Source organism: Paenibacillus sp. EPM92 (assembly GCF_016586185.1).
In the GTDB taxonomy this organism is placed as follows: Bacteria; Bacillota; Bacilli; order Paenibacillales; family NBRC-103111; genus Paenibacillus_G; species Paenibacillus_G validus.
Genome location: NZ_BCPS01000082.1, coordinates 57672 through 115342, shown reverse-complemented (window position 1 = coordinate 115342; position 57671 = coordinate 57672). Strand labels below are relative to the sequence as shown.

53 protein-coding genes, 2 pseudogenes and 1 riboswitch (1 of these 56 only partly in view) are annotated in these 57671 nt (G+C 51.3%); of the genes and pseudogenes, 47 read left to right on the top strand and 8 right to left on the bottom strand.

Annotated elements, in window-relative coordinates; all coding sequences use genetic code 11:
• From iolD to JMF85_RS21545, 18 genes are all read left to right on the top strand, one after another.
• Window positions 1–794 carry the final stretch of a 3D-(3,5/4)-trihydroxycyclohexane-1,2-dione acylhydrolase (decyclizing) gene (gene iolD / locus JMF85_RS21630; RefSeq protein ID WP_127606508.1) on the top strand. Its footprint begins 1072 nt before the window's first position, so only the last 794 of its 1866 coding nucleotides appear in the window; its start codon lies off the left edge, out of view; the stop codon is at window positions 792–794.
• Between the two features lie 33 nt (window positions 795–827).
• Window positions 828–1685 (top strand): transketolase, encoded by an 858-nt coding sequence (locus JMF85_RS21625; protein WP_127606506.1) that lies wholly within the window; start codon window positions 828–830, stop codon window positions 1683–1685.
• Window positions 1685–2644, top strand: a complete 960-nt coding sequence (locus tag JMF85_RS21620; protein WP_054795389.1) for a transketolase family protein — start codon at window positions 1685–1687, stop codon at window positions 2642–2644. Before JMF85_RS21625 ends, JMF85_RS21620 begins: the two co-directional genes overlap by 1 nt.
• An 11-nt stretch (window positions 2645–2655) precedes the next feature.
• Window positions 2656–3462 carry a 5-deoxy-glucuronate isomerase gene (iolB, locus tag JMF85_RS21615; protein ID WP_201318909.1) on the top strand — a complete coding sequence of 269 codons (807 nt, stop codon included), beginning with the start codon at window positions 2656–2658 and terminating at the stop codon, window positions 3460–3462.
• A gap of 16 nt (window positions 3463–3478) precedes the next feature.
• Entirely contained in the window at window positions 3479–4306 is an 828-nt protein-coding gene (locus tag JMF85_RS21610) for a sugar phosphate isomerase/epimerase family protein (protein WP_054795390.1), read from the top strand.
• A 20-nt stretch (window positions 4307–4326) separates the two neighbouring features.
• A complete protein-coding gene (locus JMF85_RS21605; protein WP_141334587.1) occupies window positions 4327–5478 on the top strand; it encodes a sugar ABC transporter substrate-binding protein in 1152 nt (383 codons plus the stop codon).
• Between the two features lie 141 nt (window positions 5479–5619).
• Window positions 5620–7116, top strand: a complete 1497-nt coding sequence (locus JMF85_RS21600) for a xylose ABC transporter ATP-binding protein (protein ID WP_483874222.1) — start codon at window positions 5620–5622, stop codon at window positions 7114–7116.
• Window position 7117: 1 nt separating this feature from the next.
• Window positions 7118–8287, top strand: a complete 1170-nt coding sequence (locus tag JMF85_RS21595) for a sugar ABC transporter permease (RefSeq protein WP_236595947.1) — start codon at window positions 7118–7120, stop codon at window positions 8285–8287.
• Window positions 8288–8312: 25 nt separating this feature from the next.
• Window positions 8313–9317, top strand: coding sequence for an inositol 2-dehydrogenase (gene iolG, locus JMF85_RS21590; RefSeq protein WP_054795417.1), 1005 nt, complete (start codon window positions 8313–8315; stop codon window positions 9315–9317).
• Between the two features lie 94 nt (window positions 9318–9411).
• On the top strand, window positions 9412–10410 hold the full coding sequence (locus tag JMF85_RS21585; RefSeq protein ID WP_201318875.1) for a LacI family DNA-binding transcriptional regulator: 999 nt from the start codon (window positions 9412–9414) through the stop codon (window positions 10408–10410).
• 39 nt (window positions 10411–10449) lie between these two features.
• Window positions 10450–11094: a pyrophosphatase PpaX gene (gene ppaX / locus JMF85_RS21580; RefSeq protein ID WP_127606492.1), complete on the top strand. Its 645-nt coding sequence runs from the start codon at window positions 10450–10452 to the stop codon at window positions 11092–11094.
• 288 nt (window positions 11095–11382) lie between these two features.
• Window positions 11383–12417 carry a zinc-binding dehydrogenase gene (locus JMF85_RS21575; RefSeq protein WP_308645031.1) on the top strand — a complete coding sequence of 345 codons (1035 nt, stop codon included), beginning with the start codon at window positions 11383–11385 and terminating at the stop codon, window positions 12415–12417.
• A gap of 286 nt (window positions 12418–12703) precedes the next feature.
• A complete protein-coding gene (locus tag JMF85_RS28445; protein ID WP_269103646.1) occupies window positions 12704–12865 on the top strand; it encodes a GapA-binding peptide SR1P in 162 nt (53 codons plus the stop codon).
• 168 nt (window positions 12866–13033) lie between these two features.
• On the top strand, window positions 13034–13846 hold the full coding sequence (gene thiM / locus JMF85_RS21565) for a hydroxyethylthiazole kinase (protein ID WP_054798912.1): 813 nt from the start codon (window positions 13034–13036) through the stop codon (window positions 13844–13846).
• A 69-nt stretch (window positions 13847–13915) separates the two neighbouring features.
• Window positions 13916–14054: riboswitch (cyclic di-AMP (ydaO/yuaA leader) on the top strand.
• 167 nt (window positions 14055–14221) lie between these two features.
• Window positions 14222–14566 (top strand): hypothetical protein, encoded by a 345-nt coding sequence (locus tag JMF85_RS21560; protein WP_127606490.1) that lies wholly within the window; start codon window positions 14222–14224, stop codon window positions 14564–14566.
• A gap of 80 nt (window positions 14567–14646) precedes the next feature.
• Entirely contained in the window at window positions 14647–15249 is a 603-nt protein-coding gene (locus JMF85_RS21555) for a DedA family protein (protein ID WP_127606488.1), read from the top strand.
• A gap of 118 nt (window positions 15250–15367) precedes the next feature.
• Window positions 15368–16771 (top strand): diguanylate cyclase domain-containing protein, encoded by a 1404-nt coding sequence (locus JMF85_RS21550; protein WP_201318874.1) that lies wholly within the window; start codon window positions 15368–15370, stop codon window positions 16769–16771.
• A gap of 211 nt (window positions 16772–16982) precedes the next feature.
• A complete protein-coding gene (locus tag JMF85_RS21545; RefSeq protein ID WP_201318873.1) occupies window positions 16983–18365 on the top strand; it encodes an FAD-dependent oxidoreductase in 1383 nt (460 codons plus the stop codon).
• A 226-nt stretch (window positions 18366–18591) separates the two neighbouring features.
• Here the strand turns inward: JMF85_RS21545 and JMF85_RS21540 are convergent, their stop codons facing one another.
• The gene (locus JMF85_RS21540) at window positions 18592–19269 is read right to left on the bottom strand and encodes a GntR family transcriptional regulator (protein ID WP_201318872.1); all 678 of its coding nucleotides are present in this window, start codon (window positions 19267–19269) and stop codon (window positions 18592–18594) included.
• Between the two features lie 466 nt (window positions 19270–19735).
• Here JMF85_RS21540 and JMF85_RS21535 point away from each other — a divergent pair, with 466 nt between their 5' ends.
• The 14 genes and pseudogenes from JMF85_RS21535 to larA all read left to right on the top strand — a co-directional run bounded on the left by JMF85_RS21535 (window position 19736) and on the right by larA (window position 35551).
• On the top strand, window positions 19736–20800 hold the full coding sequence (locus JMF85_RS21535; RefSeq protein ID WP_201318871.1) for a sugar ABC transporter substrate-binding protein: 1065 nt from the start codon (window positions 19736–19738) through the stop codon (window positions 20798–20800).
• Window positions 20801–21027: 227 nt separating this feature from the next.
• Complete coding sequence (locus JMF85_RS21530) at window positions 21028–22575, top strand: sugar ABC transporter ATP-binding protein (protein ID WP_141334598.1); 1548 nt, start codon at window positions 21028–21030, stop codon at window positions 22573–22575.
• A gap of 32 nt (window positions 22576–22607) precedes the next feature.
• The gene (locus JMF85_RS21525; RefSeq protein WP_127606480.1) at window positions 22608–23639 is read left to right on the top strand and encodes an ABC transporter permease; all 1032 of its coding nucleotides are present in this window, start codon (window positions 22608–22610) and stop codon (window positions 23637–23639) included.
• 143 nt (window positions 23640–23782) lie between these two features.
• Entirely contained in the window at window positions 23783–25444 is a 1662-nt protein-coding gene (locus tag JMF85_RS21520) for a GMC family oxidoreductase (protein WP_201318870.1), read from the top strand.
• 19 nt (window positions 25445–25463) lie between these two features.
• Window positions 25464–26171, top strand: coding sequence for a gluconate 2-dehydrogenase subunit 3 family protein (locus JMF85_RS21515; protein ID WP_141334602.1), 708 nt, complete (start codon window positions 25464–25466; stop codon window positions 26169–26171).
• A gap of 200 nt (window positions 26172–26371) precedes the next feature.
• Complete coding sequence (locus JMF85_RS21510; RefSeq protein ID WP_054798927.1) at window positions 26372–27883, top strand: aldehyde dehydrogenase; 1512 nt, start codon at window positions 26372–26374, stop codon at window positions 27881–27883.
• Window positions 27884–28023: 140 nt separating this feature from the next.
• The gene (locus tag JMF85_RS21505) at window positions 28024–28686 is read left to right on the top strand and encodes a GntR family transcriptional regulator (RefSeq protein WP_141334604.1); all 663 of its coding nucleotides are present in this window, start codon (window positions 28024–28026) and stop codon (window positions 28684–28686) included.
• A 56-nt stretch (window positions 28687–28742) separates the two neighbouring features.
• On the top strand, window positions 28743–29747 hold the full coding sequence (locus JMF85_RS21500; protein WP_127606472.1) for an amidohydrolase family protein: 1005 nt from the start codon (window positions 28743–28745) through the stop codon (window positions 29745–29747).
• 17 nt (window positions 29748–29764) lie between these two features.
• Window positions 29765–30088, top strand: coding sequence for a NifU family protein (locus JMF85_RS21495; RefSeq protein ID WP_054798920.1), 324 nt, complete (start codon window positions 29765–29767; stop codon window positions 30086–30088).
• A 157-nt stretch (window positions 30089–30245) separates the two neighbouring features.
• Window positions 30246–31184 (top strand): FAD synthetase family protein, encoded by a 939-nt coding sequence (locus tag JMF85_RS21490; RefSeq protein ID WP_201318869.1) that lies wholly within the window; start codon window positions 30246–30248, stop codon window positions 31182–31184.
• 29 nt (window positions 31185–31213) lie between these two features.
• Window positions 31214–31639, top strand: coding sequence for a GlcG/HbpS family heme-binding protein (locus tag JMF85_RS21485; protein WP_236595946.1), 426 nt, complete (start codon window positions 31214–31216; stop codon window positions 31637–31639).
• A gap of 98 nt (window positions 31640–31737) precedes the next feature.
• The gene (aceB, locus tag JMF85_RS21480; RefSeq protein ID WP_201318868.1) at window positions 31738–33339 is read left to right on the top strand and encodes a malate synthase A; all 1602 of its coding nucleotides are present in this window, start codon (window positions 31738–31740) and stop codon (window positions 33337–33339) included.
• Window positions 33340–33395: 56 nt separating this feature from the next.
• Window positions 33396–34183: pseudogene (locus JMF85_RS21475) on the top strand (fumarylacetoacetate hydrolase family protein).
• A gap of 84 nt (window positions 34184–34267) precedes the next feature.
• Window positions 34268–35551, top strand: coding sequence for a nickel-dependent lactate racemase (larA, locus tag JMF85_RS21470; protein ID WP_201318867.1), 1284 nt, complete (start codon window positions 34268–34270; stop codon window positions 35549–35551).
• Window positions 35552–35708: 157 nt separating this feature from the next.
• Here the strand turns inward: larA and JMF85_RS21465 are convergent, their stop codons facing one another.
• The 3 genes from JMF85_RS21465 to JMF85_RS21455 are packed head-to-tail and all read right to left on the bottom strand — an operon-like array spanning window position 35709 to window position 37986.
• Window positions 35709–36449 (bottom strand): ATP-binding cassette domain-containing protein, encoded by a 741-nt coding sequence (locus JMF85_RS21465; RefSeq protein ID WP_201318866.1) that lies wholly within the window; start codon window positions 36447–36449, stop codon window positions 35709–35711.
• The gene (locus JMF85_RS21460) at window positions 36449–37117 is read right to left on the bottom strand and encodes an ABC transporter permease (protein ID WP_127606461.1); all 669 of its coding nucleotides are present in this window, start codon (window positions 37115–37117) and stop codon (window positions 36449–36451) included. Before JMF85_RS21460 ends, JMF85_RS21465 begins: the two co-directional genes overlap by 1 nt.
• Before the next feature lie 20 nt (window positions 37118–37137).
• Window positions 37138–37986 carry an ABC transporter substrate-binding protein gene (locus JMF85_RS21455; protein WP_127606460.1) on the bottom strand — a complete coding sequence of 283 codons (849 nt, stop codon included), beginning with the start codon at window positions 37984–37986 and terminating at the stop codon, window positions 37138–37140.
• 203 nt (window positions 37987–38189) lie between these two features.
• Between JMF85_RS21455 and JMF85_RS21450 the strand changes: the two genes are divergently transcribed.
• Window positions 38190–39998 (top strand): aldehyde ferredoxin oxidoreductase family protein, encoded by a 1809-nt coding sequence (locus JMF85_RS21450; protein ID WP_054795411.1) that lies wholly within the window; start codon window positions 38190–38192, stop codon window positions 39996–39998.
• A 46-nt stretch (window positions 39999–40044) separates the two neighbouring features.
• Here the strand turns inward: JMF85_RS21450 and JMF85_RS21445 are convergent, their stop codons facing one another.
• Both JMF85_RS21445 and JMF85_RS21440 read right to left on the bottom strand, forming a co-directional pair.
• The gene (locus JMF85_RS21445) at window positions 40045–40317 is read right to left on the bottom strand and encodes a MoaD-like domain-containing protein (protein WP_054795412.1); all 273 of its coding nucleotides are present in this window, start codon (window positions 40315–40317) and stop codon (window positions 40045–40047) included.
• A gap of 66 nt (window positions 40318–40383) precedes the next feature.
• A complete protein-coding gene (locus JMF85_RS21440) occupies window positions 40384–40599 on the bottom strand; it encodes a ubiquitin family protein (RefSeq protein WP_308645030.1) in 216 nt (71 codons plus the stop codon).
• Window positions 40600–40691: 92 nt separating this feature from the next.
• Here JMF85_RS21440 and JMF85_RS21435 point away from each other — a divergent pair, with 92 nt between their 5' ends.
• The 5 genes and pseudogenes from JMF85_RS21435 (at window position 40692) to JMF85_RS21415 (ending at window position 46419) form a co-directional block, all read left to right on the top strand.
• Entirely contained in the window at window positions 40692–41933 is a 1242-nt protein-coding gene (locus JMF85_RS21435; protein WP_201318865.1) for a molybdopterin molybdotransferase MoeA, read from the top strand.
• 53 nt (window positions 41934–41986) lie between these two features.
• Entirely contained in the window at window positions 41987–43891 is a 1905-nt protein-coding gene (locus JMF85_RS21430) for a molybdopterin biosynthesis protein (RefSeq protein WP_127606455.1), read from the top strand.
• Between the two features lie 28 nt (window positions 43892–43919).
• Window positions 43920–44944: pseudogene (gene moaA, locus JMF85_RS21425) on the top strand (GTP 3',8-cyclase MoaA).
• Between the two features lie 127 nt (window positions 44945–45071).
• Window positions 45072–45722, top strand: coding sequence for a rhomboid family intramembrane serine protease (locus JMF85_RS21420; protein ID WP_127606451.1), 651 nt, complete (start codon window positions 45072–45074; stop codon window positions 45720–45722).
• Between the two features lie 67 nt (window positions 45723–45789).
• The gene (locus JMF85_RS21415; protein WP_127606449.1) at window positions 45790–46419 is read left to right on the top strand and encodes a TVP38/TMEM64 family protein; all 630 of its coding nucleotides are present in this window, start codon (window positions 45790–45792) and stop codon (window positions 46417–46419) included.
• A 93-nt stretch (window positions 46420–46512) separates the two neighbouring features.
• Here JMF85_RS21415 and JMF85_RS21410 read toward each other — a convergent pair whose 3' ends face one another.
• On the bottom strand, window positions 46513–47007 hold the full coding sequence (locus JMF85_RS21410) for a metal-dependent hydrolase (protein ID WP_127606447.1): 495 nt from the start codon (window positions 47005–47007) through the stop codon (window positions 46513–46515).
• A gap of 230 nt (window positions 47008–47237) precedes the next feature.
• Between JMF85_RS21410 and JMF85_RS21405 the strand changes: the two genes are divergently transcribed.
• The 8 genes from JMF85_RS21405 (at window position 47238) to JMF85_RS21370 (ending at window position 55767) form a co-directional block, all read left to right on the top strand.
• Window positions 47238–47603 (top strand): hypothetical protein, encoded by a 366-nt coding sequence (locus tag JMF85_RS21405; RefSeq protein WP_054795414.1) that lies wholly within the window; start codon window positions 47238–47240, stop codon window positions 47601–47603.
• Between the two features lie 199 nt (window positions 47604–47802).
• The gene (locus JMF85_RS21400; RefSeq protein ID WP_127606445.1) at window positions 47803–48801 is read left to right on the top strand and encodes a LacI family DNA-binding transcriptional regulator; all 999 of its coding nucleotides are present in this window, start codon (window positions 47803–47805) and stop codon (window positions 48799–48801) included.
• Between the two features lie 6 nt (window positions 48802–48807).
• Complete coding sequence (locus JMF85_RS21395) at window positions 48808–48969, top strand: hypothetical protein (protein WP_181410094.1); 162 nt, start codon at window positions 48808–48810, stop codon at window positions 48967–48969.
• Window positions 48970–49395: 426 nt separating this feature from the next.
• Entirely contained in the window at window positions 49396–50400 is a 1005-nt protein-coding gene (locus tag JMF85_RS21390; protein WP_127606443.1) for a sugar ABC transporter substrate-binding protein, read from the top strand.
• A 256-nt stretch (window positions 50401–50656) separates the two neighbouring features.
• Window positions 50657–51646, top strand: a complete 990-nt coding sequence (locus tag JMF85_RS21385; protein ID WP_127606441.1) for an ABC transporter permease — start codon at window positions 50657–50659, stop codon at window positions 51644–51646.
• 51 nt (window positions 51647–51697) lie between these two features.
• Window positions 51698–53386, top strand: coding sequence for a methyl-accepting chemotaxis protein (locus tag JMF85_RS21380; RefSeq protein ID WP_127606439.1), 1689 nt, complete (start codon window positions 51698–51700; stop codon window positions 53384–53386).
• A 21-nt stretch (window positions 53387–53407) separates the two neighbouring features.
• Window positions 53408–54898: a sugar ABC transporter ATP-binding protein gene (locus JMF85_RS21375; protein ID WP_127606437.1), complete on the top strand. Its 1491-nt coding sequence runs from the start codon at window positions 53408–53410 to the stop codon at window positions 54896–54898.
• A 41-nt stretch (window positions 54899–54939) separates the two neighbouring features.
• Window positions 54940–55767 (top strand): sugar phosphate isomerase/epimerase family protein, encoded by an 828-nt coding sequence (locus JMF85_RS21370; protein WP_127606435.1) that lies wholly within the window; start codon window positions 54940–54942, stop codon window positions 55765–55767.
• Window positions 55768–55887: 120 nt separating this feature from the next.
• Here the strand turns inward: JMF85_RS21370 and JMF85_RS21365 are convergent, their stop codons facing one another.
• A complete protein-coding gene (locus JMF85_RS21365) occupies window positions 55888–56565 on the bottom strand; it encodes an SIMPL domain-containing protein (protein WP_201318864.1) in 678 nt (225 codons plus the stop codon).
• A 267-nt stretch (window positions 56566–56832) separates the two neighbouring features.
• On the opposite strand from JMF85_RS21365, the gene JMF85_RS21360 reads away from it, so the two are divergent.
• Window positions 56833–57282, top strand: coding sequence for a hypothetical protein (locus JMF85_RS21360; protein ID WP_201318863.1), 450 nt, complete (start codon window positions 56833–56835; stop codon window positions 57280–57282).
• The last annotated feature ends 389 nt before the right edge of the window (window positions 57283–57671 follow it).

The window sequence follows — 57671 nt, the reverse complement described above, 5'->3', positions numbered from 1 at the left end:
AGCAAGCGGGGTACCGGAGCGGTTATGAGGCCGGTCATATCGAGACTTTGAAGAAGCAGTGGGATGAGGAGGTCGACCGTTACTACAGCGCCGAGAACCCCGACGGATTAGCGCAAACGCGTGTATTGGGCGAAATCAACCGTTTCATCGATGAACAAGACATCATCATTTGCGCAGCCGGCAGCATGCCGGGGGACCTGCAGCGGTTGTGGAGAAGCAAAGTGCCTAAAACCTACCACATGGAATACGGTTTCTCGTGTATGGGTTACGAGGTGAGCGGGGCGTTAGGCGTTAAGATGGCGGAGCCGGACAAGGAAGTGTACGCGCTTGTTGGCGACGGCAGCTATTTGATGCTTCACTCCGAGCTGGTCACCTCTATTCAAGAAGGCTATAAAATCAATGTCCTGCTGCTCGACAATAACGGTTTCCAATGTATACACAATTTGCAACGGGGCCAAGGCAGCCAAGGATTCGGCAACGAATTCCGTTACCGTTCCAGGGAAACCGGCCGGCTGACCGGCGACTATGTGCAGATCGATTATGCCGGCCACGCGAGAAGCCAGGGCGCGGTTGGCTACACGGTACGCACGCTCGAACAATTGCACAGCGCACTGGCCGACGCGAAGCAGCAGCAGGTATCGACCTTGATCGATATCAAAGTGCTGCCGGGAACGTGCACGACCGGCTACGAATCGTGGTGGAGATTGGGCGTCGCGGAAGTATCGGAAAGCGAAGATGTCCAAGCGGCCTATCGGCAAATGCAAGACAAAGTCCAATCCGCGAGAGTGCTGTAAACCGTGGATCAAGCAGCTGAAGGAGGAAGCGAAATGAATGGAACCTTAACCCAGCTTCGTTTACAGGAGCTTGAAAGGTTGGCCTCCAAGACGAGGCAGTTGATTTTGGAAACGGTCCATCATGCCAATGCAGGGCATATCGGGGGACCGCTTTCGGTTACGGATATTTTGGTCAGCCTGTATTTTGAAGCGATGCATATCAACCCCGAGGATCACCTCGGACGCGACCGGGACCGCTTCGTATTGTCGAAGGGGCATTCGGCCATCGCCTTATACACCGTCCTGGCGTTGAGGGGCTACTTCCCGGTCGAGGAGCTCCCGACCTTTGACGAAATCGATTCCCGCCTTCAAGGGCACCCCGACATGAATTTGCTCCCGGGCCTGGATATGTCCACCGGCTCCCTCGGCCAAGGAATTTCCGCAGCGGTCGGCATGGCGCTGGGCGCCAAGCTGCAAGGCCAATCGTTCTATACGTATTGTGTGATCGGCGACGGCGAGGCCCAGGAAGGGCAAGTATGGGAAGCGGCCGATGTGGCAGCGAAGTATAAGCTGGACAACTTGATCGTCGTGATGGATTACAATAAGCTGCAGCAATATGGCTGGAAGGGCAGCGAAGGCGATTTGCGCGAGGCTCCCGTCCAGGACCCGCGACTGCGGTGGGAGGCGTTCGGCTGGCATGTGAGCGAGGTGGACGGCCATTCGATGGAACAACTGCTCGACGCCTTCTCGGACGCGAAAGCGGTGCAAGGTAAACCGGTTATCGTCATTGCGCATACGTTGAAGGGCCGAGGCGTCAGCTTTATGGAAAATAACTACGTCTGGCACGCGAAGGTACCGAACGCCGAGGAATTGAAGAAAGCCTTGCAACAATTACAAGGGGGGAGTCGCTGATGGCGGTTCAGTTGGGAAACGCGGTTGCGATGAGGGACGTCTTCGGAGATACGCTGGTCCGGCTTTCGCAAACCGATCCGCGAGTCTATGCATTGGACGGCGATTTGGCGACCTCAACCAAGATGGATAAAGTCGCCGAAGCCAACCCGTCCAAATTTCTCCAAATGGGGATAGCCGAGCAAAATATGGTCGGTGTGGCGGCAGGTCTCGCAACGGTGGGCCTGCAGCCTTGGGTTTGCTCGTTCGCCGCCTTTATTACCAAACGCGCTTTGGACCAAATCATGGTGACGGTCGCACAACCCAAGCTGGATGTCAAGATGATCGGTGCCTACAGCGGGCTTCTTACCGGATGTACCGGCAAAACCCATCAAGGTCTTGAGGATCTGGCGATTATGCGCAGCATTCCTAACATGGTAGTGCTTTCTCCGGCCGACGGGGTGGAGGTCAAGAAAATGATGGAGTTCGCCAACCAATACAACGGGCCTGTTTATATCCGGCTTGCCCGGGACCCGCTGCCGACGATTTTCGATGAAGTCTCCTATTCGTTTACGCTGGGAAAAGCGATCAAACTCAAAGACGGTGAAGACGCGACGATCATCTCAACCGGTACGCAAACGGTTCGTTCGCTGGAAGCCGCCCAGACGCTGGAAAGCCGGGGCATCCGGGTTACCGTGCTTCATATGCCTTCCGTGAAACCGATCGACCAGGCGGCCATCGTGGAGGCGGCCGAGCGGACCGGCGCCATCGTAACGACGGAGGAGCACACGATCTATGGAGGCCTTGGAAGCGCTGTTGCGGAAGTGCTGGTAGAAAATTGCCCCGTTCCGATGCTGCGGGTAGCCGTTCAGGATCGCAATTCCGAATCCGGTTCCAACGATGCGCTGCTGAAGAAATACAATATCGGACCGGAGAACATTGTCCATGCCGTAGAGCAAGTTTTACAACGAAAGGGGAAATGACGTTGAACTCATTGAACAATTTGATCGTACCCTCGTCTAAAGAGCCGGGCAGCAACGGGAACCGGCTTGTCGTCACACCTGAAAGCGCAGGCTGGAGTCACGTGGGATTCGAGGTATATACGTTAGCCGAAGGCCAGTCTTTGCACAAGGAAACCGGCGGGAACGAGCTGTGCGTCGTCCTATTAAGCGGGAAGGCGACGGTGGCTACGCAGAACAAAACCTGGGAGCATATCGGCCAGCGGATGAGCGTGTTCGAGCAAATGGCTCCTTATTCGGTCTATGTGCCGCCGGGCGACTCTGTGAGAATTGCTGCAGATACGGAGTTGGAGATAGCGATTTGTTCGGCCCCTGGCAAGGGAACATACGAAGCGAGATTGATATCGCCTGAAGATGTCGCCGTTGAAATGAGAGGGACGGGCGATATGGAGAGGCAAGTCAACAATATTTTACCCGAGAGTGCGCAGGCGGACAGTTTGCTGGTCGTCGAGGTGTTCACGCCGAACGGGAATTGGTCCAGCTACCCGCCGCATAAACACGATCAAAATAACTTGCCGGACGAAACCTATCTGGAAGAGTCGTACTACCACCGGATTAAACAGGAGGGCGGTTTTGCGATCCAGCGCGTTTATACGGACGACGGCTCCCTGAATGAGACGATGATTGTGAAGGACGGAGACGTGGTGCTCGTGCCGAGAGGCTACCATCCGGTCTCGGCGCCCCCGGGGTATGACCTGTATTATTTGAACACGATGGCAGGCCCGGTACGCACATGGAAGTTCCAGGATGATCCCGACCACGCATGGCTGAAATCGAAGTGACGGAGGGAACGCCATCATGGTAAACCGATCGTATAAGCTGGGCATTTGCCATTGGTCGCTGCCTATCGACGGGCCTTACGCTTGCAGGACCGCCTCCGAACTTGGGTTTGAGGGCATCCAGCTCGAAATTGGAAGCTACGAAAGAGGGTTTCCTGTATCGCGGAGAACGGTCCAACAAGCTTATCTGGGGCTGGCCGAGCAATATGGCATCGCTTTTCCGTCCATTGCCGTTCGCGTAACGGATGCGTACAGCATGACGCAGCCTCCCGACTCCGTCGACAGCGGGATCGTGAAGGAAGCCATCATGCGATCCATTGAGGCGGCGGAAGCGATGAACATTCCTACGGTCATGATCCCGAGCTTTCAAGTGAGCGATATCGTGAGCGAGCAGGATCTCATTCGCAGCGCGGAGATGCTGATCTCCGCCTGCGATTACGCTCAGCAGCGGGGCATTGCCGTGGCTACGGAAAATTTGCTGGCTGCGCAGATGATGTTCCGGTTGGCCGAAATCGTCAACCGGCCGAACTTGAAGCTTTATTTCGATACCCAAAATTACGCTTTGTTCCGGGGATATGACGCCCCCGCCATGCTGAAGGAGCTGGCTCCCCTGCTAGGTGATGAAATCCATGTGAAAGACGGAAAACACGGTAAAATCAGCTCGTCTCTGCTCGGAGAGGGCGATTCGGGATTTTACCGCAGCATGGAGGTATTAAAGGAGATCGGTTATACCGGCTGGATCATCCTGGAAAATTATTACGATCAATTGCCGCTGCGTTCGAAGCATGACGAACCGGAATCACTCATCAAAGAAGATATGCGCCTATTAATTAAAGCGCTTTCTTAATATGAAGGGGGAGTTTTGGAATGAAGAAGAATGTTTTGAAGAGCGTTTCGATGATGATCGTGCTGCTATCCGCCTTTATGACCGCTTGCAGTCAGCAGGCGGGAACCGGTGCGCCGGCCGGGCAAAACGCGGGCTCCAGTGAACCTGGCGCCAGCGCCGCAAAAAGTAAAAATGATGAAGTGGTCATCGGTTTCTCCGTCGGCACCATGAAGCAAGAGAGATGGCAGCGTGAAGTGAAAATGGCGCAAAAATATGCAGACGAGAAGGGATTCAAGCTGATTGTCCAGTCTTGTGAAGAAGATGCCGCGAAACAGGTACAGCAGGTTGAGGGCATGCTGACACAAGGGATTGACGCCCTGCTGATCTCGGCACAAGACTCGGAATCGTCCGGCGTTATTGTGGAAAAGGCGCATCAGGCCGGAGTGCCGGTAGTGGCCTATGACCGCTTGGTCCGTAACGGAGACCTGGATTATTATATTACGTTCGACAACGTCAAGGTAGGCGAGCTGCAAGCCAAGATGCTCGCGGACCGGTATCCGAAAGGCAATTACATTTGGGTGCTCGGCGGTCCGGAAGACAATAACGCGCATCTGTTGAAACAAGGGCAGGAAAGCGTGCTTAAACCTTATATGGACAAGGGCGACATTAAGATCGTCGTTCAGCAATGGGCGAAAGGCTGGAACCCGGAGGAGGCGCTGAAAATTGCAGAAAACGGCCTGACCAAGGCGAAGAACGACGTCGTTGCCGTTATTGCCTCCAACGACGGTACCGCAGGCGGTGTAGTCCAAGCGCTGGAATCGCAAGGCTTGGCGGGTAAAGTGGGCGTTTCCGGCCAAGATGCCGACATCGCCGCCCTTCAACGGATTGTGGAAGGCAAACAAACCGGCACCGTGTACAAGCCTACTCAAGTTCTGAACCAAACCGCGATGGATCTTGTCTACGCTTTGGCGGCAAAAGACGAAGCGAAAATCAAAGAGTTGAACAGCGGAAATTTCAAAAACGGTCACGTCGGAACGGTGGATAACGGTACTAAAAAAGTGACAAGTCTGCTCATGGACGTGCAGCTTGTAACCAAGGAGAATGTGGTAGACACGGTAATTAAAGACGGCTATCAAAAAATGGAAGACATCTATAAAAATATGCCGAAGGATCAATGGCCTAAAGCCCAATAGAGCATTATGCCGCTTTCGTAAAAGCTGGAGGGTGGGAAAGGGAGCGGGGCACCGCCGCTTCCTTTCTTTCCTGATCTATCCTTGGAAACTTAAACTCCGAATGGTCAAGAAGGTGATACTTTGAGCGAATATTTGTTGGAGATGAATCACATAACCAAAGAGTTTCCTGGCGTCAAGGCGCTCAATCAAGTGAACATACAAATTAAAGAGGGCGAGGTTCACGGTCTTTGCGGAGAGAACGGCGCTGGAAAATCGACGATTATTAAGATTCTTAGCGGCGTATACCCATACGGCACTTACGATGGGGAAATTGTAATCCGCAAGGAAGTGCAGCATTTTCAGCATACGGCCGATTCCGAGCGGGCAGGCATCGTATGTATCCATCAGGAGCTGGCTCTCGTCCAGGAGCTTTCCGTGCAAGAAAACATTTTTCTCGGCAACGAACCGACAAAGATGGGCGTCATTCAGTGGGATGAGCTTTACCGGAATACGACGGCGTTGTTGAAAGAGCTGGATTTAAAGATCAATCCTAATGAAAAAGTGAAGAACCTGGGTGTCGGACAGCAGCAGTTGGTCGAAATTGCCAAGGCGCTGTCGAAAAAAGCAAAAATTTTAATCCTTGACGAGCCGACCTCGGCATTGACGGAGCACGAGGTCGAGATTCTGATGAACATCATAAGGAAGCTTAAGGAAAATGGCGTAACCTGCATCTATATCTCCCATAAATTCAACGAAATTTTTGAAATTTGCGATTCTGTTTCCATTCTTCGGGATGGGACCTATGTCGGAACGAAAGACATTCATGAGCTTGACCGTGAATCGTTAATCTACATGATGGTCGGCAGAAAGCTCGATAAAATGTTTCCCCGCGAGCCTCATACGAGGAAAGAGCTTTCCCTTGAAGTGAAAAACTTCTCGGTATACGACGAGCAGAACCCCGGGCGGAAGCTTGTCGACCGTGTCAATCTTCAAGCTTACAAGGGCGAAATTCTCGGCATATCCGGCTTGATGGGCTCGGGAAGAACAGAGCTGGTATCCGGCATTTTCGGCGCATTCCCCGGGAAGAAGGAAGGGGAGGTATGGATTGATGGGGTTAAAGCGAGGATCGAGAGTCCCGTCGAAGCGACCGAATACGGCATCGCGCTTGTTTCCGAGGATCGGAAAAAATACGGTCTTGTGCTCGACATGAGCATAGCTGAGAATATCACCTTAGCCAGCTTGAATAAAATTTCGGCATTCGTCCTTCATCCCGATGATGAAATTCAGTATTCCCAAAAATACGTCTCCGCTTTAAACGTTAAGACATCCAGCGTCGAGACACAGGTTAAAAATCTCAGCGGGGGCAACCAGCAAAAAGTCGTCATCGGCAAATGGCTGATGACCGAGCCTAAAATTTTGATTCTCGATGAGCCCACGCGCGGCATCGACGTTGGGGCGAAGTTTGAAATTTATAAAATCATGAACGAGCTTGTAGAGGCGGGCGTTACCGTCATTATGATTTCATCGGACCTTGAAGAGGTGCTCGGCATTAGCGACCGGATCCTGGTTATGTGTGAAGGCAGAATCGAAGGCGAGCTCGACTATCGGGAGGCTACGCAAGAGAAAATTATGCATTATGCAACCGGAGGAGGTAGATGAAATGGAACATAAACTGGCCGCAGCTCCGGGCACTCCTGCAGGGCAGCTGACGAAAAAAATCGATATCCGTTCGTATGCGATGATTGCGGGATTAATTATTTTATGGATCATCTTTTCCGTATTAACGGACGGAACGTTCCTTAGCGCGCGCAACATTTCCAACCTGACCGTACAAATGTCGGTGGTCTCGATATTGGCTACCGGAATGGTGCTTATCATCGTAACCGGGAATATCGATCTTTCGGTCGGTTCTCTTGTCGGATTGGTCGGCGGGGTTGCGGCAGCTTTAATGGCCTGGGAAGGGTGGGGAACGGTTCCAACCCTATTCGCCGTGCTTCTTTTGGGCGTGATCGTCGGAGGCATCCAAGGCTTTGCGACTGTTTATCTGAATATTCCGTCTTTTATTGTCACGCTTGGCGGTATGATGGTGTTTAAAGGAATATTAATCGGCATAACGAAAGGGATTTCGATCGCGCCGATGAATCCGAGCTATAAAGTGCTGGGCGATCAATATGTAAATAGTTTGTTCGGCCTGATCTTGACGATCATGGCGATTGTTCTCCTAGTTTATTTTACGTTAAAGAAGAGAGGTACCAGGAAGAAAAACGGTCTGGAGCTGGAACCGGCCGGCAAATTGGCCGCCCGCTTGATTTTATTTACCGGTTTGATGGTCATTTTCTATCTCTCGATGCACTCTTACAAAGGCTATCCCATTCCCGTCCTCATCATGCTTGGACTCGTTCTGCTGTTCTCGTTCATTGCAGGCAGCACGAAGTTCGGGCGTTATATTTATGCCATCGGGGGCAATATGCAGGCGGCAAAATATTCCGGTATCCAAGTCAAAAAGATTGTGCTGCTCGTCTTTATGCTGAACGGCTTGGTAGCGGCCATCGCCGGTATCGTCTTATCCGCAAGGCTTAACGCCGGTGCTCCCAGCTCGGGTAATATGATGGAGCTTGACGCGATTGCCGCGGCAGTTATCGGCGGAACGAGTCTGATGGGCGGCCGGGGCAAGGTGGTGGGCGCTATCCTGGGGGCGCTCATTATGGCAAGCCTGGATAACGGCATGAGCCTGCTCAATATGGAAGCTTTTTGGCAGTATATTGTGAAAGGCCTTATTCTGGTATTGGCCGTATGCTTTGATGTCATGACGAAAAATAAGAGCGCGTAAGACGCGTGGAGGGACAGGTGTGGATATGCAGGGAGACATTCGTTGCGCGGCTATCGGGCTGGGCCGCTTAGGGTATTGGCACGCCGAAAATCTTCATACGAAAATCAAATCCGCCAAACTGGTCAAAGTGGCGTCCTCCCGGGCGGAGACGGCAGAAAGGGCGGCAAGGGAGCTCGGGGTCGAGGCATGGACGACGAATCCGGATGATGTGTTTACGGACCCGGATATCGACGCTGTGATCCTATCGACGCCTACCGATACCCATGCCCGATTTCTGAAAACAGCGGCCTTGCACGGCAAACATATTTTTGTGGAAAAGCCGATAGCGAAGTCTGTGGAAGAAGGCCGCGAGCTTGTTCGCTTGGTGGAAGAAACCGGCATTACCTGCCAAGTCGGGTTTATGAGGCGCTTTGATCCGGCCTACGCCGAGGCGAAGAAAAGAATCAATGCCGGCGATATCGGCCGGCCGATCTATTTTAAAGGCGTCAGCCGGGACCCCGTATCTCCGCCGGAGGCGTATATTAAACATAGCGGCGGCATCTTTCTCGATCTTGCCGTCCACGATTTTGACATGGCCCGATACTTAATGGGGTCTGAAGTGCGGTCCGTCAGGTCTATGGGAAGCATTCAGCTTCACGCCTTCATGGGCGAATACGGGGATGTCGATCAGGCGCTAACCTACCTAAACTTCGAATCGGGCGCGGCCGGCGATGTCGAATCGAGCCGGAACGCCGGCTACGGATACGACATCCGGGGCGAGGTGGTCGGGACGGAAGGCACGCTGCAGATCGGCTCCTTGAGGCATCACGATTTGCGCATTTTGGGACCCAAGGGAAGCAGCCACGATATTATTCCTGAGTTTGCGACAAAATTCAAGGATGCGTTTCTGCTGGAAATGACTCATTTTATCGATTGCCTTCGTCACGGACAAAAGCCTTCGTGTACGGCCATCGACGGACTTCGGGCCTTGGAAATTGCCCAAGCGGCTGCCGACGCCTTTCTCTCCAAGGAAGAAACGAGGGTGCTTTGAATTCCTCCATTGCATGATCAAAACCTTTGAAAGTATAATATAATAAAGGGAGTTAAACGTTTTCCTTGAATATATAGAAAATGAGGTTTGTGCAATGGGTATTAATATTTTCGACATTGCTAAGGAAGCCGAAGTATCCATCGCTACGGTATCGAAAGTTGTCAATAATACCGGCAGAATTAGTGATAAAACGAGAAAAAAAGTGTTGGAGATTATCGAAAAGCATAATTATACGCCGAATTCGCTCGCTACGGCTTTAACCGGAAAATTCAGCTATACGCTCGGATTGATCATTCCGAATTTGGCCAACCCTTTTTTTGGGGAAATCGCCAAAAGCGTCGAGGACCGCGCGAGGGAACTCGGTTTCAGCGTGATGATCTGCAGCACGGATTACGATGCGGACAGGGAAGCTTCCTATTTTACACTGCTGCAAAAAAAACGTGTGGACGGAGTCATTATCCTGTCGGGCTTTGAAGACCAGCAAACGATTACGAGAAATCTGGTCAAGCCGAATATGCCTGTTGCTCTGATCGCCCGGGATATTCCGACCATATCCATCAACTCCGTTTCGATCGATGATTTTGTCGGAGGCTATGAAGCAGCCAAACATCTCATAGGACTCGGCCATCGCAGAATGGGGCTTATTGTGGAAAATATCCGGTGCGCCAAGGAAAGGGTTCGCGGCTTCAATCAGGCTCTGGAGGAGCATGATCTGCAGCTTGATGAAAGCCTTGTCCTGCTTGGCGAGGCCACCGTTCCTAACGGGAAAAAGCTGGCTCTGCAGCTGCTGAGCGGGGAGGAACCGCCGACGGCTATATTTGCGACCAACGACCTTCTGGCCATCGGCACGATCCAGGCGGCGAACGAGCACGGACTGAAGGTGCCTCAGGATGTATCCGTGATCGGCTTTGACAACACGATGCTGGCCACGATTACGGACCCTCCGCTAACGACGATAGCTCAACCGATGGAACAGATGGGAAGGCAGATCGTCGATTTGCTTGTTCAGGAATTGAAGGGCGATGTGACGCATAAACAGCGGATTGTGCTGCTGCCGGAGCTTGTAGTGAGAAAGTCTACGGGTTTACGATAAGGGACGGGCCGTAAAATAGATGGAGAAGGTGGGAGGACGTTGTTTACAACGGTTCTTTTTGATTTGGACGGGACAATTGTCGATACGAATGAGCTGATTATCCGTTCCTTTATGCATGTTCTGAAAGACGCTCCCCATGCGGAAAGCTGCAGCCGGGAGTTTATCGCCCAAAGCATGGGGCTGCCATTAAGAGAGCAGCTCGAGGTCTATACAAAGTCAACAGAGGTAGAGCCTTATATAAAAGCTTACCGAGCGTATAACGAGACCCATCACGACCGTTTAGTGAAATCGTTTCCTCATGTGAAAGAGACGTTAGAAGCGCTGCACGAGGCAGGTATCCGGCTAGGCGTTGTGACAAGTAAAATAAAGAAAACGGCCGTGATGGGGTTACAAGCAACCGGACTGCTGCCCTATATGGATACGCTTGTTACGGAAGAAGACGTCCAAAGAGGGAAACCGGACCCGGAGCCGATTCGGAAGGCGCTTGCCTTGCTGGATGCCTCCCCGGAGCATACCTTGATGGTCGGCGACAGTCACTATGACATTTTGTCCGCCCGTGGCGCGGGAGTAGCTTCCGCCGCGGTCTCTTGGTCGCTCAAGGGAGAAGCGTACTTGAAAACTTTTTCTCCCGATTTTGTGATTCGGGATATGAGGGAACTGAAACGGATCGTTGGCGTCGAATAGTGTCCGGCAGTTTCCGAATAAATAAACGGAAGTATTGACACAAATGCGCAACCATGGTATTTTTTTCTTGTATAAATTTTGAGTTATTCATCTCACTATCGGTGCGAGGCGGCAGCACATTCGACTGGAAGCAGGTGCGCCGGAAAGCGTTGGACCGAAGAAGAAGCATTGCCATAACATATTCGGGAAGCCCGGCAGTCATGCTGGGCTTCTTGAGCAAACGCGTAGTGCTGCCCGCCGCGATTGGCCTGGACGTTCTGCAGCCTGAACATACCTGAGGAGGAAACAATGATGAAAGCGCTTGTACTGGAAGGTGCCAAAAATTTGATCCTGAGGCAAGTCGAAGATCCGAAGCCGGCGGAAGATGGCGTTCTGCTGAAAGTTATGGCGAATGGCGTATGCCGAAGCGATCATCACTTTTGGGAAAGCGGTCTCGTTCCCGTTAATATTCTCGGCCATGAATTTAGCGGCGTTGTGGAAGAGGTAGGCAGCAAAGTGACCCGGTTTAAGAAGGGCGATCGAGTCACGGTGCCGTTTTCCGGAAGCGAAGGCTCTTGTCCGCATTGTGTAAGCGGCCATTCCCATCTTTGCGATTCGCTCTTGATGCCCGGCTTAACGTATCAGGGCGGCTACGCCGAATATGTGGCGGTTCCTGTCGCTGACCGGAATATGATCCATTTGCCCGAAGAAATCAGTTTTGCCGAAGCATCGGCCCTGGGCTGCCGATTTATTACCGCTTTCCACGGCATCGTGGACCGGGTTCAGGTGCTTCCCGGCGAGTGGGTTGTTGTTTACGGCTGCGGAGGGGTAGGTCTATCGGCGGTCAATATCGCCTCCGCTATGGGGGCGAATGTGATCGGCGTGGACATCAACGATGCCAACCTCGATTTGGCGAAGCAAATGGGAGCCGCTTACACGGTCAACAGCAGGACGACCGATCCGATTGCAGCCGTCAACGAAATGACACAAGGCGGAGCGGATGTGTCGGTAGACGCGCTCGGGCTGTCGCAGACGGCGGTTAGCGCGATCAGAAGCTTGCGCAAGCGCGGCCGGCATCTTCAAATCGGCATGACGTCGAAGCAGGATGCGGGGGCCATCGCGATTCCGGTCGATGAGATGATCCTGAAAGAACTTTCTTTCATTACGAGCTTCGGCATGCCGGCGCATCGCTATCATGCTGTACTGCCCCTCGTATCCAACGGGAAATTGACGCCGGGGAAAATGGTGACGCGAGAAGTTTCGCTTTCCGAGGTGAACGGCATATTCGAGGAAATGAGCAGCTTTACAAATACGGGAACGTATGTCGTCACCAAGTTCGGGTAAAGCGGCGTTGGCCGGCAGCTGCCGGTATAGTCGTGTTGGCGGGCGCCGGCAATGCAGGTCAAACTCGGCGAGTTGTGAGCAATAAAGGAAGATTTTCTGCTATTCCGTGTGTACTTAATGAAATTACAACCTGAATTAAATATTTTATTCGAGATTATCGTTAAATATAACGACATAAATAAGAAGAATAGTGTATAATAAATAGGAATAACATGTTATTGAAAAGGCGAATGCCAGCTTGGCTGCCGAGCTAATCCGACTTCATGAAAGAAAGGATGGATCATGCATGGAAAACTCCTCGATTAGCGTAGACCTGGGTGTAATCTTGTGTAAGCATTGCGCTGAAATTATTGGCACGTTCGATTCCGAGAAGGTGACTACGTATTATTCGGATTGCCAGGAGCCGGACTGCTTGGAAACGAGAAAGAACACCAATAACCAACAATGAAAGCTATCGGGAAAGCTCTGCAACATGATCAAACCTAACGGGATTTGAAGCTCTCGCGGGTGTATGGCGGGGGCTTCTTTATTTATATCTGTGCGCTCGTATAAAGCGCTTGGCAAACCATCCGCGATATGAGATAGTATCATGTAACCGGAAGAAGGGGATGGGGTAATGAACGTTCAATATTTCGCGGATATTCTTGATAAGGTGCGGATCCATAAACCGCTCGTGCACAATATTACGAATGTAGTCGTAACGAATTTCACGGCGAACGGCCTGCTGGCCTTAGGAGCATCGCCGGTTATGGCATATGCTCACGAAGAGGTTGCAGAGATGGCGCAAATCGCCGGCGCCCTCGTCTTGAATATAGGCACGCTGGACGACCGTATCGTTCACGCCATGCGGATCGCGGGGCAATCGGCGAACGCGCATGGCGTTCCGATTGTTTTCGATCCGGTGGGAGCCGGGGCGACGGCATATCGCACGGAAACGGCCCGTTCGCTCATGAAGGAGCTGCGGATCTCGGTACTTCGAGGCAATGCTGCGGAAGTGGCTAACGTCGTCGGGAAATCGTGGAGCATTAAAGGCGTGGACGATGCAGGCAGTGCGGCCGGGGAAGTGCCTGCGCTTGTCCGGCAAGCGGCGCGGGCGATGAGCTGTGTCGTCATCGTCACAGGCCGTGACGATTATGTGAGCGACGGCGAGGCGACGTATCGGGTGAGCAATGGTACGCCGCTGCTGACCCAAGTGACCGGAACAGGCTGCTTGCTGACTTCGGTGGTCGGCGCCTTCCTTGCGGTGGAGAACGATCAAGCGGCTGCTGCTGTGGCGGCATTGGCTTATTATGGGGTTGCCGCAGAGCGAGCGGTCCAGATCGCCGGCTCCGACAATCCGGGCAGTTTTCAGATCGAATTGCTGAATCAGCTGCACAAGACGGATGGCGAAGTTGTACGTCGGCAGGCGAAAATAACTCGCGTGGAGTAAGCGACCGGAACAACTTCTCAATGAATTTCAAGATTTTGGATTATTGACTTGCGAATAGCAGTTTTGTATGATGAAATCACGCTTAATTTCCGGTTTACACGAAACCGGAAAGCGGGGGAACCAATGAAATTGGGGCGAATCATTCCATGTAGGGAACCATCTTTCCCGAGCCCGACAGCTAACCTCGTCAGCAGTAGATGGGTCAAATTGTGTATGTATGCAGACTTGCATCGTTGACCCGTGAATCCGGGTCTTTTTGTGCTCCAGACCCGTCGCAGTCCAGGACGATAAGCGCTAGATGATAGCGCATCCTGGCTGGATTCGGGTCTTTTTTGTTTTTATGATAACATCATAGCTTAAGTAAGGAGGATCATGATGCTCCAGCGAATTACTTCTTCCCACCTGCAAGAACTGACAGATGTTCAAAAAGAATACCTGCGAAACCATTGGATACCACAAGAAGGCGAATATATAGCTATGGGTGACCACGAAGAGATGATTTATTACTTGAACGGGGTCGAGAAGCATAAAGCGCTTCCATTATTAACGATCGGACAAATGTTAAGCTACTTAAATAAACATGACCATTCCGTCCGTATTCAACATGTTTCCGGAGAATGGGTCGTGCAGACCTCTATGATTGAAACGAAGGCTATTGAATTAAGTCATGCTTTATGGGAAGCGTTTAAATCGGTTTTGGACAAGAACACAACACGATGATGTTGTGTTCTTGTTTGTATGAGACCTGAAACCGTCGATTTTTTTTCGCGTATTGCTAAGGAAACAAGATGAGGTGAGTAATGGAACAGATATTATTGGAGTTTATTGGCTATTTCAAACAATTATCGTACATAGGCGTCGTTTTGGCGCTGACGTTCGAGTTTGTTCCGGCAGAGCTGGTTCTTCCCCTCGTCGGTTATTGGGTCTATGAAGGGGATATGAACTTGGGGCTGGCTATTCTGGCAGGGACAGTCGGAGGGGTAACAGGACCCTTGACTCTATACGCATTAGGAAAGTATGGGGGGAGGCCGGTGATAATAAAGTTTGGCAAGTTCTTTTTTATACGGACGAAAGAGATCGATAAGGCCGAACGATTTTTCCATAAGTATGGGGCGGGCGTAGCTTTTCTGGGCCGGTTTATCCCGGGGGTTCGGACCGCTGTTTCGCTTCCGTGCGGCATGGCCAGAATGAGTGTCTGGAAGTTCTCGTTATTTACGTTTTGTGCCATGCTGCCTATAACGAGTTTATACGTTTATCTTGGGTACAAGCTTGGTCCCAATTGGCACGAGGTCGGGGAGCTGGCGAAGGGGTATTTGTTCCCGGTTGCCGCCGTGATTGTGGCCGGTCTTCTCGTTTATTCAGCTGTGAAATTATTCAATCGCAATAAAGAAAGAACGACGTAGGAGACGAAAGACGGTGTGGTTTTTGAATGGTAAAATTTTAACGGGCATGGAGGATGCGGATGGTTCATGTCGAATATGTGAGTAATTATTTTACCTTCACGGAACTGAGATGGTGCCCATGTTAGAACATATAAAAGATAAGACAAGTGATTACCTGCTGACATTAATTCAAATCATGCCTGATATCATTGTTTTTAAAGACGGTAAAGGGGCATGGGTTGAAGCGAATGATGCTGCGCTGCAGTTATTTGAGTTAGACCGTGACGCGTATAAGGGGAAAACAAATCTTGATTTTCAACGTTCTAAGCCGCATATGGAAGAGTTTTTTCATACATGCGAAGAAACCGACAATGAAGCCTGGAGACGAGGCAAAACGATTCATTTTGAAGAAAAATTCAAGCGTTCCGACGGCTCGACCGTAATTATCGAGTTTATTAAAGAACCTGTTATGGCCGAGGATGGTCGGCGGGAGTGGTTAATTGTTGTCGGCCGCGACATTACTGAACGAAAGTTAATTCAAGATCATTTGAACGAGCAAAATGTGGTTCTGGAAATGGTTGCCAAAGGCAGGCCGCTACAAGATATTTTAGGTCACATTATTGAATTTGTAGAGAAGCAAACAGAGGCTGTTTGTTCCATTCTGCTGCTTGATAACGATTTATTAAAACATGGAATGGCTCCCCGTCTTCCGGCTTCTTTCTTGCGGGCTGTAGACGGCATACGAATTGGACCGGACATGGGTTCTTGCGGAACCGCCGCCTATTATAACAAAAATATTATTGTATCTGACATTGAGAATGATCCGTTATGGCGGGATTTCCGCGAGATTGCGCTGGATCACGGGTTTCGGGCTTGCTGGTCTGTCCCCTTTACGGATAAAGACAATCAGGTGATCGGAACATTCGCTATCTATTACAAGACTCGAAAATCTCCCGAAACCAGGGAACTCCAAATGATCGAGCGTTCCGCTTATTTAATAGGGCTGGTAATCGAACGTAATAAAGCGGAAGAAACCATTCGAAAATTGGCATTTTTCGATTCCTTAACTGAACTCCCCAACCGTAAATCGTTTCAACATATCCTTGAAAAGACGATGGCCGAAGCCAAACAAAAAAATCAATTGTTTGCCGTGCTTTATCTGGATTTGGATGGATTCAAATTCATTAATGACTCGATGGGTCATTCCGTCGGCGATCTTCTTCTGCAGCGTGTGTCCCAGCGCTTACAAGATCTTGTATCGAATAAAGGGATTGTTTCACGTCAAGGCGGTGACGAATTCACCATCCTACTGCCAAATACGTCAAAAGCGGAAACGGAAGCTTACTGCCAGAAGATTATGGAGGCATTGAATGCACCCTTCCGTATTCAAGATCATGATCTGTATATTTCAACAAGCATTGGGATCAGCATGTTCCCGTTTGATGGAGAAACGATAGAAGCATTGGTAAAAAATGCGGATATGGCGATGTATCATGCGAAGAGGCAGGGCAGAAATCACGGAATGCCTCGCCATGAAGCTTGACCGAGCCGCAAAAACATGAAGAAGCCCCTCTTCGGATGGGGCTTCTTCATGTTTTTGGGCTGAGATGTGTAAATATAAATATTGACAATTCATTGATAACGCTTTAATATACATGTATACAAGACGTTATACATGTATACAAGTGCTCCGCGAGGAGCAGCAATCAACCGACACTTCTACATATCGTAAAACTTTCAGAGGAGGGATTGTTATGCAAGTGCATGATCAATGGGATGTCATTGTGGTTGGCGGGGGAACGGCGGGGGCGCCGGCAGCTATTGCGGCAGCTAGAAACGGGGCCAAAGTACTTGTGGTCGAAAAGAATGGTTACCTGGGCGGGGCTTCAACTTCTGCACTGGTGTCGCCGTATGCGAACCATTATGACGCTCATGGCGAACCGACGATAGCCGGTCTTTTTAAAGAAATACTTGACTCCTTAAAGGAAATGGGAGCATGCCATGGTCCTATCCGCCCCAAGGAAGGGAACCCGCCTTGGGGGAAAAATCCCGTGATTACGCCTTTCGATGATGAATACCTGAAATTTGTGTTAACGAAGATGGCCAAAGATGCCGGAGTGAGCTTTTTATACCATACCTTGTTGAAGGATGTATGGGTTGAGGATGGCGTAGTGAAAGGCATTACGGTGTTTAACAAATCCGGCGCTCATACTTTATTCAGTAAAGTCATTGTCGACTGCACCGGGGACGCCGACGTCGCTGTGAAAGCGGGCGCCAAAACGGTAAAAGGCCGGGAAAGAGACGGGGAAAAAATGCCCGTCACCGTGTACTGCCGAGTCGGTAACGTGAATGTCGACCGGGTCGAAGAAGAAATCAAGAGAAACCGGGACAATTTCAGATGGTACGCGATAGGCAGTGCGGAAGGAGAGCTTCCTGCCGGCAGCCAGCGTAAACAGCTGTTTTGTTCAGGATTTTGGCAGGAAATAGCTGCGGCTAAAGAAAACGGCGAATATAACATAGGCAGAGAAACCTTGAATTTGTTTACAAACGTAAGGGAAGGCGAAGTTACCGTTAATGCTACCCGCGTTAATTTCATAGATGGGACCAATGCGTCTGAAGTTACAGCTGCAGAGGTGGAGCTGCGATACCAGACGATGTCGGTTGTAGATTTCTTAAGAAAACGAGTGCCTGGTTTTGAAAAGTCATTCCTCATCAAGACGGCCAACGAAGCAGGCATTAGGGAAACCCATAGAATCATCGGCGAATATATACTCACGCAGGAGGATGTCGTGAAGGGTACAAGGTTTGATGATGTCGTGGCGCGCGGTGGATATGCTATCGATATTCATAATCCCGGAGATTCGAAGAGCACCTGGATCCAGGTTGACGATAGCTACGATGTACCCTATCGCGCGTTATTGCCTGTTGAACTGGAAGGCTTGCTGGTCGCCGGCCGTTGTATTTCCGCTACGCATGAAGCGGCTGCTGCCGTCCGAGCGATGCCATCCTGCGTGGCAATCGGCGAGGCTGCAGGAACTGCGGCTGCTCTCGCCACGACGAAAGGGCTTACTCCGAAAACAATCGATGTCCAGGAATTAAAACAGGTGCTAACTCAAAATGGCGTTTTACTTGCTTGATGCCGGCTGCTCTTATTCATCACGTTCATCTCCTATGATGGAGATCATCTTCGATCGGGCTGCTGACCAAGGTCAGCAGCCGTTCTTTATTATTGGGGATAACGATCGGCGGGGCTTTGTTCATCATCTGAGAACGCATCAAAAAGGGACCCTCGAGTTTTTCTCGACGATCCCTTGCTGAAGGTGCTTTGTTGTCTTTTTCAAACGGGACGATTTGCCTGCTGAATTAGAACATCGCTTTCAATATTTCCTTGGTCGTTGTGAAATGCTGACGTAAAATTTGAACCGCCAATTCGTTATCGCCTTGCTTGAGATGAGTCAGAATCTGGGAGTGGTCATCCTCCAGGTTTTGGGCCAGCTTGTAGTTTGTTTTGGAGTACAGGCTGTACCGGGATATGGTGTCCTGAAGCGAATCGACAAACTGCTTTAATTTGTTATTTTGTAAGGCGGAAATGATGGTGAGATGAAATTCCGAATTGGTTTTATGAAGCTCCTGCAAGTTTTCCTTTTCAAGGTGGACCTTCGCCATTGTAACGCAATTTTCCAGCTGTTGGATAATTGCGCTGTCGTCTGCTGTAATTTTGCGGAGGGCCTCCGCTTCCACGATCAAGCGTATGTCATAGATTTCTTCGATTTCCTGAATCGTCGGGATCGATACAATCACTTTACGGCCTGAAAGTACGGAAACCAGATTTTCGTTTTCCAAGCTGCGAAGGGCTTCCCGAACCGGGGTACGGCTCACCGATAATTTGTTAGCAATCAGATTCTCGCTCAGCAGCTGTCCGGGCTTTAAATTTCCGTTCAGTATCGCCTTCTTTAAGGTTTGATATACAACTTCTCGCAAAGGCAGGTAGGCAGGGAAGTCTTCAAGCGCTTCCAGCATGATTTCTTCTTGTAGAACCATTTCGTTCATTCCTTTGGTCTTTATAATAATTTCATTACTCAAATTCTAGTCGTATACTTGTATACATAGATTATAAACCAGAATCTGAAGTTAATCAATAGCCATCAGCAGGAATTCGTTGCATCGTGGCTAAATGGTTAGGGGGCTGCAGGCGAATTGCGATTGGATACGGCTGCTTAATGGGCGGAAATGAGTTGTGCTGAAGTCGGTTGATGGAAAATATCGCATAAAAACTGGGATATTTGTAGATAAATATATATCTTTCCACATTTAGTTTTCAGGCCTTGACAATGGTATTCACTTGGTATACTATTGTGACAACGCTTACATAAGTCAGAATGCTTGAAAAAAATAAGGCGGGATGGAGGAGCTCAACATGCCGGTTAGGTAGAATTGCCATCGAACGGAAGCTGGCCGATGCCGTCAATGTGGAAGCAAAAAAACTGAATAAAGGGGTGTGGTCCAAATGAAAAAGATGGGTCGTACTGTGTTAGGCTTAGGGCTTATTGCGTTAACTCTCAACGGTTGCAGCCAACCGTCCAGTGCGGGTGTGTCCGGGACAAAGGGAAGCGATAACCTCATCATCGGCTTCTCACAACACCGCATTGCCGGAAGCGATTGGTATAAGATGCTGATTGAAGGGGCCAAAGCTCAAGCCGAGAAACAGGGTGTGACGATCTTAGTAACAGACGCTGGAGGAGATGCAGTCCAACAGAACTCGGATATTCAGAACATGATGAGCAGAGGCGCTAAGGGCATTGTAGTGAATGCGCTTGATCCTCGAGGTATAGCCAATACCGTCAATGAACTGGAGAAAGAGGGCATCCCTCTCGTTGCGGTCAACACCCGTCTTAGCCCAGAGCTTGAGAAGAAGTCATACTGTTTCGTAGCGGAAGATCAGCTGGACACCGCTGCCTCGGCAGGTAAAGAGTTAGCGAGAAAAATCGCGCAGAAATACAGTAAAGACGAGAAGGTCAAACTGGCCGTCATTGGCGGCTACTCCGGCGAAAGTACGACGGCATTACGGCAAGAGGGCTTCCTCAAAGGCTTCAATGGCTACTTCGAAGCGAACCCGGGCTACAAAATTGAAATCCTTCCTATCCGCTATGGCGAATGGCTGCCGGACAAAGCTCGCGTGCCGGTTCAACAAATCGCCACGGCGAACCCCGATTTGAAAGCGGTATTCAGCATGAGTGACGTTATGCACGCCGGCATTGAGCAAGGCTTGCGGGAAGCCGGCGTTCTAGACAAAGTGATTATAGTCTCCTACGATGGCGCTATGGCTCTTGCCAAGAAGATGATGGACGAACCGAATGGTCCTCTCCAAGCGACTGTGTCGAACTCGCCGTACCTGCAAGGTGCAACGGCCGTTCAGATGGCGATAGACGTGGTCAAGGGGAACAAGACGAGCTGTCCGGGCGGAGCCAGATACACGGAAAACGTCCTTATCACCCCAGAAAACGCCAAACAGTTCTACGACCCCAACATCAGCTACTACTATTCCAAAGAATCTCTCACCAAACTTCAATAAAAGTATCCCGAACGGGAACATACATGCAGGATGCAGGAAAAGCCATATGACGAACGGTTAACAAGCGCAGTTTACCGGTGAGGTCGAGAAGGCATAAGACGACAGGCAGAGGATCAATGACTTCGAACGCCGGACGCTCGCTGGACGACGGTGAGCCTGCCGATCATGTGTCAGGCTTCCTTCGTCGAAGCGAGCACTCTCACAGATGTGAAAGGAGGCAGCGTCAAATGGTCGAACAAGAAGAGTTGGCTCTCTCCCTTCGAGGGCTCTGTAAGTCATACTCCGGTATCCAGGTGCTGCACCGTATTAACCTGGATATTCGCCGGGGTGAAATCCACTGTCTGGCCGGCCAAAACGGCGCGGGGAAATCTACGATCATCCGTGCGGTGTCCGGAGTGGAAAGGCCTGATAGCGGCACGATTGAGCTGGAGGGCAGACCTGTACGGTTCAACAATCCGCACGACAGTCAACGCGAGGGGATCTTCACTATTTATCAGGAGCTCAGCCTCGTACCGGGCCTCTCGATCGCTGAAAACATTTTTCTCAGCGACTTACCGCGTGGCGCCGGCGGAGTCTTGAATTGGCGAACGATGCGGGAGCGTGCCCGCGAGGCGCTTGAGTGGCTCGGCATCAACATCGATGTGAATCAGCCGGTCAGCTCGTTAACCACCGCCCAACAGCAGGGCGTTGAACTCGCCAAGGTGCTGCATGTGGCAAAAACGCTCCACGGTCGCCCTCCAATCATACTTTTGGATGAACCGACAGCCACCCTGCCTGCGCAGGACGTTAAACGTCTGCTCCAGGTGCTGAAAAGCCTTCAGAAACAGGGTGTGACATTCATCTATATTTCTCATCGAATGGACGAGGTTTTTGAAATCTGTCAGCGGATCACCGTATTGCGCGACGGCCGCAAGGTGGGAACGTACGAGGTTGATCAAACGACGCCGGCGGACATCGTCCGGGCGATGATCGGGAGAAACCTCGGGGGCTCGCTCTTGGGAGAATCGTTGGGGGGAGGCGAGAAGCCCCGTTACGGACTAGGAGGCGATCCCGGGCATGTCGCACTTTCCGTCGAGAACCTCCATGATGGCTCCGTTCTCCACGATATAAGCTTCAAGCTTCACCGTGGCGAGGTGCTCGGCGTGGCGGGTTTGGTGGGAAGCGGACAGTCGGAGTTGGCCGCTTGCCTGTTCGGCGCACGCGAACGGATAAGCGGAAAGATCACGATCAACGGTCGGCCGACGAAGCTCCGAAGTCCAAGCGAGGCCATCCGCGCAGGGATCGGACTTCTTCCGCAAAGCCGCAAAACCGAGGGCCTTGTGTTGAATATGTCAGTAACTGAGAATGTGACGATGGCCAGTTTATCCGATGTGAGCCGCTATTCGGTGATTAACCGCAACCGGGAGGAGCAGAGCGCTCGGGAACTGGGCCTATCGCTGAACATAAAGATGAGGGGTCCGGATCAAAAAGTCGTGAATCTTAGCGGCGGTAACCAGCAGAAAGTGGTGCTTGCCAAATGGTTGGCCAGCCAAACGAAAATATTGATCTTTGACGAGCCTACACGCGGCATTGATGTCGGGGCCAAAGAGGAGATCTACAAGTTGATCGGGGAGTTCGTGCGTGAGGGAGGATCCGTGCTGCTCATGAGTTCGGAGCTTCCAGAAACGCTTATGTGCGATCGTATTCTAGTCATCGCCCGAGGTCGGATCGTTGGCGAGTTCTTGCACGATGAAGTGGATCCTCACGGCGATGTGGTCATCGCGCAATGCTACTGATACAAGAATACAAGTGAAAGGTGGGGACAGTCATGCAGACGCTGAATAAGTCCAGTAAGGAAGAGACGTCGGTGGTATCGCGGGGGCCGCTGTTCGCTTCATCCGGCATCGTCGATCTCATCAAGCGAAGCTACCTCGTTATTTTCTTGGGTCTGGCTGTGGTGGCAGGAGCGATCGCCTCGCCCTATTTTTTGACCGGCCGCAATATCGAGAACATCATCGTGACTGGAGTTGTTGTTTCGATCCTGGCGATCGGTCAGTTCAAAGTCATTGTCACACGCGGCATTGACTTGTCGGTCGGTTCGATTGCCGCTCTGGGAACGGTGATGGTCGCTGTCCTGCTGCGGCAGGGGCTGCCGATTCCGATCGTCATTGCGTTAACTTTGGCCGTATGCGCTGCAGCGGGTTTGATCAACGGCATTGCTGTCGTTTACGGGGGCATTACACCCTTCATTGCCACCTTCGCCATGCTCAGCATCGCCCGAGGGGTTGCGTATCTCATTCAAGTCGGCACCCTGATTGAGGTCTCCAATCCAACCTACCTGAAGCTATTTACAGGAAGTCTCCTGGGAATACCGAACTCCGTCATTCTGGTTATTGTGGTGATGCTCGTCACTGCCTTTATTATGAAATATACAACCTTCGGCCGCCAGCTGTACGCCATCGGCGGCAACCCCGAAGCCGCCCGTCTCTCAGGGCTGCCCGTCAATCGCAATCTGATCACCACCTATGTCATATCCGGACTGTTCTCAGGTCTGGCGGGACTCATCCTGGCCGCCCAGCTTCAGCAGGGCAGCTCGCTGCTCGCCAAGGGATATGAGCTCAATGCCATCGCTTCCGCGGTAGTCGGAGGGACGTCGCTCTTCGGCGGGACCGGCAATCCGATCAGCGCCGTTATAGGCGGTCTCCTCATCGGCATCATTTCCAACATCATGAACCTGGTCGGCATCCTGCCGGAGCCCCAACTGATCGTGCTGGGATTGGTCATTCTCATCGCCGTATTCTTTACCGGCGGGGAAGGTCCCAAACGGCTTAATAAACTGATTAAATGGTTTCGGCGTTGAGGCGAAAGCGAGAGCGCAGGATTCACTGTCCCGGTTCGGCAGCATTCGTCAAGAACGGATGAAACCGATTACAAACAAGAAGAAGGAAAAGGATAACCTGCCAGAGAATTTATATTGTACATAAATTAGGGAGGGTACGAAGTATGAATTACGCTCATAAGCCAGATCCAGTCGACGTCCTCATCATTGGAACAGGAGCAACCGGCGCAACGGCGGCCAAGGTTTTGACCGAGTCCGGTCTGAAGGTCGTAGCGTTGGAACGCGGTCCATGGTTGAAGCCCGAGCAATTCTCCGGGGATGAACTGAAATTCCTCAACCGGAACTACATTTGGCCGGACGAGAAATTAAAACCGCGTACTTACCGGCCCGATGAGAACGCCCAAACGGTGGTTCGCAGGTTCTCGCCGACTCCCAACCTGGTGGGCGGAGGAACTGTACATATGAGCGGGTGGTTCCCGCGCGCTGCGAAGTCGGATTTCATGCTTCATACCTTGCACGGAGATGTCCCGGGCGCCAGCCTTGCCGATTGGCCTATTACCTACGAAGAGCTCGAGCCGTATTACACCAAGGTGGAGTGGGAGTTCGGCGTATCCGGGAAGGGCGGCTTGAATAAGTACGAGGCACCGCGCAGCAAAGAGTACCCTTGCCCGCCGATGCCGTTGTCCCCTTACGGGAAGGTGTTTCACGAGGCATGCTCCAAGCTGGGCTATAATTCATTCCCGATGCCTCAAGCGGTAATTACGAAGGAGCACAAAGGAAGAAAGCCTTCTAACCACTCCGGGTTCGTGCAGCAGTTCGGCGACCCGACAAGTGGCAGGTCGAGCACCTTGCATACGTTTGTTCCGGAAGCGCTTTCGACGGGGCTGCTGGAACTGCGGCCCGATACTTACGTCCGCGAAATTACGCTGCACAAGGACGGACGCGCCAAGGGAGCCATCTATATCGACGAGAACGGACGCGAGGTCGAGCAGGAGGCCAGCATCGTGATTCTAACCTGCGGGGCCATTGAATCGGCACGCTTGCTGCTTGCGAGCAAGTCGAATTTATTTCCGGACGGACTGGCGAACAGCAGCGGTCAAGTGGGGAGAAACGTGACTTTTCATGAGTACATCTTCGCCATCGGCTTGTTCGATAAGGAAATTCACGACCCGCTTTACGGCTGGGCGGGATCTTATGTGAATGGAGCTTCCATGGAATTTTACGAGACGGATCAAAGCCGGGGACATATTCATGGTTCGCTGATCTGTGCGTCCGGCTTGGGCCTTCCGGTGAACTGGACCTTTCCAGGACGGCCGACCTGGGGCAAGGCGGCCAAGGACACAGACCGGGAGCTGTTTAACCACAGCATGAAGATCGGCGTCCTCGTTAACGATCTGCCCCGGGAGACCAACAGGGTTGAACTGGATCCGGAGGTTAAGGATGCCTGGGGACTCCCGGTCGCACGAATAACGCATACCGCTCACCCTAATGACATCCGTCAAGGGAACTGGCAGGTCGATAAGAACATCGAGATATTGAAAGCGGCCGGCGCGAGCAAGACCATCCCCGTGTACATGGAGGGCATTAACGGCAACACCTGCCATGAGCAGGGCACAGCCCGGATGGGTAACGACCCCTCGAAGTCCGTGTTGAACAAATGGTGCCGGGCGCATGACGTCGACAACCTGTACGTACTTGACGGGAGCTTCTTACCGAACCTGGGAGTCAATCCGACGCTTACGATTATGGCTAACGCTTGGCGCTGCTCGGAATATATCGCCCAGGTGCACGGCAAAGGTCTGGACGTAGCCGTTCAGGCACGATAAGAAAGGATGTGTAGGAGCGATGACTAGCCAAAGCAACTGGGAGATGCTCCCGATTGACGCCAATACCGACGAGCGGTTGTTCTTCGACGAACACCAATGGTTGACCATCGAGGCCGCCACGGCGCGCATCATTCCCACCGATCACGACCCGGGCGCGCGAGAAGCGAATGTGGTGCGGTATATTGACCGCTACATATCCGGTACCGACTACATTTATGCTAACGCCGACGGCAGCGGATTCCTGCAGCTGGCGGGCAAAGACTTCGAAGCCTGGATTACGCGCATGCAGGCCATGCAGGATAAGTACACGGAGGGCGTCCGCGAGCTGGACGAAGTAAGCCGGGAGAAATTCGGCGCAGCGTTCATCGCGTTGACCGAAGAGCAGCAGGATGAGGTGCTGCTTACGCTCTCCGGCGAGCCGCCGGTACAGCCGTTCCTGATAAACGCGGAGGCCGGGGACGAAGACTCGACCGTCGGCGGCGCACCTCCATCCAATCAGCCCGTTTCGGATGAGGGACTGGACTTTTTTCACACGCTGGTCTTTCATACGAGACAAGGCTTTTATTCAGATCCGGTCTACGGAGGCAACAAAGATCATATCGGGTGGAAAGTAATCGGCTTCGAGGGGCCCAAGTCGCTGGCCGAGACTCAAGATGGCAGTCACACCACGAAGGCATTCCTGAACATGAATGGATGGCCCTATTCCCAAGACCCACAAAGTCCATGAGAAGGTCCGGACCATGCTGCGGCGTGCCGGGTTCATCCTCATGCGGCAGTGCTTGGACCAGTGAAGGGCGGTAAACCTTGACCCGAAGAGAAGTGGTAATATTGCCAAAATTTCCTTGATTATGGTATTCAATTGGTATACAATTAAAGTAAAGACACACCCTTTACACTAAACCGAGAGAGGTGAACGAGTTGGGGAAAATGAAGCTGATCGAGGCACCGAAGGCTGTCGATGTTCGTGACTACAAGATGTTTATCGGGGGAGCGTGGGTCGACGCCCGCTCAGGCAAAACCTTCGAGACGATTAATCCTTACACGGGCAAAGTTTGGGCCACCGTACCTGAAGCTGACGCAGAGGATGTAGAAGCTGCGGTTGATGCCGCTCGCCGGGCATTCGACGAGGGCCCGTGGGGGAAGATGACCGGGACGGAGAGAGCGCGGCTTATGCGTCGCTTGGCCGAGCTGATTGCGGATCATACGGAAGAGCTCGCTACCATCGAGAGTATGGACAATGGCAAGCTCCTAAGAGAAACGCGCGGACAGCTCAGCGCGATGTCGGAGTGGTTCTACTACTTCGCAGGCGCCGCGGATAAGATCCAGGGGGAAACCATTCCTTCCGACAAGCCTAATTTCTTCGTTTACACGAGGAGAGAGCCCCTAGGCGTGGTCGGCGCCATTATGCCGTGGAACTCGCCGCTCTTTCTGTTAACCTGGAAACTCGCGCCAGCGCTTGCTTCGGGCTGTACATTCGTAGTCAAATCCGCCGAGCAAACGCCAGCCTCCACGCTGGAGTTCGCGAAGCTTATTCAGGAGGCGGGCTTCCCGGATGGCGTATTCAATGTTGTAACCGGTTACGGCGCCACTACGGGGAGCGCTCTTGTCCGGAATCCTGGCGTGGACAAAATAGCCTTCACAGGCTCTACGGAGACCGGGAAACGGGTGATGAAGGATGCTGCGGAACATATCGCCAAGGTCACGCTCGAGCTGGGCGGCAAGTCTCCGAATATCGTCTTCGATGATGCGGACCTCGATGCAGTGGTCAACGGGGTTGTCGCCGGTATTTTCGCGGCCACCGGTCAGACGTGCATCGCCGGATCCAGACTCATTGTCCAGGAATCCATCCATGACGAGCTGGTCAAGCGGCTTGTTGAGAAGGCCCGCTCCATCAAGCTGGGTAACCCGCTGGAGATGGAGACGGAGATGGGACCGATCGCCTTCAAGGAGCAGCTCGACAAAGTGCAGAGCTACATTAACATCGGTCTGGAAGAGGGCGCCGAGCTGGTTTACGGCGGCAAAGCCCCGTCGGAAGCGGAACTTCAAGACGGCTTCTTCATCGAACCGACGATCCTTACGGGCGTAAACAACAAGATGAGAGTGGCCCGGGAGGAAATCTTCGGTCCGGTGCTCAGCGTGATCGCCGCCAAGGACGAGGAAGAAATTGTACGTCAGGCGAACGATAGCCCGTTCGGCTTGGGAGCCGGTATCTGGACCAAGGACGTTCAGCGGGCACACCGGGTAGCGCACGCCCTGCGCGCCGGCACGATTTGGATTAACTCCTATCGCACCATCTCCTTCAATACGCCTTTCGGCGGCTACAAAATGAGCGGTATCGGGAGAGAGAACGGGCTCGAGTCCATCAAGGAGTACACGCAAGTGAAGTCCGTTTGGGTGGAGCTATCCGGTCAGAGCCGCGACCCTTTCAAGCTGGGCTAGTCATGCCGGTGGTCAGAGCGTCTAATCAACGATGAGCCCGGTTATGATACCCGGTTCAGGCACGGTCTTGAACGATATAGGCTGGGGGGGACGAAATACGGTATACGGAATGGAAATGAAATTGAAGTGAGGTTTTACCTATGAGCATGAGTAAGCAAGAAACGATATATCGTCAGATTCAAGAACGCATCTTGCAGGGCTATTACCAGCCGGGTGACCCGATCATCGAGCGTGTCGTTGCCGAGGAGCTGGGCGCAAGCCGAATTCCGGTCCGCGCAGCGTTGTTGCAGCTGGAGCAAGACGGTTTAGTCACGCTCATACCCAATCGGGGCGCAAACGTCCGGATATTAAGCCCGACCGATCTCAGAGATCTTTTTGTGGCCCGAATGGCGATAGACGGTATGGCGGCGCGCCTCGCTGCGCTTTACATGGATCCGTCCGAGCTGGAGCTGGTGGATAATGAATACCGTCAAATTTTGAACAAAAATGAGGCTCCCGATCCCGAACTCATGGTCTCGCTGGGAAGCGACTTCCATGACAAGATCACCGGCGGGTGCGGTAACCCCGTCATCGCCCGGATGGCGGTATCTATCGCCGACCAGGTGCGTCTCTCGCGTCGGCTGTACTTTCCGCATACTTCATCGGTTCAGATGCTGCGTTTTGCGAATCAGCATATCCGGATCGTTGCGGCGATTCGGGATCGTGACCCGGACCTCGCGGAAAAGCTGATGCGCGAGCATATCGCTGAGACGTACGACCTGTTTCGAGTATCGCTGGATGGCCTCGGATCGAAGCAATTATAAGTCTGTTAGCCTGAACTGATCGATGAAAGATCATATAAATTTGGAGGCGAAGAGATATGAGAAACGGTGCAATCGTTTTCGATGCTGTGGTACATGCAATGGACTTTCGGGAGCAGCAAATGATCAATGACGCTTCGCGAATGGGCAAGGCGTCCATGAAAGGATTCCTCGACTTCACAGGCATCAACGGCCAGCAGGTGTCGTATGCAGGGATCGAGAATCCGCCGGAGTACGAATGGGCGAATAAGAAGCTGTTTGACGAGTCCGATACGGACTTCGCGGTGGTGCAGCCGATTCCGGCCTTCGGAGTCTTCAAGGATGGCATGGCTCCTGTTCGGATAGCGTACGAAATCGCCCAAACGAAGCCCGATCGCTACTTCTTCTGTGGCGCGGTTGATCCTCTCTACCAGGGGCTCAACGGTGCGATGGAAGAGATGGAGCGCCAAGTGAAAGAAATGGGCGCTGTCAGTATCAAGTTCTACCAAGCTCAGACCATCAGGAACTGGTGGAGCGCGGACGACGAGAAAATCGCCTACCCGCTATTTGAGAAAGCTATCGAGCTCGGCATCAAAACCGTGCAGTTTCATAAAGGGCTGCCGATTGGACCTACCCAGCGGGTGGAGCACCTGCGTCCGAACGACCTGCAGCAGGCGGCGTACGATTTCCCTCAGCTGAACTTCGCCATGCACCATTTTGGAGACCCTTACATTGACGAGGCGATCAACATTGCTTCGCGGTTTTCCAACATTTATATGATCATGCCTCTGTGGTTCAACCAATACTTCGTTGCTCCGCGGGCGATGACCGAACTGCTCGGCAAGGCGCTTCTTCACGTTGGCGCGGATCGCATCTGTTACGGAACGGACGCATGGCTGTGGCCGAACGTCCAGTCCTACATTGATATTTTGGATAACTTCAAAATGCCTGAGGACCTTCAGGAAGGCTACGGTTACCCGGATGTCACAGAAGAAATGAAGAAAAAAATATTTGGCTTGAACTATGCCAAAGCATTAGGAATCGACCTGGATGCCAAAGCGCGCGCGATCGGACTTATCAAATAAGGTGAGGAGCAAAGCCTATGAACGAGACTATGTCTACCCACGTTCCGTCGATTAAGGAAATCAATGATTCGATTAAAGATGTCAGAGCGCGTCTGCGGGGACATGCTGGCGATCTCATCATCCATGACATCGACGAAGATGGTGAAGTGTCGATCGAATTCATAGGGGCCTGCAGTGCATGTCCGGCCATTGGTTTTACATACTTGGCTATTGTCGAGCCTGCATTGACCGAAATTAAGGGTGTAAACAGCATTAAAACTCATCAGGTCCATCTCTCACCGGCGTTTCGTAAGCGAATGAGCACATTTACGCAAGGGAGTTCCTCAAGAATAGGCTCTTAGCAGCTGCGGATGAAATCGAAGATGAGCAGGAGCAGGCGGCATGGGTGATCTGCGACCTGCTCTCAACTTCGGGCCCGGCCTGTTTCAACCATTTTTCCGATAAGTGATGCGATCTGGCGTTATTTTGTCTATATATCTCTTTGAAGGGAGAATGGCCGTGAATTGTTATGACTCACCCGTAAACCCGAATGGCGATCAGGCCAAGCAGCCTTGTGTGCTGGTCTTGGGATTTTTTGACGGGGTTCATCTGGCTCATCAGCATATTATAAACAGCGCTAAAAAATTGGCTATCCAGGAAAACATGCAGCTGGCCGTCATGACCTTTTTCCCGCATCCCAAAGAAGTGCTTGACCCCCGGGAAATCCAGAGACCTTGCATGACGCCGTTGTCTTTAAAAATAAAAATATTCGAACAAATGAAGGTTGACGCCCTGTACGTCATTCGTTTTGATAAAGAATTCTCATCGCTTGCTCCGGCTCAGTTTGTTTCCGACTTTATTCTTCCGCTAAACCCCAAACATATCGTTGCGGGATTTGATTTTACATATGGAAAATATGGACGCGGCAATATGGATTCCCTCCGGGACCATACCATGGGGCAAGTAAACATCGTTACGATTGAGAAGCTTGAGCGTCATGGTCAGAAAATTGGCTCCACGCTAATCAGGCAGCTTATACAATCGGGTAAAGTCGATCGTGTGCCGGACTATTTAGGCGATTACTATACGATTCATGGGAGCGTATCGCCAAGCCAGTCCAAATTTTTTAGTTTTAAAGTGAAGGCCTCGGAAAATTATATGTTCCCTCATTCCGGACTTTATCAGATCGCTTGGCATCAGGATGAATACGAAGTGAATGCTGCTTGTTTAATAGACGCAGACTCGCCTGCTCCGAAATGTTTAGTGAAGCTGCCTGACAAATTCATGTTTCCACCAGCCTACGGAAGCGAAATAACGGTAAAGTTCATCACGAAAATAAACGGGATTTATGAAATGACCTGGAACCATGCGGAAACAAGCGGCCTGATTCATCTCTCCCCGACATCGAATTGGAGAAGAGATGACCTGGGGAAAACCGCAAATTACGGCAAGTCCTGATTCAAGATCATAGCAAAGGGGAAATTGCAGTGGCATTTGTTGGACAAAAACCGGTTTTGACGCAAGAGATGACGATGACAATGATAGAAACTTGTGTGCATAAAGCGAATGAATTAGGCATAGCCGTCAATATTATGGTCATGGACGACGGAGGGAACCCGAAAGGGTTTCTTCGTATGGACAAAGCTTCTTTGATTGGTCAGAAAATTGCTCATAACAAGGCCTACACGGCAGTTGGCTTCGGAATTCCGACTTCCGAGTGGTACTCCAAAATCAAAGATAAGCCTGAGCTGCAAGGCATAGCGCATATCGACAACATGATTATTCTTGGAGGCGGCTTGCCCATTTATCACGATTCGCACTTAATCGGCGGTATCGGCGTTTCAGGAGGAACCTCGGAACAAGATATCGTTTGTGCGCAGGCGGCTCTGGACGCTTTGGCCGGACGATCATGACCTGACGGCGGTACGGGATACCCCAAATGCATGGAATCCTACGCCTCGGAAATAGCAATCGGTCAGGGATAAATCAAATAACGAAGGGACGATTCGACATGAAAGAGAACTATCAATTAGACCATGTAGTCATTCAAGGGAAGCAAACAACCGAAATTATGGAAATACTGACTCCCGAAGCGCTGGAGTTTGTCGTGTCGCTGCAGCGGAAGTTTGGAAATACGCGAAAAGAGCTTCTGGCCAAACGGTCCGAGCGGCAGAAAAAAATCGATGAAGGGCATTTGCCGGATTTTCTTCCATCTACCGCAGATATCCGCAGCGGAAAGTGGACGATTGCCCCGGTACCGGCTGACTTGCAGGATCGAAGAGTTGAAATAACGGGGCCGGCCGGCGACCGGAAGATGGTGATCAACGCGCTGAATTCCGGTGCGAAATTGTTCATGGCCGATTTTGAAGACGCCAACTCGCCTACGTGGGAGAACACGATGCTGGGGCAAGTCAACATGCGGGATGCCGTGAATCATACGATCAGTTATGAAAGCCCGGAAGGAAAGTCTTATCGGTTGAATGATAAAGTGGCTGTTTTGATTCCGCGTCCGCGCGGCTGGCATATGGAGGAGAAACACGTTCTCGTCGACGGGGAGCCCGTTTCGGCCAGTTTGTTCGATTTTGGCCTGTACTTCTTTCACAACGTCCGAACGCTGCTTGGCAAAAACAGCGGCCCCTATTTTTACTTGCCGAAGCTGGAATCGCATGAAGAGGCAAGGCTGTGGAACGAAGTGTTCGTCTTCGCTCAAGAAAGGCTCGGGATTCCTCAACAAACGATCAAAGTAACGGTGCTGATCGAAACGATTCTGGCCGCTTTCGAAATGGACGAAATCCTGTATGAATTGCGCGATCATATTGCGGGTCTCAACTGCGGCAGATGGGACTACATCTTCAGCTATATCAAAAAATTGCGCAACAGACCGGACGTCATCCTGCCGGATCGCAGTCTTGTGACGATGACGTCTCCATTCATGCGCGCTTATTCGCTGCTTGCGATCAAAACTTGCCATAAACGGAATGCGCACTGCATTGGCGGGATGGCTGCGCAAATTCCGATCAAGAACGATCCTGAAGCCAACCAGGCGGCTATGGACAAAGTGCGGGCCGATAAGGAGCGGGAAGCTACCGACGGCCACGACGGCACATGGGTGGCGCATCCGGGTCTTGTGCCGGTTGCTATGGAGGTGTTCGATCGGATCATGCCGGCGCCGAATCAGGTGGGCAAGCAGCTGGAGCACGTCGAAGTGACGGCCGCCGATTTGCTGGAGGTCCCGCAAGGACCGATCACGGAATCGGGGCTTAGAACCAATATCAGCGTAGGCATTCAATATATAGAAGCCTGGCTGCGCGGATCTGGAGCCGTTCCGATTCATAATCTGATGGAAGACGCGGCTACTGCAGAAATATCGAGGGCTCAAGTGTGGCAGTGGATTCGTCATCCCAGAGGGGTTTTGCAAGACGGAGGCCCGATCACGGAACAATTGTTCGAGCAAATGGTCGTTGAGGAATTGGCCAAAATTCGAAGTGCGGTCGGTGAAAAACAATATACGCAAGGGAAATATGAACAGGCCAGAGAGCTGTTCAGCCAGATGACCCTCGCTCCTGATTTTGAAGAATTCCTGACGCTGCCCGGTTATCGGCTGCTTGCTTAGTCGGGATAATCGCGGATCGAACAGCTCCTCATCCTAAATAAAGAAGGTGTAAACCAGTGAAATTTGCGCGATTTACCGCAGCGGGAGATCCAACCGTTCGGTCCGGGGTAGTGGTGGACGGAACGGTCCAAGAAATCGTGGGAAATGTATTCGAGACATGGAATTATACGGGGAACAGCTATGCTTTGGAAAGCGTTCAGCTTGTCGCTCCTCTTCAGCCCAGACATATTATCGGGATCGGCAAAAATTATGTGGAATTCGAGCATGAGAGACCGCAGACGTTGCCCAGCATTCCTGTTTTTTCTTTAAACCGGTCAGCACCGTCATTGGTCCGGGAGAGGAAATCATCATTCCGTCCACGCTGGAGCAGGTCAAATTCGAAACGGAAATTGCCGTCATCCTAGGGAAGGAAGGCAAGAATATCCCCGAAGATGATGTGGAGCGTTATATTTTTGGATATACCGTTGCAAACGATGTCGCTTCGCCGGAATATTTCCATCCGGACGGTCATTGGATGGTGGGCAAATCGTTCGATACCTTCACCCCGCTCGGACCTTGGATTGAAACGAAACTGGACACCCGATCTTTGCTGCTGCAAACGCATGTTAACGGTAAAGTGCTGCAGGACAGCAGAAGCAACCTGATGATTGTAGGAATCAATCATATGATTTCTTATCTCAGCAGAGTCATGACCCTGCAGCCTGGAGATGTCATCCTGTCGGGAACGCCGGCCGGAGCTGATTTTATCAAGGACGGGGATACGATTGAGTGTACGGTTGAAGGAATCGGAGCTTTAACCAATAAAGTGGTGAAGATCACCCGCACCGGCGCGACAACTTTGTAATCTGATTGGCGACCCGCCTTATGAATGGGCGGGCGCCTCTTTCATCGTTCGTGATAATGGATAAAGGCATCGGGGGGGTTTTTCTTGAAAACGACGATTTTATACGGAAAAGAAAGCTTACACATCAACGTGCCTGATCATTCGGTCATCATTGAACCGCACCATCTCGAAGGCTTAAAGGACGAGAAGCAAGCCGTCATGAATGCGTTAAGGCAGCCTATCGGCTTACCGCCGTTAAGAGAACTCGTCAAAGCTACGGATCAAATAGCGATTGTCATTAGCGATATTACCAGACCGACTCCGAACGATAAGCTGATTCCATGGATCATTGAAGAACTTCCGCATGTTCCGCTGGATAACTATGTCATTATCAACGGAACAGGCACGCATCGGGATCAGACAAGGGAAGAGTTCGTTCAGATGTTGGGTGAATGGGTCGTGGATCATATCCGCGTTATTAACCATCACTGCCATCATCAAGACGAGCTGGTGAAGGTCGGACACAGCGAATTCGGGTGCGATGCTTATTTGAACAAAGCTTATGTAGAAGCTGATTTCCGTATCGTCACAGGTTTTATAGAGCCTCACTTTTTTGCCGGGTTTTCAGGGGGGCCTAAAGGTATCGTCCCCGGAATTGCGGGGATTGAAACGATTCTGACCTTCCACAATGCCAGGATGATCGGAGACCCTTTGTCCACCTGGGGGAATATGGTCAACAATCCCTTGCAGGACATGACGAGAGAAATAAATCGTATGTGCAAGCCGGACTTCATGTTGAATGTGACCTTGAACAGTCGGAAAGAAATAACGCAAGTGTTTGCCGGAGAACTGTTTGAAGCTCATGATGCAGGCTGCGCATTTACGAAAGAGCATGCCATGATCAGGTGCGATCGCCGGTTTGATGTTGTGATTACTTCCAATTCGGGTTATCCGCTCGATCAAAATTTGTACCAAGCGGTCAAGGGGATGAGCGCGGCCCACAAAATCGTGAAAGAAGGAGGTACGATTATTTGCGCCGCCGAATGTTCGGACGGTCTGCCTAATCACGGTAACTATGCGGAAATTTTGCAAATGAGAAAAACTCCACAAGAAATACTGGACATGATTAATGACCGTTCCTTTAAAATGTTCGATCAGTGGCAGGTACAAAAACAGGCGGTTATTCAAGTTTGGGCGGATGTTTACGTCTATTCGACCTTGGGCGATGAAGACGTCCGGATGGCCATGTTCAAGCCGACCCGGGACATTGAAAATACGTTGGAGCAATTGAAGGCCAAATATGGCGAGAAGATGACGGTGGCCGTGCTGCCGCTTGGTCCGCTAACCATTCCGTATGTGGAGGAGAGTAGGGAAGGAGCTGCGATATGAAAATTTATCATTTAAATAACGCGGCCCGGTTAGTCCAGTATCCGGTTGAAGGTAAATGAGCGATGAAACAGGATGAAGCAGGGATAAGCATGCATGGATGCTTATCCCTGCTTCATGAGCGGCCGGGGTATGGTGCCCGTTCGTCATCCGTTGATCGTCAGTAGACCATTTTTCCGCTAATGAAATCTTGCAGGGTTTCATGCCGAGGCGATTCGAAAAAAGCTTCCGTATCGTTCTGTTCGATGATCTGTCCTTGATGGAGGAACAGACATTGATCGGATAATCGCCGGGCTTGCTGCAAATGGTGGGTAACCATCAGGACCGTCATAGCTCTTTCTTTGCGGATTCGAGTAATGATCTGTTCGATGATAGCTACATTCGCCGGGTCCAGATTCGAGGTCGGTTCATCCAGCAGGAGGAGCTTCGGTTCCAGGACGAGCGCCCGCGCCAGAGCAATTCTTTGGGCTTCTCCCCCCGAGAGAGAGGTCGCTTTACGGCCCGCGGCTGCCTCAAGACCGACCAGGTCGAGCGCTTTCCTCACCAGCTGTGCCCGCCTGCTTCGGGGAACTCCTCTATAGCTGAGCCCCAACGCCACATTGTCAAAAACCGTAGTTTGGAACATCGCGGGCTTCTGCGCGACAAACGCCATCTGTCTTTGTAAATGAACACCCTTCGAGTGGGATAGCTCCGCTGCATTCACCTTATGCCCCCAGATCGATAAGCTCCCTGAACGAGGCTTTTCCAAGAGGTTCAACACCCGTAGAAAGGTGCTCTTCCCGGCACCGCTAGGTCCTACAATTCCATACATGACGCCTTCATCGAAAGATGCAGCGGGGATGGACAAAAGGATGCGCTCCTCGGAGGCAACAGTTAGATTGTGAATTTCTAGCGGTTTCATCAGGTTTTTCTCCTCCCGTCGTTCAGGTTTTGCAAGGCCCCCGCCACGAGAAAGCTGTTAAAAATAAAGCTGATGAGCAGCAGCACAGCACCGATTTGCAGGGCGATATCGAAATTGCCTTTGCGGGTCTCCAGAATAATAGCGGTTGTCATGACGCGAGTCTCATGCTCGATATTTCCGCCGACGAGCATCACCGCGCCGACTTCCGATATCGCACGCCCGTATGCAGTGGAAATGCCGGACCAAATTCCGCCTCTGGCTTCCTTAAGAATCGTCCATACAAGCTGCAAGGGAGTGGCGCCGAGACTTTTGGCCGTTTCGTAATACGTTCTTTCCCGTGCCTGAACCGCAGACATCGTCAGTCCCGTAATAATCGGGGTCACGAGGATGGTCTGCGCGATAATCATAGCTTCGGGGGTGAACAACAGCTGGAAAAAACCGAGCAAACCATATTTGGACAGCGCCATATAAACGATAACGCCGATGAGAACGGGAGGCAGTCCCATCAAAGTAAAGAGCAGAATAACAATAAAGCGCTTTCCCGGAAAGGAATACAGACCTAGAAAAGCGCCGCAGGGGATGCCGACAAGCATACCGAATAGAACGGCTATCGTGGAAACTTGTATGGATAACCCAATAATCTCCATGACCTGCAGACTAAAAATCATAGACACGCCCTTTTAAACCTTTATCTTTTTTTGGCATTCGGGACGAACAGGCCTTTCCCGTAGTCGGCCTTGCCGAACTCTCCGATAAGCTTTTGGCCATCCGGGCCGACGAGGAACTGAATGAACGTTTCCCCATACTCCGCTTTACCGCTGGATTTCACTTGAATGACCCCATATGGATTGAGCAGGGTAGGATCGCCCTCCTTCAATACGACAAGACTTCCTTTGTTGGATAAGTACGTCGCTTCATCCGTAAGGGTATAGGCGTTCTTTTCATCCGCCATTTGGAGCGTGGCCCCCATTCCCTGGCCGGCTGAAAAATACCACGGGCCTTCGGGCTTGAGCCCTGCGGTTTTCCAAATGGACAGCTCCTTCTTATGGGTACCCGAATCATCCCCGCGCGAGATGAAAGCGGCCTTTGCCGCAGCGATGGCCTTAACAGCGTCCGTTGCAGACGTCATCCCCTTCACCCCGGCAGGATCTTCCTTGGGTCCGACAAGCAGAAACTGGTTAAACATCACATCATAAGCGTTCACACCGTAACCGGAAGCGACAAAATCGTCCTCGTCTTTCCTGGCATGAACGAGAAGAACGTCGGCATTCCCGTCTTTCCCCAGTTGGATCGCTTGTCCGGTACCTACGGCTACGACCTTGACCTGAATCCCGGATTGCTTCTCAAAGACTGGAAGAATAACATCCAGTAAACCCGAGTCTTGCGTACTGGTCGTTGTTGCCAGTACAATCGATTTTGTGTCTCCGGCGCTTGCAACGGTACCCTGCGCCGGACTGCTACAGCCTGCGATTACGCCAAACAGCAGCAGGAAACCTACAAGATAAGAGATCACTTGAATCCTTCCGTTCGGCCTCATGGCTCATCCTCCCTAGCAGATCGTTTCCAAAAGATAGAAGTAGTTTCAATTATTAATGTATTACGAAGTTCCTGACATAGCAATCTTTTTTAAAACGGGCGGGGCGCTCGTGAAAAAGCAGGAATTTATTAGGATGTGTCGAAATAATATGAATAGAATGTCAACTTTTTACTTGTTTCACAACCTTTTGGGAGGCGAGTTGAATGAAGTTAGGCGGATTTAAAAATCGAGAAGTCGTTGTCGATCTAACGTCCCGAACCATTGCTTACAGAGAGATTAACGAGGATTTGGCCAGGAAATTTATCGGCGGCCGTGGTCTTGGGGTGAAGTATTTATTAGATAACGGCCCCGATGTGGAAGCGTTTTCGGATGACAATATGCTCTGTATTATGACAGGGCCGGTGTCCGGTTCGAGAACCGTGATGAGCGGGCGCTTATGCGTGGTTACGAAATCTCCGCTCACCGGCACCGTAACCGATTCCCATATGGGAGGATGGACGGCGGCCAGGCTGAAATGGGCGGGCATAGACAATATCATCTTCAAAGGCAAGAGCGACAAGCCCGTTTACCTGTACATCGAGAACGGGCAGGCCGAGCTTCGCGATGCCGGCGATGTGTGGGGACAAGGAACGCGAGCCACCATACAGACGATGAAAGACCGTTATGGGAAAGACAATCTTAGCGTCATGACGATCGGACAGGCCGGAGAAAATCTCGTGCGCTACGCCGGCTTTATGAACGAGAACGACCGTGCGGCCGGACGCGGAGGAACAGGGGCCGTCGCAGGCTACAAAAATCTGAAGGCGATTGTCATCAAGGCTGAGCAAAAAGGAAACATGCCCGTTCCTTCCCGGGACGAAGCCTATAAGAAAGCGAATCAGAACGGTCTTAAGGCTATTATGGAAGGCGGGCTTACCGCTCCGAAGAAGGGCGGATTATCCGTATACGGCACGAACGTGCTCACCAGTCTCATTAATGAAGTCGGGGCTTTGCCGACCATGAACTCCAAATATACGAACTGGGACGGCGCGGAAGGGCATAGCGGGGAGACGGTCAACGCTACGCTGTTGGTTGCCGATAATACGTGCCACGCCTGTCCGGTCGCCTGTAAGAAGGAAGTCGAAGTTAAGGAAGGCAAGTACAAGACCCGCGTGGAAAGCTTCGAATATGAATCGGGCTGGGCGCTGGGGGCGAACTGCGGATTAAGCGATGGAGCCGCGATCTCCTTCATGATCAACATGTGTAACGAATATGGGATGGACACGATTGAACTGGGGAATGTCCTGTCCGTTACGATGGAGGCGGCTGAGAGAGGGCTCATCTCCGAGAATCTCAACTGGGGCGACGCCGATCGGATGATTGAATTGATCGAACAGATGGTTTTCCGCCAAGGCATCGGGGATATCTTAGCTGAAGGGCCTACCCGTGCGGCCGCGCAGTTCGGGGATCCGAATTTGGCTATGGCGGTGAAGGGACAATCGATTCCCGCTTATGACCCTCGCGGTATTCAAGGGATCGGATTGGGCTATGCGACAAGCAATCGCGGAGCCTGTCACCTGCGCGGCTATACCGTAGCCAGCGAGATTGCGGGAATTCCCGAGCCTACGGACCGTCTGAAGGCCGAAGGCAAAGGAGCCCTGCTTAAAGTATTCCAGGATCTTCTCTCGTTCTCCGATTCGATGAACGTCTGTAAATTCTCTTCCTTCTCCGAGAATGCCGACAACTATGCGCAGCAGTACTCGACGATGACGGGCGTGGAGGTTACCGCTGACGATGTGATGAGAATCGGGGAGAGAATCTATAATCTGGAACGTTACTATAACAACCTGGCCGGGTTTAATAAGCGCGAGGACGATTACCTGCCCAAACGCTTCACGGAAGAACCCGCGACAGGGAACAGCGCGGGATCGGTAAGCCGTATGGATATTATGCTTGATGAATATTATCAGGTTCGCGGCTGGGTGAACGGCGTCGTTCCGGAAGAAAAGCTGAAAGAGCTGGAGATTATTTAACTAAAGCACAAACGGGAAAAAGGTGGAATCCAGATTCCACCTTTTTCTACCCTCCTGCCCGAAATGTTTTACGGCGATAGGCGGCAATCACATCCTGGAGCTCCTGTTCGGATGAAGCTTCAAAACGGACAAAAACCGCATTGACAACAAATCGGGATGTAATCCGGACCTGATCTTCCCTCAGGATGTCCGCGCGCCAACCGGGACCATGAAAGACATAAGGAAATGCAAAGGTTTGCTGTTCCGCCTCCAATTCCTTGAAATAATTCATCAGATGCTCGCAGCGAATACCACGGAATTCCAGCGTTTGTTCCGCCATCTTCGAATTATCCTCCTGCTACCGGAGGGAATAGAGCGAACTGGTCCTCCCCGCTAACGAGCGTGTTCAATCCATCTTCGTGAATGATATTTTTTCCGTAATAAACACATGAACGAAGGGCATAAGCTTCCGGTCGCCGTCGAATACTTCCTTTTCCATGGCGGGATAAAGCTTGATTAAATCTTCAAGCACTTGAGCGACAGAGCTCCCGTCAGGGGAAGGCACTTCGACGACTTTGTCCAGGCAAATATCACGGAAATTGGCAAATAGCTTGACCTTCATAGGTTCTGCCCCCTTCTTCGTACCTCTTAATTATAATGGATTTCAACCATATTTGTGTAGATTTGTTACTATTTTCAGAATCGGGAGGGCGCATGAAATTTTTTAATGTAAAAACCGTGGACGAAACGATGGCCGTGATCGAAGAGCAATTCGCCCCTATTCATGAGCCCGTTCGAATTTCGATCCTGGAGGCGGTGGGCCGCATACTTGCGGAGGATGTGTTTTCCCGGGAACAGGTTCCGCCGTTCGCAAGATCTACGGTAGACGGTTATGCGGTTCAGGCGAAAACAACCTACGGCGCCTCCGAGTCCTTGCCCGCTTTCCTTGACATTACGGGTAACATCCATATGGGCAAGAGGGCGGAGCTGCCGCTTGTTGAGGGACAGGCCCAATACATGCCTACAGGCGGGATGCTGCCGGAGGGCGCCGATAGCGTCGTGATGATTGAGCACGTGGAAGAGGTGGGCGACCTGCTTAATGTATATCGGCAGGTAGCTCCCGGAGAGAATGTGATCCGCGCCGGGGATGACGTACGGGTCGGGGATCGTGTGCTGGCCCGGGGGAGCAGGCTCCGCCCGCAGGATGTAGGCGTATTGGCCGCGATTGGCGTAACGGAAATAGCGGTGTACCCCATCCCGATCGTGGGTATTCTGTCCACTGGAGATGAGATTGTGCCTCCGGACAAAGCGGAGCTTTCCCCGGGAGAGATACGCGATATTAACAGCATCATGATCGGCGCCCGGCTTGCCCAACTGGGAGCGAAAGCGGTGTATGGCGGCATCGTGCGGGATGAGTATGAGGAGTTGCTAACGCGTGCTAAAGCCCTGTTCGAACAGGTGGATCTTCTTCTTCTGTCAGGCGGCAGTTCGGTCGGGACGCGAGATTTCACCGTTCAAGTGCTCGAAGCGCTAGGCGAACCGGGGGTGCTTGTACACGGGGTCGCCACGAAGCCGGGCAAACCGACGATTATCGGGAAGTCACAGGGCAAACCGGTCGTAGGGTTGCCGGGACACCCTGTATCGGCTCTGATCATGTTCGATTTATTGGTGGTGTCGATTCTAAGACGGCTTCAGGGCGAATCAAACGAGGTCCCGGATAAACGAAGCCGGGCGCGCATTTCCCGTAATGTTCCTTCGGCCGTGGGGCGAAGCGACTATATCCGGGTTCGTCTCGAAGAGCGCGGGGACGAGCTGTGGGCCGTGCCCGTGTTCGGCAAGTCAGGACTCGTTACAACGATGGTCGAAAGCGACGGCATTGTGGAAATCGCAGCGAACAAAGAAGGCGTTGTCGAAGGGGAACAGGTGAAGGTCATGCTGTTCGGGAGCTCCTATTAAGGACAAATACATAGGGATGACATGGAAGCAGATGGTGTCGGGAGGAGTAAGCAATGCGTAAAATTTATTTGGAAGACACTCCGCTGCAGGACGCCCAGCGTGAATTTGTGGAGAAGATCACGTTTGACCGGAAGATCGAGCGGGTCCGGACAACCGACGCCCTTGGCAGAGTCACGGCGGAGCCTGTTTATGCCAAGGTGTCGATGCCGAATTATCATGCCTCGGCAATGGATGGAGTCGCCGTCCTGGCGGTAAAGACGCATGGGGCGGATGAGAAGAATCCGGTCCGTCTTCAACAAGGCGTTGATTATGCAATCGTCGATACAGGCGATCCGATTCCTTCCGGGTTCGATGCCGTCATCATGATCGAGCATATCCATCAAGTGGATGAGCATACGATTGAGATTCTGGAACCGGTAGCCCCTTGGCAGCATATTCGTCCTATTGGAGAAGACGTCGTCGTGGGTGAAATGATCGTCCCGGCTCACCATGCGCTGCGCGCGGTCGACCTGGGGGCGCTGCTGGCCGGTGGCAACGTAGAGGTGCCTGTCCTGTGCAGACCGAAGGTTGCGATCATTCCGACAGGCACCGAGCTCATCGAGCCGTCCGAGACCGTACATAACGGGGAGATCATCGAGTTTAACGGCACTGTCTTTGCTTCGTATCTGAAAGAATGGGGAGCGGAGCCGATTTACTTCGGTATCGTGAAGGATGAGTACGCTGTCATTAAACAAAAAGTGCTTGAAGCGGCTCGGATCGCCGATATTGTCATTCTGAATGCAGGCTCTTCCGCGGGAACGGAAGATTATACGGTTCACGTTATCGGCGAATTAGGTCAAGTCTTTACTCATGGAGTGGCGACCAGGCCGGGCAAGCCTTCCATTACGGGCGTGGTGGAGGGGACGCCGGTTATTGGAGTACCCGGATACCCCGTGTCGGCCTATCTTTCGCTGGAATGGTTTGCACGGCCGTTGGTTTACCATTATTATGGTCTTATCGAGCCTAAGCGAGCCGCATTGCCCGTCAAGCTCGGCAGACGAGTCGTCTCCGACGTTGGGGCGGACGATTTCGTTCGGATGACGATCGGTTATATTCATGGCGCGTATGTAGCGAACCCTTTGACCCGCGCGGCCGGAGTCACCATGTCTATGGTGCGCGCGGACGGAATGCTTCGAATTCCTGCGGGGCATATGGGCTATGAGCAAGGCGAAGTGGTAGAGCTCGAGCTTTATCGGCCCAAAGAGCAGATCGATCGTACGACGGTTATAACCGGTAGCCATGACCTGTCCGTCGACGTCCTGCATACGTTGCTGCGCAAAGAACATCCGGATCGTTTCCTGGTATCCTCTCATGTTGGAAGTATGAGCGGCATTCTCGCCATCCAGAAAGGAGAGGCCCATGCGGCCGGTATCCATCTGTTCGACGAGGAATCGGGAACCTACAACGTTCCTTATATTGAAAAGCACTTAAAAGGGCATGACGTCGTATTGATTCAATTAGTCTATCGCGAACAAGGCTGGATCCTTCCTAAAGGGAATCCTTTAGGAATAAGATGTATGGAAGATCTTGTAAAGCCTCACGTCACTTACATCAATCGTCAGCGGGGGGCTGGGACGAGGCTGTTATTTGATTATTTGTTAAAAAAAGAAGGTCTCAGCCGGGAAGCGGTATACGGATACGATCGCGAAGCGATCAATCACCTCAGCATAGCGGCGGCTGTGGCGGGAGGAGCGGCGGATGTCGGTCTCGGCATTTATTCGGCGGCCCAGGCGATGGGTCTTGATTTTATCCCGGTAGCCGAAGAGCGGTACGACCTCTTGATGACCAAGCGCTTTTACGACAGTCCGGAAGGGCAAATGCTGGTGCATGTCATTCAATCCGAATCGTTCAAGACGGAGATGGAAGCCTTGGGCGGGTACAGCTGCAGGGAGTCCGGACAGATTGTTTTTGAGAACTAACTTCGATCGTAGAGGGAGTGATTAGCACATGCAGGAACCAACTCATCCTATTGTTGACAAGCTACAACGCCCTCTTCGTGACCTGCGTATGTCTGTGACGGATCAATGCAATTTCCGTTGCCGGTATTGTATGCCGGAAGAAATATTTGGGCCTGATTACAAATTCCTTCCTAAGGAAAAGCTTCTAACCTTCGAAGAACTGACCCGGATTACCCGGATATTTGTTTCGCTCGGTGTGGAGAAAGTGCGCATCACCGGCGGGGAGCCGCTCATGCGCAAAGAACTTCCTACGCTCATCCGCATGATCCGTGAAATCGACGGAGTCAAGGATATTGCCATGACGACCAATGGCTCTTTACTCGCGAAGCACGCGAAATCGCTAAAGGAAGCGGGATTACACCGGGTAACGGTGAGCCTCGATAGCCTGGATGATGATCGGTTTGGGCAGATGAACGGACGCGGTTTTAAAGTATCCCGCGTTCTGGAAGGAATTGACGCCGCTGCGTCGGCGGGCTTGCAAGTGAAAGTGAATATGGTCGTCCAGAAGGGAACGAACGACCAGGATGTTGTTCCCATGGCTAAATACTTCCGCGAGAAAGGGCATATCTTGCGTTTTATTGAATATATGGACGTCGGCAATTCCAATGGATGGAGACTCGATCAAGTGCTTCCCAGCCATGAGCTTGTAGCGCGAATCCATCGTGAAATGCCGATCGAGCCGGTTAAGCCCAATCATTATGGGGAAGTGGCCTCGCGGTACCGCTATGTAGGAGAGGAGCGGGAGATCGGCTTGATCTCTTCGGTTACTCAAGCCTTTTGTTCTACATGTACCCGGGCAAGGCTCTCCGCGGAGGGGCAGCTGTACAGCTGTTTGTTCGCTTCAGCGGGCACCGATCTTCGCGCCCCCTTGCGTGAGGGGTGGAGCGATCCGCAGATCCGGGAATTTATCAGGGATTACTGGAGCCAGCGCAAAGATCGTTATTCCGAAGAAAGGCTTTCCAATACGCCGGGACTCAAAAAAAGAAAGTCGAAATGTCACACATCGGAGGCTGACAGGACGGCTCTGTTCGCACAATGGCGACGGAGTCGTTCTTTGTTCCAACGTTAAACATAGTGAATAACGGGTATGGCATGGGGCGATTCCAGGTGAATTCGGCTAAAAGGGAAAGGAAGAGGAAGCTTGTTTGCTCGAAGAGAAAGTTTGAAGCAGTACGTTCGGCTGTATCCGGTCACCACGACGCTGATCGCGATTCATTTGCTCCTCATGGCGGCCATGGAAGTGTACGGGTCGTCGAAGGATACCGCCACCTTGCTCCGGTTTGGAGCGATGTTCGATCTTCCCGGTTTGCAGCCGGAACCGTGGCGATACGTATCGTCCATCTTCTTGCATATCGGGTTCGAGCATTTACTGTTTAACAGTTTTGCGCTTTACGTATTCGCGGCGCCGCTTGAACGAATGCTTGGCTCCTGGCGGTATGCGGTTTTCTATTTGATATGCGGGATTATCGGCAACCTGGCCAGTGCGTGGCTGCACACGGATTCCTATGTCGGGGCCGGGGCGTCGGGAGCGATCTACGGCGTGTATGCCGCGTACTTGTACTTGTCGGTTTTCCGCAAGGATCTGATCGACTACCAGTCGAAGCAAACGGTTAGAACGATTGTCATTATCGGGTTCGTTTACTCCATCCTGATTCCGAATGTCGACATCTATGCCCATGGCGGCGGGTTCGTCGGCGGGCTGGCGGTATCGGCAATCTTGACGCTGTTCGTGAAGAAACGGAAAAGCAGGGGGAGTGAGGGAGATCAGAGCGGAACGATTGAAGGAAATTGACCATGGAGCGTTTTAGAATAACAACAAATATGCGAAACTAGCAGTTATTACGGTTTGGGAGACTATCATGTACAAAAAACTAGGTTTGGCGATCCTCTACTTAGGAATTGCCTATCTCATTTACATTTACGGGGATGTCATCCTGGCTTGGTTCCATCCATCTAATCATGTGGCAGTAGTCATAATTATCGCAACGTTGATGGCCTTATTTCCGGTCATTCCCTATCCTGTTGTCGGGGGCGTGATCGGCGCGGCATATGGCCCTGCCCTAGGAGCGGTTATCACGTGGGCAGGCTCCGCAACGGCTTCGATGCTGATGTTTTTATTTATTCGTTATGGATATCAAGAATGGGGCGTGCGAATATTGCACCGTCACAACAGCCTGGGAAAAATCACGGCGTTGTTCGAACAAAATGCGTTTTTGGCCATTCTCTTTACCCGATTGATTCCGTTCGTTCCTTCTATCCTTGTAAATATATATTCGGCCCTAAGCCGCGTTTCGTTTGCCGCTTATGCCGCTGCTTCCTCCCTGGGCAAAATACCGGCGATGCTGTTGTTTGCTCTGGTGGGGGATCATTTGATGACGGAGCCGGGGAATATCGTGATCACGATTGGCATCTATGGTGTTTTTCTGGGGCTCATTGTCTTGATTTATCATCTGTGGAAAAAAAAACGGGGCTTCGTTCAAGAAAATTGAAACAAGGATAGTCTACCTGCAGCGGCGGCGCATGACCGGCAGTGTGACTATCCTTTTTGCATGATTGGCAGGCACTCAAGGAAAGCTTGGTGCTCAGAATTCAATCGTTCTGAAAGGAATCCACAAGCTTATGGCAAGCAGCAGCCATTGAAATACCGTCTCGCTCATCGATCCCGTATCCACAGCCAGAAATTTGGGAAGTACGCGAACTTTCAATTTCAGCGGCCAGAACAGCTGCACGCCCTTCTCATTGAGTAAATCGATAAGCGGGTGTGAAGCATAGGCGGCGATGAATACCCAGTAATAAAGTACGGGCAAAGGAAGAGCCAGAAGCATTAAAGCCCCGATAAACAGACAGGAATGCGTAACCGTCCTGTGACGTACGTTCAGAATGCGGAGCAGTGCCGACAACGGAAAAAGCACCCTGGCCATCGTCGACCCCTGTTTATCTACATCGGCCAAAGTGCCGGCTAAGCAACCAAGCAGAAGAGCCCCGGCCGCCTCCCAGGATAAAAAAGTCACGTCATGATAAACAAGCGTGATTTCAGCAGCCACGAGCCCTGCCGCGCTGTGTGTTTTTTGTAATATAAAAACTCCTCCTTAGCATATACCCCAAACATGATGCAGAACAGTATAGTTTTCGGATCGTACATCCGATTACGGTAGGTGACAGCAGAAAAAATTCATGGACAGTTTCCGGTACACCCCTGTTTGAAGCCGGATACAAGCGGAGGCGGGCTGTGATATAATGGGGAACGAACTTTGCTTCAACGGTTGGGATAAGGGTTGTTTCCAATTTTCGCGAAAATGGTGATGGGATGGAACAGTTTGGAGCTTGGATCGGTTTGGGGCTGCTGCTGCTGGCCGGCTATGTGCTGCGTCAAAGACACAAGCGCACCGGGCCCCTGGGAAAAGCGCTCTCCAGGCTTCGCGAGCTCACCCGAAGAGTACGGGAGGGAGAGAGCGCGAGCACGGACTTGGCGGAATGGGAGGATAACCTTCGGACGCTCGAAGGTTATCCGAATAACTACAATGAACTGAACATGGAGATTCAATTCATGGTGGCGTTCCGTAAGTTCCTGGAGCAGCATGCTCCGGAGGATGCCAGGATCGAAACGCTGCTGGAGATCGAGCGGCACCGCAAAGATACGATTCTCGGGTTCAACATCCATTTGGATAAATAGCGCAAGCAAGGGTCCCGCAGTTGCTATAATGCCTCCGGGATCTTTTGCTGTTTGCGGAGTTCAGTCGGCGTGACCGCAATACAATTCCCGAAAAGTCTGTTGGTTTCAAAAAAAAGTAAATGGTAGTGTTTTCATTGGTATTATAGTACAATAACAAATCAAATGACATGTTTTCATCAAAAGAAAGAGTGTAATGCCTATGAAGCCGACCATTTATGACATCGCCAAGGTCGCAGGTGTTTCGACCGCTACTGTTTCCAAGGTTATCAACAACAAGGGAAGAATAAGCGATAGGACGAAGGAGAAAATTTACCAAATCATGGACGAGATGCGATATCGGCCTAATGTACTGGCTTCCGCATTGAAGGGGAAATGCACGTACCAGATCGCACTGCTGATCCCGGATATGGATAACCCGATTTATGCGCAGTACTTGAAGCATATCGAGGATCGCGGGCAAGAACTTGGTTTCAGTATCGTGATGTGCAGTACCGACAATAATCCGGAGAAAGAAGCAAAACATATTACGCTATTAAGGCAAAAGAAGGTCGACGGTTTTATTATCGCTTCAAAATTTAGCAACGAAGAGCTACTGAGCGAGCTGCTTCAAGATGAAGTTCCCGTCGTGCTCTTTGCGCACGAGCGGCCGGAAATGGCCATCGATAGTGTGACCGTCGACGATTATTGGGGCGGATTTATGGCGACCGAGCATTTGATCTCCCTGAAACACGAAAAAATAGGCGTTATTGCTGACGATTCGATCAGCTGCCGGGAGCGAATCCGCGGGTACACATCGGCTTTGCGCAGTGCCGGGCTTAGCGCGGAGGACAACATGATTGTCATAACCCGCTCCAAAATGGCAGATGCGGAAATCGCCGCCGGAACTTTATTGGATTTGACGGATAGGCCCACTGCGATATTCGGATGTAACGATATCATGGCGATTGGGGTTATGCAAGCGGCCAGAAAACGTCATCTTACAGTCCCGGACGAACTGTCTGTCATCGGCTTCGATAACACACAAATGTGTACAATCGTAGTTCCTGAACTTTCTTCCATTGCGATGCCGGTCCATGAATTGGGGAAAAAAGCAATCGATATGCTGATTGACAAAATTGAACGCCAAGCGAATCTCAAGCAGAACATAAAAATGCCCCCACAGCTCGTGATTCGAAATTCCACCTCGAAGAAAAAGTAAGAAAGCATGGCGAAAATCGGAAATAACCAAGAACTTTGTTGCAAAAAAAGAGCAAATAAATTAAAATGTGCTAAAAAGGTAATCGATTACCCCGAAAAGGAAGCGCTTACTTTAAGGTTGACTGCGCCAAACTGCCGGCAGTGGCAGCAGGATGGTTCAGCAGCATAAAATTCGATCCGGCAGGAGGATGCCTGTTCGTATACCGACAAAATTCTTATGAAAGGGATTGCAAGAAATAAAAGGTTATAGTAAAATGCAGGTAAAGCGCTTAATCTGGTAAATGTTTCTCTGGAATGAGTGCTTTACTTTATAAAGGGTAAAGCGCTTAACCCAATTTACGTAAAGAAGCTTGCAGGCGATGATAAGACGAGTAAGCGGCAGCAAATCGATGCAGGATTCACGAGGTGGCTGGAGAAATGTCCGTCGTCCGCAAGAAGAACGAACCATGAACGCCGTATCCTGCGAACGCTTACATCACACTTTAAGGAGGTGAGGAAAGGAAAGACTGGGAGTTTACACCATCCAGTAAGTGAGTTATAGCGTCTAGTCAGTCACAGGAGAGCGCTTGATCAAACTCGTTGAGGGGGAAGTACTATGAAAAAATTCAGCATGGTCCTATTGTTAAGTTTGGTGTTTGCAATGATCGTTTCCGCTTGTTCTTCCGGCACTAACCAATCCACAGCACCGGATCAAAGCGGGGCCAAGCCTTCCGGTGGTAATGATGCCGCTTCCGGCGGTAAAAAAATCGTGATCGGCGCCGCGCTCCCGGACTTTAGCGACAAGTGGCTGAGCTATCTGCAGGACGGGATGAAGAAATACCAGGCGACTCAGAAAGATGTCGAAGTGACCTACGTTGACGCGCAGAATGATGCGAACAAACAGCTGGCGCAAGTTGAGAATTTCATCTCGCAGAAGGTTAACGCGATTGCGATTGTTCCGGTCGATACGGTATCCATTGTAGACATGGTGGACCGCGCCAATAAAGCCAACATTCCGATCGTCGTTGTGAACCGTTCTTATGATGGTGTGGATAAAGCGACGTCCTACGTTGGTTCCGAATCCATTACGGCGGGCATTATGGAGATGGAAGAAGTGGCCAAGCTGCTGAATAACAAAGGAAATATCGGCATCATGACCGGACAATCGGGGCAGGAAGCGCAAATCAAACGGACTGAAGGAAATAAACAAATCATCAGCAAGAACCCTGAGATGAAATTGGTACTGGAAGGAACGGGTTCCTGGGATCGTGCCAAAGGAATGGCTCTGATGGAGAACTGGTTGAACTCCGGTCAAAAAATCGATGCGGTTGTCTCCAACAACGACGAAATGGCGATCGGCGCGATTATGGCGGCGGAAGCGGCAGGCAAAGCGAAGGACATCGTGTTCGCAGGCGTCGATGCAACCCCGGATGCGCTCGAGTTCGTGAAATCCGGCAAGCTGCATGTCACCGTGTTCCAAAATGCGGACGGCCAAGGCAGGGGCGCATTGGAAACGGCTATTAAAGCGGCAAAAGGCGAGAAGGTAGAAAAGAATGTTTACATTCCTTATGAGCTTGTGACCAAAGCCAACGTGGAAGAGTACATCAAAAAATGGCAGTAATCCAATACGGGTAGCCTTATAGTTTTATAGTTTCATTCGAACGACATTCAGCGTGGAAGGACACCCCATCCGGGATGTGTCCTTCCGCAACAAGTCTTTAAGCACGATGTTTGGTCTATGAGATGCAGTTCATTCAAGGCTCAACGGCGAAAAGAAAGTCATTTCTTCCACCGAAGGATGCTATTACATATGTAGTCCGTGTTGACGCAAGCCGGACGCGATTTAAAGAAACACATTCATACTGGAGGATAAGCATATGAAAGAAACTGTAATTGTACAGGGCCAAAAACCGGGTCCGCAAGAACGTTCAACGAAGGCGAAAGCTTTGCTCGGTCGTTACGGCATGCTGCTCATATTGATCGGTCTCGTCATTCTCATGTCCTTGCTGTCCCCTACGTTTTTCACCTCAGGCAATATTTTGAACATTATTAGACAGATGTCCGTGGTAGGTATCGTCGCCATCGGCGTGACTATGATCATTATTACGACGGGAATCGACCTGTCTTCCGGATCCGTCATCGCCCTTACGTCTGTCGTCGTCGCCAGCATGTCGCACCCCGGCAGCTTTCCGCTGGCCCTTGCGCTTCTGGTCGGGCTGGCTATCGGAGCGGGCACGGGTCTAATCAGCGGAACGATTATTGCCAAAGGGCGGATTGCTCCATTCATCGTCACTTTGGGCATGATGACAGCAGCTAGAGGAGCCGCCTTGCTGTTTACCGGCGGGAAGCCGATCGGCAATCTTTCCGACTCCTTCAAGTTCATCGGGCAAGGCAGCGTACTAGGAATTCCTATGCCGATTATCATCTTTTTCATTGTGGCTCTTGTGTCCTACATTATTCTGAACAGAACGAAGTTCGGTAAATATATTTATGCGATCGGCGGCAACGAACAAGCGGCTGTGATTGCAGGCGTTAATGTGGAAAAATATAAAATACTGATTTACGGTTATGCCGGCTTGCTGTCCGCGATTGCCGGTATCATTCTGACTTCCCGGATTGCATCCGGTCAGCCGACGGCCGGTATGATGTATGAGCTTGACGCGATCGCTGCAGCCGTTATCGGGGGAACGAGTCTTTCCGGCGGCATCGGTACGATCGGCGGCACGGTTATCGGCGCGCTGATCATCGGGGTCATGAACAACGGGTTGGATTTGCTGAACGTGTCCTCGTACTGGCAGCAAATTTTGAAGGGCGTCATCATCACGGTAGCCGTATTTATCGACTCGAAGAAGAACAAGAAAAAGTAAGAGAATGTCAAGAGATGACTCGGGGAATGACGGGAAAGGGGGGGGTACAAGATGAGAATATCCATTCTGCAAAAACTGCTGGCCGGTTTTCTGGTTATCGCCGTGATCGCCGGTTGTGCGGGTACCATGTATTATCTTTCCTTGAATCGAATCGATCAGTCCCTTTCCAACATCTTAGACCGTCATGCCGTCATGAAGTCTTACGCGGACAACCTCAAATATTACGCAACCACGCAAAACGGTAATTTGAACGCTTATTTATTGACCAAGGATGCCTTCTTTAAGACGGACTTTTCGAATACGAACGCACGCATGGACGAATTGTTCGCGCAGATGAAAAGCGCGCTTGCCGATCCCGCAATGCTGGAGCAGCTGGAGTATACGATCAAACTGAACAAGCAATATAAGGAGAAGGTGGACCGGATATTCGGGCTTCCCAAAGATCAGTTGGAAAGCGCCGTTCAGGAAGCGAAAACCGGTATACTTCCGCTTGGCGTCGTGATTGTCAAGTTCGCCGGGCAGTTATCCGACAAGCAGGACCAATTGATGAATGCAGAGAAGGCGGCGAGTCAAACCGTCATCACCGATATTCGCAGGCTGGTCATCTCCGTCAGCGTCATCAATCTCGTGCTGGCTTTAATCATCGGGTATTTCATCTCAAGGATGATCTCGAAGCCGCTGCGCCAGTTGTCGGAGACGGCCAAGTCGATCTCCGGCGGCGATCTTGCGATTGCGGATGTGCAGGCAACGAGGCGGGATGAGCTCGGACAACTGGCTGAAGCTTTCAATCAGATGAAGAACAATTTGCATCATTTGGTCGTAGAAATCAACCAGGGCGCCGGTGAAGTCATCGCCGTATCTAAAGAAGTGTCCGAAGGGACGGAGCAGACGGGGAAAGCTGCCGAGCATGTCGCCGAAATCATGACGCATTTATCGGAGAGCACGGAAAATCAGGTACAGAGCGTGGAAAGCAGCTTGCAAGCTGTTTACGATATGGCCTCGGACATTCGCCGGATCGATCAAAGCAGCCAGCACGCCATGGGAATTGCCGGAAACGCGCTGGAGAAGGCCGTGGAGGGTGACCGTGAGATCAACGGAATCACGAACCAGATGGAAACGATTCAGAAGCTGATGAGTCAGTTAGAGCATACCATGCAAACGTTGAGGGCCAGATCGCGCGAAATCGACGATATTAATAAAGTGATTTCTTCGATTGCGACGCAAACGAATCTGCTTTCATTAAATGCGGGGATTGAAGCGGCAAGAGCGGGAGAGCACGGGCGTGGATTCGCGGTCATCACCTCGGAAATCCGCAAACTGTCGCAGCAGACGAATGATTCGGCGGGACGGGTCACCGAGCTTGTGACCGGCATTCAAACGGAGACGATGTTCGCGGTCCAATCCGTTGAAGAGATGGTCGTGGAGGTTTCCAGAGGGATCAACGCCTCGACGGCCGTCGGAGACCTGTTCGGCGGAATCCGAGATTTGGTTCAGGATACGACGGAACAAATCCGCGACGTCTCGGAATCGCTGCGCCACTTATCGAACCATTCGGAGAAAATCGTCCAATCGGTGGAGCAAATATCGGGCTTCTCGGAGACGATAGCAACCGGGACACAAAGTGTAACGGCGGTTACGGAGGAACAGCTGGCATTTCTTCAGCAAAATACGGCCCATGCAAACACGCTGTATGCCATGGCCGAGAAACTGCACCGAACGGTTCATCAATTCAGAGTCTGAAATCCAAACGAGGTGATTATGATGGCCAACGATTACATATTGGAACTGGAGCATATTACCAAAACGTTCCCTGGTGTGAAAGCGCTGGACGACATCCAGTTGAAAGTCCGAAAAGGCACGGTTCATGCCTTGATGGGAGAGAACGGTGCGGGCAAATCGACGCTGATGAAAATCATCTTCGGCATTTATACGCCCGATCAGGGAACGGTGAAATTCAAAGGTCAGGAAATCAAGCTGTCCGGATCGAAGGATGCGCTGAGCCGGGGCATTTCGATGATTCATCAGGAACTGAGCCCGATCCCGCAGATGACGGTAGCGGAAAATATTTATTTGGGGCGGGAAACGACGACAGGATTCGGATGGCTCGACAAGAAAAAAATGGTGGAGGATACCCGCAAGCTGTTTGAAACGTTGAAAATCGATATCGATCCGAACGCCAAAATGATTGATCTCAGCATCGCCAACACGCAAATGGTGGAGATTGCCACGGCGGTTTCTTACAACGCGGATTTGATCATTATGGACGAACCGACGTCCGCTATTACCGATAAAGAGGTTGAACAGCTGTTCGCCATTATCGGATCGCTCAAGGCCAAAGGAGTTTCCATTATCTATATTTCGCACAAGATGGATGAAATTTTCCGGATTTGCGACGACATTACCGTGTTCAGAGACGGTCAATATGTCGGCACCAAAGCGGCGAAAGAGCTGGACCAGGAATCGCTGATCCAAATGATGGTCGGTCGGGAGATCAAGCAGGTGTTTCATAAGGAAGATGCGGATATCGGGGAAGTTGTGCTGTCCGTCAAAAACCTGTCGCGCGAAGGCAAGTTTAACAACATCAGCTTTGATGTAAGAAAAGGAGAGATTCTGGGTATTGCCGGATTGATGGGCGCAGGAAGGACCGAGGTCATCGAGAGCATCTTCGGCATTCACCCGCCTGATGCCGGCGAAATCTACATCAACGGGGTCAAGGTGAGCATCCGTTCTCCCCGGGATGCGATTAAACACAAGATCGGCTTATTGACGGAGGACCGCAAAATTACGGGAGCCTTCCTGCCTATCTCGATCCGGGATAATATGATCATCTCCAGCATCGACAGCTATTTGAATAGAGGCGGTTTTATTAAGAGAAAGCTCGTCACCGACATGTGCAACTTGTTCGTTGAACGGCTGAGCATCAAAACGCCGAGTCTGGATCAGCTCATCATGAATTTAAGCGGAGGCAACCAGCAAAAAGTGCTGCTCGCAAGATGGCTGTTGAACAACCCGGACATTCTCATTCTGGATGAACCGACACGGGGGATCGACGTCGGAGCTAAATCCGAAATTCATAAGCTGATGTCCAGATTGGCGCAGACGGGAAAAGCGATTATCATGATTTCTTCCGAGCTCCCGGAAGTGTTGGGCATGAGCGACAGAGTCGTCGTTATGCATGAAGGGCGCAAGAAGGGCGAGCTCAGCCGCGCGGAAGCGAATCAGGAAAAAATTATGGAATTGGCGTACAGTTAACGATTGAAGAAGACAGATACTTGTAGAAAGCGGTGGCTCCTGTGAAAATAGCTTTTAATCAAGCGACAACGATGAAGTATTCGACATTGCAGCAGGACTTGGAGGTTTGCGAGAAATACGGATACGATCTGATCGAAATCCGCTTGGATAAACTGAAGGCGTACTTGGAGAATCATACGGTAGAGGAGCTCAAGCAGTTTTTTGAGCGGAATCGCATTAAACCGTATGCCTTCAACGCGTTGGAGTATATCAACCATAGAGACGAACCGGGATATCGGCAAATCAAGGACGATCTGAAGTTTCTTTGCGAAGTGGGCAAGGTCATCGATTGCAAGACGATTATCGTCGTTCCGACCTTTGATATCGGGGACTATACGAAGAGTCAAATTAAAGAGGAAACCGTGAAAGTCCTCCATGAATTGGCCGATATCGCGCAAGCCTACGATACGAGGCTCGCGCTGGAATTTGTAGGGTATCCGAACTGCTCGGTTAATACGTTCGGTCAAGCGTACGACATCGTGGAAGCCGTCAACCGGAACGATGTCGGCGTGGTGCTGGACTGCTTTCACTTTCATGCGATGAATTCCAAAATCGAAGATTTGCAGCGGGCGGAGCCTTCCAAAATTTTCGTGTTTCATATTGACGATTGCGAAGATTTGCCGGTTGGCGCGCTGCGCGACCATCACCGGGTGATGCCTGGGGAAGGCGCGGTAAACCTGGACTTACTCCTGCGCACTTTGAAGGATATCGGCTACAGTGAGATGGTTTCCGTCGAGCTGTTCAGACCGGAATACTGGGAGTGGGATATCGAAAAAACGATTCGTGTGGCTAAAGAGTCCACCGAGAAAGCGATCAAAGCTTATTTCTAGCGGTTCGCAGGACGGAGCGGGACGGATCGGTGTACTCACTCGCACAGCGCTGGTATGCGCTAAACAGGCAGGCAGCCCGATAAGGGCTGCCTCGTTTTTTTTACGGGATACCGTCAAAGCTTAGACGTAACTGTATTGGGCCCTTACAGAAGCGGTAATTTTCAATTGTCCGGGTTGGATCGGCGTAGGTGCGGTTGCCGCGTAATGTAAGGCCTGATAAGGGATCGGTTCCCGTGTACGAGCTTCTTCTTGAATGTTGTCCGGATATTTCACAAGCGTGACGGCTAACGTTGTCGCAATGGTCATGGCCTTGCTTTCGGCATTTTTAACGGCTAACGACAGGGCCTGATGATAATAAGCGGCCGGGTGCGCCATTGAAAATTGAATGTTTAAGACGGAATTAGCGCCATGTTCAACAGCCGTATCGACAACAAGTCCTGTCCGGTCTATTTGATCCAGGGTAATTTGAAGCAGATGTGTCACGCGATAACCGGTAAAGATTTGCTTCCCATCCTCATAGGAATACTGCATCTCGATCCTGTAAGCGACGGTTTGTATACGTTCCTTCGGAATGTTTAGCTGCAGCAGGGAGTTTATAACATCTGTAACGGTGGCTGCATTTTCCCTTTGGGCAATCCGCAAGCTTGTGTTTTCGGTGATTGCGCCAAGTTCTATAACGGCTCTGTCGGGAGCGGCAGAAACCGTTCCTTCGCCAGAGACTTCAATGATATGGCGGTTATTGCGATACAAGGAAGCAGGCGCCGGAGGAGCTGGAGACAACGGTTGATTATAGTACATAAGCCAACACCACCTCGACAATCATTTATTTCTGCTGTGCGGTTATGACAACGTTAAAACAATCCAGGCACCCTTAAGACTATCTACATATAGATAACATGCAGCATAATCTAAAGAGAAGGGTGATAGTTATTGATAACTCACGGCATCTAGAATCAGACAGAGCCGCCACAATTTTCGGTCAGCCAGAACGGTCCTATTCAAGTGATTTGTTCCTCGACTCCCGTCACAGAAACCGCGCTCATTACGTTTGAAGGCGGAGGGAATGTGCAGCCACTTCCCGTACCGGTTCCGGCGTGTTTCACCACGGCGCTCTTTTCACCGCAATGGTTGACATTGATTGAAGCCGGGGCCGGAGGGACAGGGAATTTTTCGAATGAGCCTTCGCCCGTAACCATCATTTTTACTCCGGCTAGCAACCAAGCAGACATCACATTCGGCAATCCCCTATCTGAGGTTAACTTTTTCTACACATCGGCCACTCCGCTTACGATTAACGCCTTTGACGCCAACAATAATCTTGTTGCCACCGCAACGGGGCCTTCAAACGCACCGCCGTTTAATGTGTTCTCCCCTCTGGGTGTCAACGCCGGTTTCAATCGGATTACAAGAATTACCGTTATCGGAGCGGCGAATCAATTCGGAATCGATAACCTTACGTTGACACGTATCCGGGAATACTTTACAATGCAGGCCCAAATGATGTCCACACCGTAACGGCCAGTCCCGGGAATCGCAGCAGGATGGCTTGCGCCGCCATGAGGCGGATGAAGAAGGCTAATTTCCGGCAGCTGCGGCTGCTTGGAATTAGCCTTTGTTTGGTTGGGCGCGTTCAGGTGAACATATATCGAATAAGTCGAGCTGTTTTTCGGCCTCCGGGAATCCTGATAAGTAATACGGATCGACGAGGCCGGTTTCGTTTTTGCGGTCTATCCATGAACTGTCCTAGTGTCATTGTCTCTTTACTCATGTGGATCACCCCGTGATTAGTTGTCTGTAAGTATATGCGGCGATCACTTCGTCCTATGTATAGGCAAGCCGAGACTGCGTCCAGTCAGGCGGACCGGCTCCGGGCGTCACGTGAGTTGGCGGTGAAGCTATGCGGG

Excerpts from the sequence above, each read along its gene's own strand:
- JMF85_RS21625 (WP_127606506.1), top strand. The coding sequence starts at position 828 with ATGAATGGAACCTTAACCCAGCTTCGTTTACAGGAGCTTGAAAGGTTG.
- JMF85_RS21620 (WP_054795389.1), top strand. The coding sequence starts at position 1,685 with ATGGCGGTTCAGTTGGGAAACGCGGTTGCGATGAGGGACGTCTTCGGA.
- JMF85_RS21610 (WP_054795390.1), top strand. The coding sequence starts at position 3,479 with ATGGTAAACCGATCGTATAAGCTGGGCATTTGCCATTGGTCGCTGCCT.
- JMF85_RS21605 (WP_141334587.1), top strand. The coding sequence starts at position 4,327 with ATGAAGAAGAATGTTTTGAAGAGCGTTTCGATGATGATCGTGCTGCTA.
- JMF85_RS21600 (WP_483874222.1), top strand. The coding sequence starts at position 5,620 with ATGAATCACATAACCAAAGAGTTTCCTGGCGTCAAGGCGCTCAATCAA.
- JMF85_RS21595 (WP_236595947.1), top strand. The coding sequence starts at position 7,118 with ATGGAACATAAACTGGCCGCAGCTCCGGGCACTCCTGCAGGGCAGCTG.
- iolG (WP_054795417.1), top strand. The coding sequence starts at position 8,313 with ATGCAGGGAGACATTCGTTGCGCGGCTATCGGGCTGGGCCGCTTAGGG.
- JMF85_RS21585 (WP_201318875.1), top strand. The coding sequence starts at position 9,412 with ATGGGTATTAATATTTTCGACATTGCTAAGGAAGCCGAAGTATCCATC.
- JMF85_RS21575 (WP_308645031.1), top strand. The coding sequence starts at position 11,383 with ATGATGAAAGCGCTTGTACTGGAAGGTGCCAAAAATTTGATCCTGAGG.
- JMF85_RS28445 (WP_269103646.1), top strand. The coding sequence starts at position 12,704 with ATGGAAAACTCCTCGATTAGCGTAGACCTGGGTGTAATCTTGTGTAAG.
- thiM (WP_054798912.1), top strand. The coding sequence starts at position 13,034 with ATGAACGTTCAATATTTCGCGGATATTCTTGATAAGGTGCGGATCCAT.
- JMF85_RS21560 (WP_127606490.1), top strand. The coding sequence starts at position 14,222 with ATGCTCCAGCGAATTACTTCTTCCCACCTGCAAGAACTGACAGATGTT.
- JMF85_RS21555 (WP_127606488.1), top strand. The coding sequence starts at position 14,647 with ATGGAACAGATATTATTGGAGTTTATTGGCTATTTCAAACAATTATCG.
- JMF85_RS21550 (WP_201318874.1), top strand. The coding sequence starts at position 15,368 with ATGTTAGAACATATAAAAGATAAGACAAGTGATTACCTGCTGACATTA.
- JMF85_RS21545 (WP_201318873.1), top strand. The coding sequence starts at position 16,983 with ATGCAAGTGCATGATCAATGGGATGTCATTGTGGTTGGCGGGGGAACG.
- JMF85_RS21540 (WP_201318872.1), bottom strand. The coding sequence starts at position 19,269 with ATGGTTCTACAAGAAGAAATCATGCTGGAAGCGCTTGAAGACTTCCCT.
- JMF85_RS21535 (WP_201318871.1), top strand. The coding sequence starts at position 19,736 with ATGAAAAAGATGGGTCGTACTGTGTTAGGCTTAGGGCTTATTGCGTTA.
- JMF85_RS21530 (WP_141334598.1), top strand. The coding sequence starts at position 21,028 with ATGGTCGAACAAGAAGAGTTGGCTCTCTCCCTTCGAGGGCTCTGTAAG.
- JMF85_RS21525 (WP_127606480.1), top strand. The coding sequence starts at position 22,608 with ATGCAGACGCTGAATAAGTCCAGTAAGGAAGAGACGTCGGTGGTATCG.
- JMF85_RS21520 (WP_201318870.1), top strand. The coding sequence starts at position 23,783 with ATGAATTACGCTCATAAGCCAGATCCAGTCGACGTCCTCATCATTGGA.
- JMF85_RS21515 (WP_141334602.1), top strand. The coding sequence starts at position 25,464 with ATGACTAGCCAAAGCAACTGGGAGATGCTCCCGATTGACGCCAATACC.
- JMF85_RS21510 (WP_054798927.1), top strand. The coding sequence starts at position 26,372 with ATGAAGCTGATCGAGGCACCGAAGGCTGTCGATGTTCGTGACTACAAG.
- JMF85_RS21505 (WP_141334604.1), top strand. The coding sequence starts at position 28,024 with ATGAGCATGAGTAAGCAAGAAACGATATATCGTCAGATTCAAGAACGC.
- JMF85_RS21500 (WP_127606472.1), top strand. The coding sequence starts at position 28,743 with ATGAGAAACGGTGCAATCGTTTTCGATGCTGTGGTACATGCAATGGAC.
- JMF85_RS21495 (WP_054798920.1), top strand. The coding sequence starts at position 29,765 with ATGAACGAGACTATGTCTACCCACGTTCCGTCGATTAAGGAAATCAAT.
- aceB (WP_201318868.1), top strand. The coding sequence starts at position 31,738 with ATGAAAGAGAACTATCAATTAGACCATGTAGTCATTCAAGGGAAGCAA.
- JMF85_RS21465 (WP_201318866.1), bottom strand. The coding sequence starts at position 36,449 with ATGAAACCGCTAGAAATTCACAATCTAACTGTTGCCTCCGAGGAGCGC.
- JMF85_RS21460 (WP_127606461.1), bottom strand. The coding sequence starts at position 37,117 with ATGATTTTTAGTCTGCAGGTCATGGAGATTATTGGGTTATCCATACAA.
- JMF85_RS21455 (WP_127606460.1), bottom strand. The coding sequence starts at position 37,986 with ATGAGGCCGAACGGAAGGATTCAAGTGATCTCTTATCTTGTAGGTTTC.
- JMF85_RS21450 (WP_054795411.1), top strand. The coding sequence starts at position 38,190 with ATGAAGTTAGGCGGATTTAAAAATCGAGAAGTCGTTGTCGATCTAACG.
- JMF85_RS21445 (WP_054795412.1), bottom strand. The coding sequence starts at position 40,317 with ATGGCGGAACAAACGCTGGAATTCCGTGGTATTCGCTGCGAGCATCTG.
- JMF85_RS21440 (WP_308645030.1), bottom strand. The coding sequence starts at position 40,599 with ATGAAGGTCAAGCTATTTGCCAATTTCCGTGATATTTGCCTGGACAAA.
- JMF85_RS21435 (WP_201318865.1), top strand. The coding sequence starts at position 40,692 with ATGAAATTTTTTAATGTAAAAACCGTGGACGAAACGATGGCCGTGATC.
- JMF85_RS21430 (WP_127606455.1), top strand. The coding sequence starts at position 41,987 with ATGCGTAAAATTTATTTGGAAGACACTCCGCTGCAGGACGCCCAGCGT.
- JMF85_RS21415 (WP_127606449.1), top strand. The coding sequence starts at position 45,790 with ATGTACAAAAAACTAGGTTTGGCGATCCTCTACTTAGGAATTGCCTAT.
- JMF85_RS21405 (WP_054795414.1), top strand. The coding sequence starts at position 47,238 with ATGGAACAGTTTGGAGCTTGGATCGGTTTGGGGCTGCTGCTGCTGGCC.
- JMF85_RS21400 (WP_127606445.1), top strand. The coding sequence starts at position 47,803 with ATGAAGCCGACCATTTATGACATCGCCAAGGTCGCAGGTGTTTCGACC.
- JMF85_RS21395 (WP_181410094.1), top strand. The coding sequence starts at position 48,808 with ATGGCGAAAATCGGAAATAACCAAGAACTTTGTTGCAAAAAAAGAGCA.
- JMF85_RS21390 (WP_127606443.1), top strand. The coding sequence starts at position 49,396 with ATGAAAAAATTCAGCATGGTCCTATTGTTAAGTTTGGTGTTTGCAATG.
- JMF85_RS21385 (WP_127606441.1), top strand. The coding sequence starts at position 50,657 with ATGAAAGAAACTGTAATTGTACAGGGCCAAAAACCGGGTCCGCAAGAA.
- JMF85_RS21380 (WP_127606439.1), top strand. The coding sequence starts at position 51,698 with ATGAGAATATCCATTCTGCAAAAACTGCTGGCCGGTTTTCTGGTTATC.
- JMF85_RS21375 (WP_127606437.1), top strand. The coding sequence starts at position 53,408 with ATGGCCAACGATTACATATTGGAACTGGAGCATATTACCAAAACGTTC.
- JMF85_RS21365 (WP_201318864.1), bottom strand. The coding sequence starts at position 56,565 with ATGTACTATAATCAACCGTTGTCTCCAGCTCCTCCGGCGCCTGCTTCC.